46 protein-coding genes and 6 pseudogenes (2 of these 52 only partly in view) are annotated in these 57,671 nt (G+C 60.3%); 25 read left to right on the top strand and 27 right to left on the bottom strand.

Features of this window, described 5'->3' with window-relative positions:
* On the bottom strand, positions 1–1,267 hold the 5' portion of the coding sequence (locus BHD07_RS12750; RefSeq protein WP_338280522.1) for a peptide ABC transporter substrate-binding protein. 404 nt of this gene lie to the left of the window's left edge; only the first 1,267 of its 1,671 coding nucleotides appear in the window; the start codon lies at positions 1,265–1,267; its stop codon lies off the left edge, out of view.
* A gap of 37 nt (positions 1,268–1,304) precedes the next feature.
* Positions 1,305–2,969, bottom strand: coding sequence for an ABC transporter ATP-binding protein (locus BHD07_RS12745; RefSeq protein ID WP_338280519.1), 1,665 nt, complete (start codon positions 2,967–2,969; stop codon positions 1,305–1,307).
* Between the two features lie 798 nt (positions 2,970–3,767).
* Here BHD07_RS12745 and BHD07_RS12740 point away from each other — a divergent pair.
* The 4 genes from BHD07_RS12740 (at position 3,768) to BHD07_RS12725 (ending at position 8,416) form a co-directional block, all read left to right on the top strand.
* Complete coding sequence (locus BHD07_RS12740; protein WP_324765081.1) at positions 3,768–4,643, top strand: GNAT family N-acetyltransferase; 876 nt, start codon at positions 3,768–3,770, stop codon at positions 4,641–4,643.
* A 442-nt stretch (positions 4,644–5,085) separates the two neighbouring features.
* The gene (locus BHD07_RS12735; RefSeq protein WP_324765410.1) at positions 5,086–5,754 is read left to right on the top strand and encodes a haloacid dehalogenase type II; all 669 of its coding nucleotides are present in this window, start codon (positions 5,086–5,088) and stop codon (positions 5,752–5,754) included.
* Between the two features lie 148 nt (positions 5,755–5,902).
* Positions 5,903–7,033 (top strand): phosphotransferase enzyme family protein, encoded by a 1,131-nt coding sequence (locus BHD07_RS12730; protein WP_338280517.1) that lies wholly within the window; start codon positions 5,903–5,905, stop codon positions 7,031–7,033.
* A gap of 21 nt (positions 7,034–7,054) precedes the next feature.
* Positions 7,055–8,416, top strand: a complete 1,362-nt coding sequence (locus BHD07_RS12725; RefSeq protein WP_338280515.1) for an aspartate aminotransferase family protein — start codon at positions 7,055–7,057, stop codon at positions 8,414–8,416.
* A gap of 576 nt (positions 8,417–8,992) precedes the next feature.
* Here BHD07_RS12725 and BHD07_RS12720 read toward each other — a convergent pair.
* From BHD07_RS12720 to BHD07_RS12705, 4 genes are read right to left on the bottom strand one after another with little or no spacing between them, the layout of a single operon-like run.
* Entirely contained in the window at positions 8,993–10,180 is a 1,188-nt protein-coding gene (locus tag BHD07_RS12720; protein WP_338280513.1) for a Xaa-Pro peptidase family protein, read from the bottom strand.
* Between the two features lie 34 nt (positions 10,181–10,214).
* Positions 10,215–10,628: a cupin domain-containing protein gene (locus BHD07_RS12715; protein WP_338280511.1), complete on the bottom strand. Its 414-nt coding sequence runs from the start codon at positions 10,626–10,628 to the stop codon at positions 10,215–10,217.
* Between the two features lie 29 nt (positions 10,629–10,657).
* The gene (locus BHD07_RS12710) at positions 10,658–11,500 is read right to left on the bottom strand and encodes a phosphoenolpyruvate hydrolase family protein (RefSeq protein WP_338280509.1); all 843 of its coding nucleotides are present in this window, start codon (positions 11,498–11,500) and stop codon (positions 10,658–10,660) included.
* Positions 11,469–12,707 carry a Tm-1-like ATP-binding domain-containing protein gene (locus tag BHD07_RS12705; RefSeq protein WP_338280508.1) on the bottom strand — a complete coding sequence of 413 codons (1,239 nt, stop codon included), beginning with the start codon at positions 12,705–12,707 and terminating at the stop codon, positions 11,469–11,471. The genes BHD07_RS12710 and BHD07_RS12705 overlap by 32 nt, the downstream gene beginning before the upstream one ends.
* A 104-nt stretch (positions 12,708–12,811) precedes the next feature.
* On the opposite strand from BHD07_RS12705, the gene BHD07_RS12700 reads away from it, so the two are divergent.
* The 7 genes from BHD07_RS12700 to BHD07_RS12670 all read left to right on the top strand — a co-directional run bounded on the left by BHD07_RS12700 (position 12,812) and on the right by BHD07_RS12670 (position 19,505).
* The gene (locus BHD07_RS12700; protein WP_275598437.1) at positions 12,812–13,453 is read left to right on the top strand and encodes a TetR/AcrR family transcriptional regulator; all 642 of its coding nucleotides are present in this window, start codon (positions 12,812–12,814) and stop codon (positions 13,451–13,453) included.
* Between the two features lie 352 nt (positions 13,454–13,805).
* Entirely contained in the window at positions 13,806–15,113 is a 1,308-nt protein-coding gene (locus BHD07_RS12695; protein ID WP_018098157.1) for an ABC transporter substrate-binding protein, read from the top strand.
* A gap of 146 nt (positions 15,114–15,259) precedes the next feature.
* On the top strand, positions 15,260–16,165 hold the full coding sequence (locus BHD07_RS12690; protein WP_018098158.1) for a carbohydrate ABC transporter permease: 906 nt from the start codon (positions 15,260–15,262) through the stop codon (positions 16,163–16,165).
* Between the two features lies 1 nt (position 16,166).
* On the top strand, positions 16,167–17,126 hold the full coding sequence (locus tag BHD07_RS12685) for a carbohydrate ABC transporter permease (protein ID WP_338280500.1): 960 nt from the start codon (positions 16,167–16,169) through the stop codon (positions 17,124–17,126).
* Positions 17,123–17,323, top strand: a complete 201-nt coding sequence (locus BHD07_RS12680) for a hypothetical protein (protein ID WP_338280498.1) — start codon at positions 17,123–17,125, stop codon at positions 17,321–17,323. Before BHD07_RS12685 ends, BHD07_RS12680 begins: the two co-directional genes overlap by 4 nt.
* On the top strand, positions 17,320–18,429 hold the full coding sequence (locus BHD07_RS12675; RefSeq protein ID WP_275598439.1) for an ABC transporter ATP-binding protein: 1,110 nt from the start codon (positions 17,320–17,322) through the stop codon (positions 18,427–18,429). Before BHD07_RS12680 ends, BHD07_RS12675 begins: the two co-directional genes overlap by 4 nt.
* A complete protein-coding gene (locus BHD07_RS12670; RefSeq protein WP_338280495.1) occupies positions 18,429–19,505 on the top strand; it encodes an ABC transporter ATP-binding protein in 1,077 nt (358 codons plus the stop codon). The genes BHD07_RS12675 and BHD07_RS12670 overlap by 1 nt, the downstream gene beginning before the upstream one ends.
* Positions 19,506–19,612: 107 nt before the next feature.
* On the opposite strand, the gene BHD07_RS12665 is transcribed toward BHD07_RS12670, so the two are convergent.
* From BHD07_RS12665 to BHD07_RS12650, 4 genes are read right to left on the bottom strand one after another with little or no spacing between them, the layout of a single operon-like run.
* Complete coding sequence (locus tag BHD07_RS12665) at positions 19,613–20,587, bottom strand: 2-hydroxyacid dehydrogenase (protein ID WP_338280493.1); 975 nt, start codon at positions 20,585–20,587, stop codon at positions 19,613–19,615.
* A 25-nt stretch (positions 20,588–20,612) separates the two neighbouring features.
* The gene (locus BHD07_RS12660) at positions 20,613–21,305 is read right to left on the bottom strand and encodes a FadR/GntR family transcriptional regulator (protein ID WP_100673692.1); all 693 of its coding nucleotides are present in this window, start codon (positions 21,303–21,305) and stop codon (positions 20,613–20,615) included.
* A 2-nt stretch (positions 21,306–21,307) separates the two neighbouring features.
* Positions 21,308–22,477 (bottom strand): mandelate racemase/muconate lactonizing enzyme family protein, encoded by a 1,170-nt coding sequence (locus tag BHD07_RS12655; protein ID WP_324765071.1) that lies wholly within the window; start codon positions 22,475–22,477, stop codon positions 21,308–21,310.
* Positions 22,478–22,532: 55 nt separating this feature from the next.
* Positions 22,533–23,420, bottom strand: coding sequence for a sugar phosphate isomerase/epimerase family protein (locus BHD07_RS12650; protein ID WP_338280488.1), 888 nt, complete (start codon positions 23,418–23,420; stop codon positions 22,533–22,535).
* Positions 23,421–23,731: 311 nt separating this feature from the next.
* On the opposite strand from BHD07_RS12650, the gene BHD07_RS12645 reads away from it, so the two are divergent.
* Complete coding sequence (locus tag BHD07_RS12645) at positions 23,732–24,583, top strand: sugar phosphate isomerase/epimerase family protein (RefSeq protein WP_338280486.1); 852 nt, start codon at positions 23,732–23,734, stop codon at positions 24,581–24,583.
* Between the two features lie 146 nt (positions 24,584–24,729).
* On the opposite strand, the gene BHD07_RS12640 is transcribed toward BHD07_RS12645, so the two are convergent.
* The 4 genes and pseudogenes from BHD07_RS12640 to BHD07_RS12625 form a co-directional block, all read right to left on the bottom strand.
* Positions 24,730–25,332 (bottom strand): hypothetical protein, encoded by a 603-nt coding sequence (locus BHD07_RS12640; RefSeq protein WP_338280484.1) that lies wholly within the window; start codon positions 25,330–25,332, stop codon positions 24,730–24,732.
* Positions 25,333–25,599: 267 nt separating this feature from the next.
* Positions 25,600–26,070, bottom strand: coding sequence for a transposase (locus BHD07_RS12635; RefSeq protein WP_338280483.1), 471 nt, complete (start codon positions 26,068–26,070; stop codon positions 25,600–25,602).
* Positions 26,071–26,251: 181 nt separating this feature from the next.
* Positions 26,252–26,821 carry a hypothetical protein gene (locus tag BHD07_RS12630; protein ID WP_338280482.1) on the bottom strand — a complete coding sequence of 190 codons (570 nt, stop codon included), beginning with the start codon at positions 26,819–26,821 and terminating at the stop codon, positions 26,252–26,254.
* 196 nt (positions 26,822–27,017) lie between these two features.
* A pseudogene (locus BHD07_RS12625) lies at positions 27,018–27,542 on the bottom strand (exonuclease domain-containing protein); the annotation flags it as partial.
* A 936-nt stretch (positions 27,543–28,478) separates the two neighbouring features.
* Here BHD07_RS12625 and BHD07_RS12620 point away from each other — a divergent pair.
* Positions 28,479–30,665 (top strand): putative bifunctional diguanylate cyclase/phosphodiesterase, encoded by a 2,187-nt coding sequence (locus BHD07_RS12620; protein WP_338280480.1) that lies wholly within the window; start codon positions 28,479–28,481, stop codon positions 30,663–30,665.
* 407 nt (positions 30,666–31,072) lie between these two features.
* Here the strand turns inward: BHD07_RS12620 and BHD07_RS12615 are convergent, their stop codons facing one another.
* Entirely contained in the window at positions 31,073–32,809 is a 1,737-nt protein-coding gene (locus BHD07_RS12615; RefSeq protein WP_338280478.1) for a methyl-accepting chemotaxis protein, read from the bottom strand.
* A 267-nt stretch (positions 32,810–33,076) separates the two neighbouring features.
* Here BHD07_RS12615 and BHD07_RS12610 point away from each other — a divergent pair.
* The 7 genes and pseudogenes from BHD07_RS12610 to BHD07_RS12575 form a co-directional block, all read left to right on the top strand.
* Positions 33,077–33,319, top strand: a pseudogene (locus BHD07_RS12610) (alanine--glyoxylate aminotransferase family protein); the annotation flags it as partial.
* Positions 33,320–33,486: 167 nt separating this feature from the next.
* Positions 33,487–34,758: an extracellular catalytic domain type 1 short-chain-length polyhydroxyalkanoate depolymerase gene (locus tag BHD07_RS12605; RefSeq protein ID WP_338280476.1), complete on the top strand. Its 1,272-nt coding sequence runs from the start codon at positions 33,487–33,489 to the stop codon at positions 34,756–34,758.
* A 660-nt stretch (positions 34,759–35,418) separates the two neighbouring features.
* Positions 35,419–35,730 carry a hypothetical protein gene (locus BHD07_RS12600; protein WP_338280474.1) on the top strand — a complete coding sequence of 104 codons (312 nt, stop codon included), beginning with the start codon at positions 35,419–35,421 and terminating at the stop codon, positions 35,728–35,730.
* A gap of 36 nt (positions 35,731–35,766) precedes the next feature.
* Positions 35,767–36,677: pseudogene (locus BHD07_RS12590) on the top strand (TerC/Alx family metal homeostasis membrane protein).
* Positions 36,678–36,944: 267 nt separating this feature from the next.
* Positions 36,945–37,508 (top strand): dual specificity protein phosphatase family protein, encoded by a 564-nt coding sequence (locus BHD07_RS12585; protein WP_338280941.1) that lies wholly within the window; start codon positions 36,945–36,947, stop codon positions 37,506–37,508.
* Between the two features lie 184 nt (positions 37,509–37,692).
* Complete coding sequence (locus tag BHD07_RS12580; protein ID WP_102763016.1) at positions 37,693–38,010, top strand: DUF1476 domain-containing protein; 318 nt, start codon at positions 37,693–37,695, stop codon at positions 38,008–38,010.
* A gap of 263 nt (positions 38,011–38,273) precedes the next feature.
* On the top strand, positions 38,274–38,633 hold the full coding sequence (locus BHD07_RS12575; protein ID WP_338280468.1) for a VOC family protein: 360 nt from the start codon (positions 38,274–38,276) through the stop codon (positions 38,631–38,633).
* 329 nt (positions 38,634–38,962) lie between these two features.
* On the opposite strand, the gene BHD07_RS12570 is transcribed toward BHD07_RS12575, so the two are convergent.
* The 9 genes from BHD07_RS12570 to BHD07_RS12530 all read right to left on the bottom strand — a co-directional run bounded on the left by BHD07_RS12570 (position 38,963) and on the right by BHD07_RS12530 (position 48,347).
* Positions 38,963–39,934: a M20 metallopeptidase family protein gene (locus BHD07_RS12570; protein WP_338280938.1), complete on the bottom strand. Its 972-nt coding sequence runs from the start codon at positions 39,932–39,934 to the stop codon at positions 38,963–38,965.
* Positions 39,901–40,158, bottom strand: a complete 258-nt coding sequence (locus BHD07_RS12565; RefSeq protein WP_338280466.1) for a hypothetical protein — start codon at positions 40,156–40,158, stop codon at positions 39,901–39,903. Before BHD07_RS12565 ends, BHD07_RS12570 begins: the two co-directional genes overlap by 34 nt.
* A gap of 72 nt (positions 40,159–40,230) precedes the next feature.
* Positions 40,231–41,232, bottom strand: coding sequence for an ABC transporter ATP-binding protein (locus tag BHD07_RS12560; RefSeq protein WP_338280464.1), 1,002 nt, complete (start codon positions 41,230–41,232; stop codon positions 40,231–40,233).
* Positions 41,229–42,209 carry an ABC transporter ATP-binding protein gene (locus tag BHD07_RS12555; protein ID WP_338280463.1) on the bottom strand — a complete coding sequence of 327 codons (981 nt, stop codon included), beginning with the start codon at positions 42,207–42,209 and terminating at the stop codon, positions 41,229–41,231. The genes BHD07_RS12560 and BHD07_RS12555 overlap by 4 nt, the downstream gene beginning before the upstream one ends.
* Positions 42,206–43,120, bottom strand: a complete 915-nt coding sequence (locus BHD07_RS12550) for an ABC transporter permease (protein ID WP_324765059.1) — start codon at positions 43,118–43,120, stop codon at positions 42,206–42,208. Before BHD07_RS12550 ends, BHD07_RS12555 begins: the two co-directional genes overlap by 4 nt.
* 4 nt (positions 43,121–43,124) lie before the next feature.
* A complete protein-coding gene (locus BHD07_RS12545) occupies positions 43,125–44,099 on the bottom strand; it encodes an ABC transporter permease (RefSeq protein WP_324765058.1) in 975 nt (324 codons plus the stop codon).
* Between the two features lie 147 nt (positions 44,100–44,246).
* Complete coding sequence (ggt, locus tag BHD07_RS12540; protein WP_338280460.1) at positions 44,247–45,857, bottom strand: gamma-glutamyltransferase; 1,611 nt, start codon at positions 45,855–45,857, stop codon at positions 44,247–44,249.
* The gene (locus BHD07_RS12535) at positions 45,854–46,708 is read right to left on the bottom strand and encodes an alpha/beta hydrolase (protein ID WP_338280458.1); all 855 of its coding nucleotides are present in this window, start codon (positions 46,706–46,708) and stop codon (positions 45,854–45,856) included. The genes ggt and BHD07_RS12535 overlap by 4 nt, the downstream gene beginning before the upstream one ends.
* Before the next feature lie 61 nt (positions 46,709–46,769).
* The gene (locus BHD07_RS12530) at positions 46,770–48,347 is read right to left on the bottom strand and encodes an ABC transporter substrate-binding protein (RefSeq protein ID WP_338280456.1); all 1,578 of its coding nucleotides are present in this window, start codon (positions 48,345–48,347) and stop codon (positions 46,770–46,772) included.
* A 189-nt stretch (positions 48,348–48,536) separates the two neighbouring features.
* Here BHD07_RS12530 and BHD07_RS12525 point away from each other — a divergent pair, with 189 nt between their 5' ends.
* The 5 genes and pseudogenes from BHD07_RS12525 to BHD07_RS12505 all read left to right on the top strand — a co-directional run bounded on the left by BHD07_RS12525 (position 48,537) and on the right by BHD07_RS12505 (position 50,986).
* Positions 48,537–49,304, top strand: a complete 768-nt coding sequence (locus tag BHD07_RS12525; protein WP_338280455.1) for an IclR family transcriptional regulator — start codon at positions 48,537–48,539, stop codon at positions 49,302–49,304.
* Positions 49,305–49,356: 52 nt separating this feature from the next.
* A pseudogene (locus tag BHD07_RS12520) lies at positions 49,357–49,590 on the top strand (ISL3 family transposase); the annotation flags it as partial.
* Positions 49,591–49,911: 321 nt separating this feature from the next.
* The gene (locus BHD07_RS12515; protein ID WP_102763017.1) at positions 49,912–50,217 is read left to right on the top strand and encodes a hypothetical protein; all 306 of its coding nucleotides are present in this window, start codon (positions 49,912–49,914) and stop codon (positions 50,215–50,217) included.
* Between the two features lie 187 nt (positions 50,218–50,404).
* Positions 50,405–50,548, top strand: a pseudogene (locus BHD07_RS12510) (CopG family transcriptional regulator); the annotation flags it as partial.
* Positions 50,545–50,986: pseudogene (locus tag BHD07_RS12505) on the top strand (TA system VapC family ribonuclease toxin). The pseudogenes BHD07_RS12510 and BHD07_RS12505, both read left to right, overlap by 4 nt.
* A gap of 552 nt (positions 50,987–51,538) precedes the next feature.
* Here BHD07_RS12505 and BHD07_RS12500 read toward each other — a convergent pair.
* The 3 genes in view from BHD07_RS12500 to BHD07_RS12490 are tightly spaced (each overlapping or abutting the next) and all read right to left on the bottom strand, a layout consistent with a single transcriptional unit that may run on beyond the window.
* A complete protein-coding gene (locus BHD07_RS12500; protein WP_338280452.1) occupies positions 51,539–52,918 on the bottom strand; it encodes a virulence factor family protein in 1,380 nt (459 codons plus the stop codon).
* Entirely contained in the window at positions 52,915–55,524 is a 2,610-nt protein-coding gene (gene mprF, locus BHD07_RS12495) for a bifunctional lysylphosphatidylglycerol flippase/synthetase MprF (protein WP_338280450.1), read from the bottom strand. The genes BHD07_RS12500 and mprF overlap by 4 nt, the downstream gene beginning before the upstream one ends.
* Positions 55,521–57,671, bottom strand: the 3' portion of a protein-coding gene (locus BHD07_RS12490; protein ID WP_338280449.1) for an efflux RND transporter permease subunit. The gene runs 996 nt beyond the window's last position; 2,151 of the gene's 3,147 nt are visible here — the last part of the coding sequence; the start codon falls outside the window, past its right edge; it ends in the stop codon at positions 55,521–55,523. Before BHD07_RS12490 ends, mprF begins: the two co-directional genes overlap by 4 nt.

Here is a 57,671-nt window from a genome sequence, read left to right as displayed (position 1 = left end):
ATATGGTCATCTCGACCCCGATTTCAGCAAATGTCTGCTGCAGAAATTGCTGCACTTGTTCACGCAGATTGTTACCTGCCGTTGTTGCATTGGAAAACGACAAGCGAACGCCGTCCTTGGCGCGCACTCCATCCGATCCCGGCACCCAGCCTGCTTCGTCGAGGATTTGACGCGCCCGGTCCAGGTTGTACTCCTGCGCCGGCAGGTTCGGATTGTAGTAGTAGGATTGCTGCGGCATGAAGGTTTCGGTGAGGTTACCTACGCCATAATAGATCGCGTCTATGATCGCTTTTCTGTCCATAGCGGCGTAGAGCGCCTGTCGCACTGCCGGATCCTTGAATTGCGGCTTTTCAAGGTTGAGGTAAATCGACTCGACTGACGCCCCCGATTCCAGAGTAACCACGCGATCCGGCAAGTTACTGGCTTCCGCGTAATGATCGGCGGTAATGTAAGCTTGGTCGACAAGGTCGACGTCGCCGCTCTTGAATTGGGTGTAGAGCACCGTCATGTCCGGAATATATTTGAAAACGAGCCGCTCGAGATAAGGACCTTCCCCGAAATAGTCAGCGTTCGCGACGAGTTCGATATGATCGCCGGCGATGCGTTGCGCCCACTTGAATGCTCCAGTGCCAATAGGCGCCTGATTGAAGCCGGCGGCGTTCGGATCTGCCTCCTTCTCGAGAAGGTGCCTCGGAACAATGAAGGTCTCGGCGAGAAACGACAAGTAGGGCGCGAAAACGGACTCCATCCGCCAGGTGATCTCCGTGGGTGAGACCACCTTGATATCACGCACTAATGAATGGCCGCTCGTACGCCATGCTCGGAACTTGGGGTTGGTGATGAGTTCGAGAGTGAACTTCACATCTTCCGCTGTAAAGGGCTCACCATCATGCCAGCGGACGTCGTCGCGCAGACGAATGCGCCACTGCAGGCCGTCCTGCGAGATACCGCCATTCTTTTGGCTTGGTACTTCGGCCGCGAGATTGGGCTGGAGAACGCCCTCGGGGTCCATTCGAAAGAGCGCATCAAACACCGAGAAATGCACGGCGTCGTCGACTTCGGTATGCGCCATCAGCGGATTGAAGACAGTGGGTTCCTGTGAAAGCCCGACGACGACCCGACCGGTCGGTTTTGCAGGGGCGGTCTGGCCAAAGGCCGGCGACACCAGGAGGTTTGGCGCGACAAGCCCTGCCAGCCCTCCAGCTGCCATCATGCGCAGGGTCTCGCGTCGCGAATAGGTCTGTTTAGTCGTTTCAACCTTGGTCATGATGTCTCCTCCCTAGTGGACATGTTTGGATTGGCATTCAGGAATTAGCGGCGGTAGCCGGGGCGGTATTCAGACGCTCTCCGGGAATGGCTGCGACCAACTCGCGCGTGTAAGCGGATTGCGGATTGAGGAATATCTGCGAGGGCGGGCCGCGCTCGACGATCCGGCCCTTCTGCATTACTGCGATCTCGTCAGAAATCTGGCTTGCCACCCGCAGATCGTGGGTGATGAAGATCATGGCCACGCCGGTTTCTCGCTGAATTTGGTCCAGAAGTTTCAGGATCTGGGCCTGGATCGACACATCGAGGGCAGATACGGCCTCGTCGGCGATGAGAAGCTTCGGCTTGAACATCAATGCCCGCGCTATACCGATGCGCTGGCGCTGCCCACCGGAAAATTCGTGCGGATAGCGACCGAAGGCACCTGCATCGAGTCCCACATGGGACAGCAGCGCCCTCGCCTCCTCCCGGGCCTGGGCATAGGGCGTCCCGTGGGCGACGGGGCCGACAGTCAGAATCTGCCCGATCGTCGAACGCGGATTCAAGGACGCGAACGGGTCCTGGAAGATCATCTGGATACGCGGCCGCAAGGGGCGGAAAACCACCTCGGACAGCTTGGCGATATCGTGGCCGTCAAACAGTATCCGTCCACCGTCACTGTCCATCAGCTTGATGAGCAACCTCCCGAGCGAGGATTTGCCCGAGCCGCTCTCTCCGACAATCCCCAATGTGCGGCCAGGCGCCAGGTCGAACGATACATCGTTCACTGCGGTAACGATCCGCTTCTTGCCGAAAAACACACCGGTGCTTCGATAGGTCTTGACCAGACCTTCGACCTTCATGATTGGCTTGGCGGGAGCCGCGTCCTCGTGTGCACGATCCCTGCCGCTGAGGTGGGGGACAGCTGCAACCAAGCGCTGCGTATAGGGATGGCGGGGTGCCTTCAGCACCTGTTCCGCACTTCCTTGCTCTACGATATGGCCCTTTTCCATTACCACCACGCTGTCGGCGATCTCTGCGACAACCCCAAAATCGTGGGTGATGAACATCACACTCATGCCCTTGCGCCGCTGGATGTCGCGGATCAGTTTCAGGATCTGGGCTTGGGTGGTTACATCCAGAGCGGTCGTTGGCTCGTCCGCAATCAGGATCTTAGGCTCGAGTGCCAGAGCCATCGCGATCATAACCCGCTGGCGCTGCCCACCAGACAGTCGGAACGGGTACTGGTGGTACATCAATTCCGGGTCCGGCAATCCCACCTCTGTCAGCAGTTCAATAGCACGGATCCGGCGCGACGCGGGCGTTCCGACATTGTGCGCTGCCATGACTTCGGTGACCTGCTCGCCGACTGTCATCAGCGGATTCAAGGCCGAAAGCGGGTCCTGGAAGATCATGGAAACGACACGACCGCGCAGATCCCTGAGCTGTTCGGGAGAAGCCCCCACGATGGCCGTGCCTTCGAGATGAATCGCGCCTGCCGCCACCGGTATCACCTTGGGTAGTAGGCCCATGATCGTGTTGGCTGTCACCGATTTGCCCGAACCGGACTCGCCGATGATGCACAAGATCTCTCCGCGCTTTAGATTGAATGAGATATTCTCTACGGCGAAAGCCCGCTCCATCCCTTTCGGGAGGCTGATACTCAGGCCGCGCACAGAGAGCGCCACCTCGTCCGCGCCCAAAGTCTGGATGCTGGCGATCATCGAGTTATCCTCCTATTCACCGCAACGATGCGGCAGTTGCAACGCCCTTGCGGGGAACGGCGTATGCTGTAGTTATCCACGCACTGACCCAGACTGCCGAGCTCTTACCGATACATGCACCAGCGGCAGCTCTGCGTCTCCTCCAGGCGTGACGCCGTTTGATCGTCACTACTTCTTCGCGGTGTCGCCGTGTCTTGCAAAGGAGATCCCGCCTGGCAGACCCTTTGCCATCGCACGTCATGCCATGACCGAATGAGGCTAGTATCGACTTCTCCTGCCGAAGGAGTCACCGAATTACGCTTCCGCAACAGCACGAAATTCCAAAATGGTTGGCGCCTTCAGAATTTCTTGACGCTCTTCGGAGACCAAGCAGAGCTGATTTATGAACTATTTCAAAGTCATCAGAAATCAGCGCCCGTTGTTAGAGAGCAGGTCGTGCCAAGACGGACCTCAATGTTGAGTTTGAACAGTTGCTTCTCCCGACAGCCCGGCCCGAGAACAATTCCCCCTGTCGGACTACTCTGATCTGTGCGCGGCCAACCGGCAATCAGTCGAACTTCGCTGTATCTAAGTTTCGCAAAGTTGCGTTGTCATTGGTGCGGTGCTACGTGAAGCAAATCGGGGCACAGGGTTCGTCCTGCCCGGCACCCGTATTTCGGGAGAAGATTTCGAACGCCAGGGGCAAATCAGTGAAAGATGCCGAGCCTAGTGTGCAATCATGAGCTGATCGACCCTCGGCGGCTGTAGAGTTGCCAAAGTCGTTGCACTTGTTGAACCGGCGAAGGAGCTCAAAGTCAAATGCCGAAGTCAGTTCGACTTAAGTCATTCGAATTGGTGGCACGGGACATCAATGAGATCGATGTCGGCTCGCTCCACGCCTTAACCGTGGCCGTCGGTTGGCCACACCGTCCCAAAGACTGGGATTGGCTTCGCCAGTTCGGCCGGGGCATCGCGGTAGTCGACAGCATCGGCCGGGTTTTCGGAAGCGCCATGTGGTTCCCCTATGGCCAAGACGTTGCGATGATCGGCCTGGTGATCACCACTCCGCGCTCGCAGGCTCAGGGTAATGCGCGTTGGCTCATGGAGCAGGTATTCGAAGAATGCCGCGGCAGAAATCTGTATCTCAATTCAACTCGCGCGGCACACAACCTTTATGTCTCGCTGGGTTTTGCAAACGAGGCGACGGTATGGATGCACCAAGGAACGGTTGCTTCCTCCCTGCCCAACTTGCCCGCCCCGAACGGTGATTTGATCGAGGCGGGGATTGATGCACTCCCGCAGATCATCGAACTTGATACCCAGGCCTTCGGTTGGAAGCGAGAGGAGCTGATCTCGGCACTAGCCCCGATTTCCACCATCCAATCCCTCTGCCGGGATGGGAAGATCGTTGGCTATTCTATATGCCGGGAGTTCGGCCGCGGCCATGTGATCGGCCCCGTAGTAGCAAGCAATGACGATGACGCGCTTCAGCTTATTGCCGTCCATCTACGGAACCTGAAAGGGCAGTTCGCGCGTGTCGACACGCGGGAAACAGGACCATTGGTCAACTTTCTTCGCGCGAGTGACTTTCGAGTGGCCGAACGAGTAACGACTATGTCGCGAGGCCGACTCCTTTTGAACCGCAAGGCCGGCGAGCCTTGGGTTTATGGCTTAGCTGGTCACGCACTCGGGTGAACCGCAGCCCGTCCCCTGATGACGGGCTCGATAGCTTTGGTCGGCTCATACACACAGGAAGCCTTTTCAGAGCAGCCTCGGCTTGTCAGCCGTTGCGTCGCCCCCCGCCTCGGCCTGCCGACGCTCGAAATGGCGGCTTCGAAGCCACTTGGGTATTCCCGCCAACCCCGTCTCGCCAACTGCCATGAGAGGCAGACCGCAATGCTCTATTCGGCTTCCACACAACGCTGCCAAAATCAGCGCACGCGAACGGCTGCCTTCGGTGGAGCAACAGCTGAACTCAGGACACGACCAAATGCGAGACGCGGCGCCAGCAAAAGGTTGTGCGGGATTTGCTGCAACCGAAGAGACTTCTGCTGAAAGACGAAGCATTCCGGCACATTCTTCCAAACAACTGCAACTATGCTTCGTCCATGCCGTAGAGTTCACAGGAGCCAAGGATATGGATCGCTTCAGGCCAAAATACGTAACATTCGACTGCCATGGTACGCTAATCAACTTTCAAATGGCGGAAGCCGCTCGTGATCTGTTCGGTCATCTTCTGGATGGGCCGAGCATGGACGAATTCATCAGGAACTTCCAAGCGTACCGCATCGATGAGGTATTGCAGGACTGGAAGCCCTATGCCGACGTTGTTCACAACGCGTTGGAGCGCACGTGCCGCCGCAACAAGGTTGCATTCAGGCCCGAAGACGCCGAAATCATCTACAACCGCGTACCGACCTGGGGACCGCATCCGGATGTGCCCGAGGGCCTAGCCAAATTAGCCAAGGAAATCCCGCTGGTCATTCTCACAAACTCCATGGTGGCCCAGATCCCGTCGAATGTGGCAAAGCTAGGCGCGCCGTTCCATGCCGTCTACACCGCAGAAGAAGCGGGAGCTTACAAACCCCACCTCAAGGCGTTCGAATATATGTTCGACATGTTGGGATGCGGACCGGAAGACATCACGCACGTTTCGTCGTCTTTCCGTCACGACCTCATGTCCGCCTATGACCTGGGTATCAAAAGCAAGGTGTGGGTCAACCGCGGCCATGAGCCGGCCAACCCCTATTATGAATACACCGAGATCCGCGATATTTCGCAGCTGCCCGGCGTTTTCGGGCTCTGACTTGAGATAAGGCAACAGCGGTTCAGGGACGAAAACGCGCGCGGGCCACTGAGCTATGCTGGAGTGCCTGCTCTGAGCTAGTCAGATTAGATCAGGGTATCCAACTACGCAGCCCGAAAAGCACCATGAACGGACGAGGATCTTCAAATTGGGCGATCTTAGTGGACTTGCTGCTGATCAGGAACTAGGCCGGCGCAACAGCTCTGCGGCTCCGGCCTCCCGTCACCTGCCGCATGCTGCAGCGTCGACAGAAGCCTATTTTCGTGCCGCAACCGCCATTCTGTCCTCGCCGCCAGACGCGTCAGAACCGGACATTTCGGCGACACTGCTCAGGCGGCACTACGGACTGGAAGGATCGACCGCGGTCTTATCCTCCGAGGTCGAGCGCACTGTAGAGGTCTCCCTGTCCGACGGCCGCCAATTGATCCTGAAGACGTCGGCACGACAAGAGGCGGTCGACAGCTTCCGTTTCCAAAGTGCCGCTTTGGCTGCACTGCAAGGAAGCGGGGGATTTGCTGCACCCACAGTGATCCCTACCAGTAGCGGCGCGTTGATGTTTGAGGAAGAGGGTCTAAGTGGTTACCTGCAGACCCGAATCGAGGGCGTGTCTCTGCACCAGGAGACGCCGACTCCTGATCTCCTCTTTCGAACTGGAAACGCCCTTGGCCAGATGGACCTAGCCCTTGCGCAAGTCAATATACCCGCAGCCCACCGCCCCATTCTCTGGCATGTAGGGTGCTGGCCGCGATTGATGGAACTGGAGGAACACCTACCTTCTGGAAGCGTTGCCGAAAGCGTTCGGACCGCAATGGCAGAGTACATGAGGTTCGTCGAGCCGCAGATCTCGAACTTGGAGTGGCAGGTCGCGCACAACGATCCTAGCCCGTTCAACACAATTGTTACCCCCCACGGCTTGGGTTTCATCGATTTCGGCGATGGCTGCTGGAGCCCCAGGATACAGGACCTGGCTATCGCGGCGAGTCACCTCGTGACAGATCCGGCGCTTCCTTTGGGCGGAGCCGAACATCTCATTTCGGGCTATGCCTCGGTCGTCCCACTTTCCGCCTTGGAAGCAAGACTGCTGATCGGACTCATGCGCGCACGACAAAGCGCACTGATACTGGTCAATTACTGGCGCTCCCACCTCTTTCCGGCAGACGCGCAATACATCAAAAAGAATGTGGCTCGTGCCGAGCGCGGGCTAACTATTCTGGCGCCTCTTTCCACTGCATCAGGTGAGGCCGCAGTCCTCGCGGCAGCGTCACAGCCATCGCCGTAACTCTTAGACAGGCAAGAACACATGTCCACAGACCTTATGCCCAATCGCTACAGACCCGGCGAGTCTGATCTCCCAGCGCGCGAGGCCGAGCTGATTGCCCGTCGTGATGCAGTTCTGGGAGCATCTTATCGACTGCAGTACCGACGGCCCGTGCACTTCGTTCGCGGCGAAGGCATGTGGCTCTACGATCCCGACGGGCGAGCCTATCTTGACTTCTACAATAACGTTCCTTCCCTCGGCCATTGCCACCCGGAAGTAAACGCGGCAATGGCCGAGCAAGCGGCCCGAATAAGCGCCAATACGCGTTATCTAGAACCAAGACTTGTCAACTATGCCGAGCGGTTGGTTGATACCTTCCCCGAGGGCCTAGACCGGGTGGTCTTTACTTGCACGGGGAGTGAATCCAACGATCTGGCCCTGCGTATCGCACGACTTGTGAGCGGCGGCGAAGGCGTGATCGTTTCCTCTTATGCCTATCACGGCACAAGCGCGGCCGTCGCCGCGGTTTCGCCAAACTTGGGCGATGCCGTCAAGCTCAGCCCATTCGTGCGCATGGTACCGCTTCCCGGTCCAGCGGGCGTGCCAGAATCCCAGGCTGCGGACTTTTTCGAGGCACAGATCCGTTCCGCCATTTCGGATCTGAACCGTCGTGGCATAGGCGTTGCGGCCCTGCTTATCGACAGTATTTTTTCCAGCGACGGCGTATGGGTGGATCCTCCCGGCTTCGTTGCCGGCGGAGCTGCAGCGGCACGGGACGCAGGCGGCCTCGTCATCGCCGACGAAGTTCAGCCGGGCTTCGGGCGAACTGGCGCTCATATGTGGGGCTTCGAGCGGCACGGGATCGTTCCGGATCTTGTAACCCTCGGCAAGCCAATGGGTAACGGGTTTCCAATTGGCGCGGTCGTTGGTCGCAAAGCCCCAATGGAGCGCTTTGGTGCAACCGCTCGCTACTCGAACACCTTTGCCGGAAACACTGTTGGAATAGCGACGGCGGACGCCGTGCTGACGATCCTGCAACGTGACCACATCCCTGAAAATGCGCTTGCCATGAGCCTGCGGCTTCGAGCCGGGCTGACGGAGATGGCAAAGCAGCATACGGGCGTTCGTGCAATCCGCAATGCCGGTCTCTTCTTTGGCGTAGACATCGGGTCCGAAGGAATACCGGCCCCGCTCCGGCGTGCAATGGCTTTGGACGTGGTGAATGCAATGCGGGATGATGGCGTGCTTATCAGCACGACAGGAGCCAATGAGGATGCGCTCAAGGTGCGCCCTCCACTCGTTTGCAAAGCCGAGCACGTAGACCTCTTCCTAGCAGCTATGAAACGCGCACTCATCAAGGTCGCCGGGTACACGAAGCCCGACGGCTTGTGCGGAGCCACCTGACAGCGTCACACCAAAATCGTAAGCCGCAAGTCGAGGCCAATCCAGGCGGCGAAACCTGGGCATGCTCGCGTCGTGAACTGCAGCTCAAGTCCGCCAAGATCGGAGCGGCTGAATAAAGACACGCAGAACGGAAGGCAGAGGCGCCAAGATCGCGCCTCTGCCGCTTCCGTCATCCAAATCGCGCGGGGCGTGCGCGACTTCTCTTGAGCCCGTAGCGGCGCCGGACCGCTGCTGCAATGGCGATTGGACTACAGATCGAGCTTCGCGTCACCAACGTCGCCTGCGTACGATTATTCACGATCCGCCACGGCGAACGAATTCTGATCGTCGTCGATGTCGTGGGCGGCACAGCGCTCTCAGCGCCTGCGAGCCGGACGTCACAATGGTTGGCGGCACCCGTATCGACCTGCCCCCAACCGGGTCGCTGCCGACGGCACGATGGTGTCGGCAAAGGACTGAACGGCCCATGCCTTCATGCGGAAATGGCTTGAGGTTCTAGGCACCGAGATCTACCACATCTGATACCAGTCCGGCACACCTTCGTGTGCCCTTCTTTCGCAGCAGTTTCGCCGCTCGCTAAACCGCCACAGGGTTCCAACCGCGCCCTCTGTTGCCAAACATTTCGTATCCGTCCTTCGTGACGGCGAGCGTATCCTCGAGCTTGATGAAACCGCGCTGCGGATGGAGCATCGTCGTCTCGACGGAAATGACCATGCCTGCCTCCAGGGGCCGATCCGCATCTACGCCTTCGTAAGCGACGGGGTGGTTGGTCATCAGGAACGGTGCTTCGTGGCTGATGAGCCCCATGCCGTGGCAGAAGAAGTCGGTAAAGTCGGCCGAAGGCGAGCTTCGCAAAGCCTCTTCCGCCGAAGCAATCATCTCACTGCCTCTCGCCCCGGCCTTGATCCTGGCAAAGGCTGCCTGCTGGATCGCATCGACTTCAGCTAGCAAGTCCTCGAGCTCCGCATCGGGCTCGCCGAGCACGCCCATCCGGCAAAGGTCACCGATATAGCCCTGGTAGTTGCCGCCGGAATCAATCGAAAGCACCTCACCCTTCGCCCATGCCTGCGGAGAGGCCGCACGGTTGTGACTAGCACCCAGGGTCAGCAGGCAATACTCGAAATACAGTCCGCGATTGGTCTCTTCTCGCCTGAGCCGTTCAATGATCTCGCCCTTGGTGGATCCCTCTCGTGCAGCCGCGATGGTGGCGAGCATCGAATCAGTGATCAGTTCGGAGGCAACCTTGAGCTTCTCCAGCTCTTGCGGTGTCTTGATCGAGCGCAGTCGCTCGAGCGTATGCGTCGCCTCCACGAAACGCGCACCTTCAAGGCGAGAAGCCAACAGATCCCGCGCATCGGCCGGCAGGAAGGGCGGTTCGATGCCGATGCGAGCACCCGACTTACCGATCTTTCTCAGATGCTCGACCGCAAGCGCTGCTGCGTCGAGTGTACCCCATGTCGCCGTATGAACGTCGGGTGTCCAGAAAGGGTTGTTCTGGTGTTCTCCCCCTTCCATGCGGTTGCCAATATACGCCGAGTGATCGGGGGAGCCCTTCTCATAAACGACGATCGGCAGATAGCGGCTGTGGCCAATCGCATCCATTGCGGCGAAGAAGATGAACTTGTAACCGCCCAGCAGGTACTGCGTGTTGTGCTTGGATGTGGCGAGCAGAACGTCGATGCCCGTCTCCTCCATGAGCTTGTCGAGTTTCGCCGCATCGAAGGGGGGCCCCGCCGCTAGCGTTTGTCTTGGGCTGATGTCCACGGAATTTCTCCCACAAAGCCGTTGTCGTGCGCCCTTAAGTACCGGGCGGGATTAGACGGAAATCCGGCAGATCCCGAAGCGCACGCTCAGGGCCTGCCGGTGAATAGACCACGAAAAGCTGCATCGGGCCGGGACCCGTGTTCCTTGTCGAGTGGAACCGGCTTTCCGGTACATAGATAGTGCAACCGGGTCCAACCCTCTGCATCACCGGATCGCCGTTCTCGTCCTCCACCATCTGCTCGCCCTCTCCCGAGATGACGAAAATGATCTCTTCCGCTCCCGGATGATTGTGACGCGTGTGCCCTTCGCCGCTCGGCAAATCCACCACACCGCCCGAGAAGCGCTCGGCCCCGTTCACCTCCGGCGCGACCGTCAGCGCAAGCCGGCCCCAGTCGAAGCCGAAACTGTCAACATCAATCGGGTAGAGAAAATATTTGTCCTTTGCCATGCCGCGGCCTCCTCCGCATCCTGCTCGCTTCAAACCACCGTACTGATGGCAAGCGCCTTGAACTCTTCCGTCTGCTTGCGGATCGCCGCCTCGGCAGGCAGGCGTTCCATGGAACTTGCGCCATAAAAGCCATTGCAGCCTGGGCAACGATCCAGGATGTACCCTGCGTCCTCCGGCATCGAAATCGGCCCCCCGTGGCAGAGCACAATGACGTCCTTGCGTACCGAGCGCGCGGCCGCCGCTATCGCGTCGATTTCGCTCGCGCAGTCGTCGAGCGAGATCGCGGAAGTGGCGCCGATCGCACCTCCCGTGGTAACGCCCATATGAGCGACAACGATGTCTGCACCCGCCTTCGTCATCGCGATCGCTTCTTCCTCGTTGAAGACATAGGGTGTCGTCAGCAGGTCGAGCCGGTGGGCCTCGGCGATCATGTCCACCTCGAGACCATAGCCCATCCCCGTCTCCTCAAAGCTCCGCCGCATCCGTCCATCGAAGAGGCCGATGGTGGGGAAATTCTGTACGCCGGAAAAGCCTATGGCCTTCAGTTCCGCGAGAAACTGGGGCATGAAAACGAATGGGTCGGTGCCATTGACGCCGGCGAGTACCGGTGTCGCCTTCACGACCGGCAGCACCTCTAAGGCCATTTCCTTCACGATCTCATTGGCATTTCCATAGGCGAGCAGACCGGCCGCCGAGCCACGGCCCGCCATTCGGTAACGGCCGGAGTTATAGATGATGATGAGGTCGATGCCCCCGGCCTCCTCGGCCTTGGCCGAAATCCCCGTTCCGGCCCCACCTCCGATGATTGGCTTGCCGGCGGCGATCATGCCGTGGAACTTTTCAAGAATGGTCTTGCGGGGGATTACTGGCATCGGTGCCTCTTTCAGAGTTGGCAATGTCTCGGTACGCGGCGACTGCGGCGTCGGCGAACTGCGGATCGTTGATGTGGAGCGGAAGGCGTTCGATGCGGCGCCGGTCATTTCGATCGACGGTGGCTTCCAATGCCTCGAAGAGCGCCGCATCCGCCGCAGGATCGAAGAAGGCGCCGCCCTCGATATCGAGCGCAGACACGCCTCGCTCCGGGATCAGGAACCGGACAGGTCCGCTGCAGAGGTTCAGTTTTGCGCCAATCCACCTTCCGATTGCGGCGCATTCCTCCGGAGTCGTGCGCATGAGCGTGACGTTTGGGTTGTGGCGGTACAAGAGCCGGCCGGAATATCGCTCCGGTACCGTCTCTGGCGCCCAGAAATTGACCATGTCCAAAGCCCCGACGGAGCCCACATAAGGCAAATCGGTGCGCGCGATTGCCCCGAAACGATCCTCGGTCGCCGGCAGCACACCGCCGAAGAGAAGGTCGCACACCTCCGTCGTCGTGATATCGAGCACACCCGATAGAAGTCCGCTGTCTGCAAGCTTCTCCATTGCTCGTCCGCCGGTGCCTGTGGCGTGGAAAACCAGACAGTCATGGTCAGCCTTCAGTCGTTCAACGATGGCAGTCACACAGGGCGTCGTCACGCCGAACATGGTCAGGCCGAGAGCGGGCTTCGAGGCCGCTTCCTGCGCCGGCCTGTTCGCCATGGCGGTAATCGCCTCTGCCGCATTTTTTAGGATCACGCGGCTCACGCGGTTGAGCCCGGCCAGGTCGGTAACCGACGGCATCATGATGATGTCTGAGACGTCAACATAAGGTGCCACGTCGCCGGACGCGAGCGTCGAGACCATGACCTTCGGTAGCCCGAGCGGCAGCCTGCGCATGCCGGCGGTGATGATCGACGTCCCGCCGCCGCCACCCATGCCTACCACGCCCGCTACGTCGTCGCGGGCGGGAAGGAACCTCGCGAATGCCTCGCCCATCGCAGCGATCGCTGTTCCCCGATCGTCGCCGGAAAGCACCGCGGCGGCACCGCCCGGATGCGCGGCGGCGACGGTTTCGGCGGAGATGTCAACCATAACCGTGGGGCGACGCGTGCCGACATCGACCAAAACAGGCCGGCTGCCCGCTGCCTCGACGCAGGACGCAAGATAAACGAGTTCCTCCCCCTTCGTGTCGGCCGTGCCGACGACGTAGATGTGCTTCATCTCTCCTCCCCGGCGACCCTGGCCCTCCTCTGCCTTGAAAGCCGCCTCATGCCGACCGGTTTGCCGACACTTGCAAAATTATGAGATGCGCGTATCGTAAAGATATGGATGTCTCACGTCAACAGAGCGAATCCGCCACACACGCCGAACGCGGTCCCCGAGCCCGCACACGCAAACTCATGTTGGATACCGCCACACGGTTGATGCAGTCCGGTATAACCCCCTCGGTGAGTGAGGTCGCGGAAGCCGCCGAAGTTTCGCGCGCCACTGCCTACCGATACTTTCCGAGCCAGGCGGCGCTGGTTCATGCGGTGGTGCACGAGGCGCTCGGCCCGATCCTCGACTGGAGATCCGAGGCTCCCGATGCGCTCACCCGCGTTGGCGATCTGCTCGCAACTGCCATGCCGCGCATTGACGAGTTCGAGGCGACGTTCAAGGCTGCACTGAAGCTCTCGCTCGATCAGTGGGCGCAGCGGCAGGCAGGCACGCTTGGTAACGAACCACAGCTCACGCGAGGGCACCGCGTCGAGCTCCTTCGACAAGTCACCGTGCCACTCGAGGGCAAGGTGCCGGCTGAGGCCCGCGAGCAGTTGGCTCAGGCGCTCTCGCTTGTTTTCGGTGTCGAGGTGCTGGTCGTGCTTAAGGATATTTGGGGCCTCTCGTCCGAACGTGCGCAAGCGGTTGCAGAATGGGCGGCGGCAGCCTTGGTCGAGGCGGCGGTCCGGGATGCGCAATCCGCGACATGATCTCGCGCATTCTCGTCGACTCGAGGAACTGGTTTGACCAATTTAGATAATGCGCGTGCATCACGACTTATGGACAATCATTCCTGGTTGAACTGGGGGCAAGGCATTCAGGTTTTCGATTCCGTAACAAGCCCGGCATTGCGAGCTGTGGTCTGCGGCAATGGCGATAACAGTAACCTTGACGCTCATTAGATTTGGTACTACCAGATTGGTGCTGCGTTCGCTTGGGATTGATATCTGTCCCAGGCCGCATGGGTCGGAGGAGGACCCGCCGCAGAAGCCAATCAGGAGGATTTTCAGACGAACCGCCGTGGAAAAGGCGGGGCGGGATGCACAAAAGGGGAGGAATATTATGCGCAAGACAGTGGCCGGTCTGGTGGCTGGTATCAGCTTTATGTTCGCCTGCGGGACCTCCGCGCAATCACAAGAACTGACGATTTTCTGGGCCGAATGGGACCCCGCCAATTATCTCCAGGAGCTTGTAAACGAATACGAGGCCGAGACCGGCGTGAAGGTCACGGTCGAAACGACTCCATGGGCGGACTTTCAAACGAAGGCCTTTACCGAATTCAACGCCAAGGGCTCGGCCTATGACATGGTCGTCGGCGACTCACAGTGGATCGGCGCCGCATCGGAGGCCGGCCACTACGTCGACCTCACCGAGTTCTTCAACCAGCACAAGCTAAACGAGGTGATGGCTCCAGCCACGGTGAAGTACTACTCGGAGTATCCTGCGAACTCCGGCAAGTACTGGTCGATCCCTGCTGAGGGCGACGCTGTCGGGTGGTCATACCGCAAGGACTGGTTCGAGGACCCGAAGGAGATGGAAGCCTTCAAGGCGAAGTATGGCTATGACCTCGCTCCGCCCAAGGACTGGAAGCAGTTGCGCGACATCGCCGAGTTCTTCCATCGTCCGGACCAGAAGCGCTACGGCATCGCGATCTACACCGACAACTCCTATGACGGCCTCGTTATGGGCGTAGAGAACGCCATCTTCTCTTTCGGAGGAGAACTCGGAGACTACAGCACTTACAAGGTCGACGGGATCATCAACTCGGAGAAGAACGTCAAGGCTTTGGAAGCCTACCGCGAGCTTTACGGCTTCACCCCTCCTGGCTGGGCCAAGTCCTTCTTCGTCGAAAACAACCAGGCGATCACCGAAAATCTGGCGGCGATGAGCATGAACTACTTCGCCTTCTTCCCGGCGCTGGTCAATGAAGCATCAAACCCGAACGCGAAGGTCACCGGCTTCTTTGCCAACCCGGCCGGCCCGGAGGGCGACCAGTATGCCGCTCTGGGGGGCCAGGGCATCTCCATCGTCTCATATTCGGAGAACAAGGAAGAGGCGATGAAATTTCTTGAGTGGTTCGTCAAGGACGAGACACAGAAGCGCTGGGCCGAGCTCGGCGGTTACACGGCAAGCGCCAAGGTACTGGAATCCGAAGAGTTCCAAAACGCCACGCCCTACAACAAGGCATTCTACGAGACTATGTTCAGAGTGAAGGACTTCTGGGCAACGCCCGAATATGCCGAGCTGCTGATCCAGATGAACCAACGCATTTATCCCTATGTGACGGCCGGCCAGGGTACAGCAAAGGAGGCACTCGACGCTCTCGCCAAGGACTGGAACGCGACCTTCAAGAAGTACGGCCGCCAATAACGAACGACACGCGGGTGGGTGCCCGGCTCCCTCCCGCTCTTCAACTTGGCACCGGACAGGGCTCGCGCCGGACGCGGCGCGCGCTCAGGCAATACGCAACAGATGGCGCAAGTGCGCCCGGCGTCGGCTCTGGGAGGAGGAGCACATTGGCCACCGTGGTTATGACATCGTTGGATTCGAAGTCGCGCGCTGCTTCGCGCGGCTTGAGCGACATCAAAATTCGCAATCTGTTCATTATTCCGACGATCCTGTTCCTGATCGTCTTCAACATCTTCCCGTTGATCTACTCGCTCGGCTATTCGTTCACCGACTTTCGTGCTTCGACAAACGCGCCGGCCACCTTCGTCGGCCTGCAAAACTACCGGGAACTGTTAAACGACCCCTTCATCTGGGCGAACTTCGCAATTACGGCGAAATACGTGATCGTGTCGGTTGCCGGTCAAGTTGCCGTCGGTTTTGGCACGGCGATGCTGCTCAACCGTGAAATCCCCTTCAAGGGTCTCATCACGACACTGCTTCTGCTGCCGATGATGTTGTCGATGGCGGTGGTCGGGCTCTTCTGGAAACTACTCTACGATCCTTCCTTCGGCATCATCAACTACGCGCTCGGCCTCGGCTCTTTCGAGTGGCTGGCGAATCCCGAAATGGCACTCTACGCTGTCGCCATCACCGACATCTGGATGTGGTCACCCTTCGTGATGTTGCTCTCGCTCGCAGGCCTCTCGGCGGTACCGAGGCACCTTTACGAGGCGGCTGCCATTGACCGAGCGGGACCGTTCTACACGTTCTTCCGTATCACTCTGCCGCTCGTTGCGCCGATACTCATGATCGCAATCATCTTTCGCACGATGGAGGCTTTCAAGACTTTTGATCTCGCCTACATTCTCACCAGCCAACCGACCACGGAGGTGATCTCGATCCGCCTCTACAAGATGGCGTTTCAGGAATGGCAGACCGGGCGGTCCTGCGCACTCGCCTACATAGTGCTGATCATGGTGCTCGCGATCACCAACATTTACGTCAAATATCTCAACAGGGTGAAGGAGCGCTGAGATGGCGGCTGTCCAAACTCGCTCCGAGCGCGCGCTGAACCGGGTAGCGATTGCCGCCGTGCTCGTAATCACGCTGCTGTTCCTCGCACCGATCTATTGGATCACGTCTACGGCCTTCAAACCGCGCAACCTCGCGACGACCATCCCCCCGACGGTCATCTTCGAGCCGGAGATCTCGCCGTTCGTCAAGCTCTTCACCAAGCGCTCTCAGTTGCGGTCAGCACCGGATCCCGAAGACTATGCTGCAGCACCCTGGTGGGAACGGCTGGTCTTCGACGGGGGGGAAAAGGTCGTGCGTTCGGGACGCGGTGAGGTGCAGTTATCCGGCTACCCCAACCGCTTCATGAATTCGCTCATCGTGGCGATCACCTCTACGGTGCTCGCCGTCGGCATGGGCACCTTCACGGCCTACGGCTTCTCGCGTTTCAAAGTGAAGGGCGAAGCGGACCTGTTGTTCTTCATTTTATCGACACGCATGCTGCCGCCCGTGGTCGTGGCGATCCCCATGTTCCTGATGTACCGGGCTGTCGGGCTGAACGACACTCACTGGGGTCTTATCATCCTCTATACCGCCTTCAATCTGTCCTTCTCGGTCTGGCTGATGAAGGGCTTCATCGACGAGATTCCGAAGGAATACGAGGAAGCGGCGCTCGTCGACGGCTACACGCGCTTGGAAGCCTTCTTCAAGATTGTGCTGCCAGAGTCCGCCACAGGGATCGCCGCGACCGCCGTCTTTTGCTTCATCACAGCGTGGAATGAATATGCTTTCGCGCTGATCATGACGAACCGGCGCGCGCAAACGGCACCGCCCTTCATCCCAAGCCAGGTCGGCTCTGGCCTTCCGGATTGGACCGTCATCGCGGCAGGTACCTTCCTGTTCCTGTTACCGGTCGCAATCTTCACCTTCCTGCTCAGGAACCATCTCCTGCGCGGCATGAGCTTCGGAGCGATCCGCAAATGACGTTTCGTGCCATAAATCAGAAGTATCTCGCGCCAGGCGCGCAGCTCCTGATGATATTCGGGATCATCGCGCTGTGCCAGCCGTGGAACCTGTTCCTTCATCGCTATGGACTGACGATGACGTTAATTGGACTGATTGCCTTCATGATCACGTCGAAGGTACCGCCGGAACAGAATGCTGACGAGAGCAGGCCATGACGCAGATTGAATTACGCGGGATTGAGAAGCACTTTGGTGCCGTTCAGGTCATCAAGGACCTCAATCTCACCATCGCCGACAACGAGTTCATTGTTCTGCTTGGCCAGTCCGGCTGCGGCAAGACGACCACTCTACGCGCGATCGCCGGGCTCGAAACGATCGATGAAGGCGACATCCTCATAGACGGTCAGCCGGTGCAGCACATAAAGGCGTCGCACCGAGACATCGCCTTTGTGTTCCAGTCCTTCTCGCTCTACCCGCACATGACGGTCTTCGAGAATATCGCTTTCCCGCTCCGCGCCACGCGCGGCAACCCTACGGACATCGAGCGCGAGGTTCAGGCGGTTGCAAAAACGCTCCAGATCACCCATCTGCTCACCAAAAAGCCCTCCGCTCTTTCCGGCGGCGACATGCAGCGCGTGGCGATCGGTCGGGCACTCGTCCGGCGTCCCAAGGCGATGCTTATGGATGAGCCGATCGGGGCGCTTGACGCGAAGCTCCGCGAAGAGATGCGCGCTGAAATCAAGCGACTTCACATCAAACAGGGCTCGACAACGATCTACGTCACCCATGACCAGGTCGAAGCGATGTCCCTCGCCGATCGCATTGTCGTCATGCACGAAGGTGTGCTGCAGCAAGTCGGCAGCCCTCACGAGGTCTACGCTCGTCCTGCCAACATGTTCGTCGCGCAGTTTGTCGGGAGTCCGGTAATGAACATGTCTGACGTGACGGTTTGCGAGGACGCGGGGCATGCGCGCGTCGTGGTGGGAGGTGCTCCAACGTCCTTCGATTTTCCGTCGAATCTCACGGCCCAGCTCGCTGTCGCTGGGGCTCCAAACGGAAATCTCACCCTCGGCGTACGACCTGAAGGGGTTCTCGTGTCGAGGGAAGCACGTGAGGGCTTCGTGCCCGTCGAGGCCCATATCATCGAACCGCTCGGCTCGCATGACATCATAGACCTGCAGGTTGGCGATCAGATGCTACGCGCGCGGACAAAAAGTGGTTTCGTACCCCGGCCCGGCGAGGCCGTCTGGGCTCGCATAGATCCGGCTCAGGCGCATTTCTTCGACAGCTCGACTGGCACATCTTTCGGGATCAGGCTCTGATGGCGCATATCGAACTCAAAGGCATCACCAAGACCTTCGGTACCCACACCGCCCTGAGGGATCTCAGTTTCGAAATTGCCGACGGTGAGTTTTTCGTGCTGCTCGGCGAGACGGGCGCCGGCAAGACGACGACCCTCAGGCTGATTGCCGGGCTCGAGAAGCCTACGAGCGGACAGATCTTCATCGACGGTGAGGATGTCGGCGACTGGGGCGCCGCCGAGCGCGACGTGGCGCTCGTGCTGCAGCAGTATTCGCTCTATCCCCGCTATACCGTCCGCGAGAATCTCGAATTCCCGCTGAAATCTCGCATCCGGCGTGTCGAACCGGTCGAGATCAAGGAGCGTGTCGCCCGTGTCGCGAGGACGCTCCGCATCGAGCATCTACTCGACCGCAAGACGGACCGCCTATCGGGTGGCGAGATGCAGCGCGTGTCCATCGGCCGCGCCATCGTGCGCAAGCCCCGCGTCTTTCTGATGGACGAGCCCCTTTCCGCCCTCGACGCCAAACTGCGCGAGGCGCTGCGCACTGAACTCAAGAACCTTCAGATGAATCTCGGCGCGACCTTTCTCTTCGTCACCCACGATCAGATCGAAGCCATGTCGATGGGCGACAAGATCAGCGTACTCAACAACGGCCAGCTCGTTCAGACAGGCACCCCACAGGAAATCTATCGCAATCCAGTCAACACTTTCGTTGCACGTGCAGTTGGATCGCCGCCGATGAACCTGATCTCCGGCAAGCTCGCGGCCAGCGAGGCTATCGCTGACGAAGGCTACCGCTTGCCTTTTGATGCTGCGCTCGGCGCCGCGCTTGACGGACGGCCCCTGACCTTCGGCATCCGCCCTGAGGATCTCTTCCTCGAAAGCGGCGCACCCGGCGAGGCCCGCGTGCACGACGTCGAGAACCATGGCGTCGAAAAGATCGTCACGCTTCGTACAGGCAACCACTTCTTGCAGGCGACGGTGCCAGCTCAGGCCGACCTCGAGATCGAGGAGTCTGTTCGCTTCTCCTGGAATCCGGAAAAAGTCGTGCTCTTCGACGGCGGAAGCGGGATGAGCCTGCGCCATGCTGGCTGAGGCGTCATTAACGACAAAAACCGATTCCATCCTGGTCGTGCCTTCCCGCCCGTTTGCCCGTCATTCACATGACCATCAGGACGCGTCCATCCGGGTTGGGCGAAGCCCTATGCAGGGAACCGCCGCCTGTAGTGTTCCACGACCTCAGGGTTTCGGAGATTAGCGGGCAATCCCCCTTCCATGACGCGGATCGCTTCGGCCGCTGCTCCTATTCCCATGCGCATCATGCTTTGCTCTGTAATGCCAGCGACATGAGGCGTCACGATCACATTGTCCTGCCGGAAGTAGGGATGCTCGGGCGCCATGGGCTGTGTAGAGAACACGTCAAGGGCAGCGCCGCCGATACGCCCCATCTCGAGCGCCTCGATCAACGCACCATCATCCACGACCGGACCGCGCGACACGTTGACGAGGATCGCGCCCTGCTTCATGCGCGCAATTCGCTCGCGGCTTAAAAGCCCGGTCGTCTCGGGCGTGAGCGGGCAACAGAGAACGACGATATCAGCGGTCGAAACCAGATCGTCGACCGAGAGAAACCGGACACCGTTCGGCAGGCTTTCCGGCGAGCGGCTGTTCGCAACGATCTCCAGCTGGAACCCGTACTTCGCGATCCGGAAGACCGCCTTTCCCACATTGCCCATGCCGATAACGCCCATGATGCGGCCGGCGAGATCAAGTGCTCGGTCGCAGTGGGCTCGCCCAGCACTCCAACCCATGTTTCTGAGATCGCGGTCCATAGGACGGAACTGGCGCAGCAGCGCAAGCGTCACCATGAAGACGTGCTCCGCAACGGTCGGTGCGTTGACGGCCGGCACGTTGGCGATAAGCACACCGGCGGCCGTGGCCGCGTCATAGGGAATCATGTCGAGCCCCGCACCGTGCCGGACTACGGCGCGCAGGGCCGGTACATTTTCGAAGAAGGCCGGCGGTATCGGCGCGCGCACGATGACAATCTCCGCACCCTCACCTTCGCGAAGCAACGTCTCGGGATCGGGGGCGGACGCGACGCGAAGATCACCCGCCGCCTTCAGCATAACTTCGGCGTCGGGGTGCAGGCGGTGGGTCGAGAAAATGAAACTCATCGGCCTCCTCATTGCCGACCGGGGACTACTCCGCGGCTGTCGCAGGCCCCCCGATGAGGCCCTTCCAGTAGCTTTCCGCGCCCTGAAGATGCGCGTTCATCAAAGCTTGGGCGAGATTGCCATCGCGTGCAAGCAGCGCCTCGTAGATACGGATATGTTCTTCATGCGAGCGGCGGCTGCGGGCGATATCAGCGAAGTAGATAGGCAGTCGCTGTTCGCCCATCGTGTAATAGACGCTGCAGATCCGGTGGAACACGCTGTTCTTCGTCGCCCGCACGATCTCCAGATGAAAGTCCCTGTCTTCGCGCGCGAGGCCCTCGCCTGCAGCGATCTTCGCCTCGGAAGCGGCGAGAATTTCGCGCAGCCGTTCGTAGTTCTCCTCCGTCGCCCGCGCGCAGGCGAGCTCCGCAGCCTTGATTTCGTGGATCTTGCGGAGTTCCACCGTCTCGTAGATCACGATCGGGTCCAGTGGCACGCCAGCGCGCGCGAAGAGTGCTATGGCTTCGACACTCGCCTCCGTCGTCGTCAGATAGATACCCGACTTTGGCCGACGCTCCACAATGCGCATGGCTTCCAGGATTGCCAGAGCCTCCCGGAGCTGTCCCCGGCTGACGGCGAAGTGCTCGGCGAGCTCCCGCTCCGAGGGTGTTCGTCCACTGCCGCTCGAAGTTGAAAATAGATGGGCCGCCAGGTCCGAAAGCAGATTGTTTTCTTTCATGATTACAGTCTTTGCGCATGAGTCTCCAGGACGCGCTCCTTTATCGTAAATCCCAAGCCGGGTTTATCGGGAATCTCTAGCATCCCGTCTCTCACGGCGACAGTCTCCTCGACGAGGTCGTGGATCATCGGATTCGCGCCGACCGAGTATTCGATGACGAAGCTTGCCGGGGAGGCCGCGCAGATGTGCAGACCAGAGAAGAAGCACGGGGCACCGGCCCACAAATGCGGGGCAAGACGGAGGTTGAAGGCACTGGCGATCGCGCCGATGCGCATGGCCTCCGTAATGCCACCGCAGAACGCCGGATCGGGCTGGAAAATATCGGCTGATCGCAGCACCGCAAGGTCGCGGAAAGCGAAGCGAGTGGCCTCGCTCTCGCCGGCTGCGATCGGCACGTTTCCAGCGGCGCGCACTTCCGCCATGCCGGCCTTATCGTCTGCGATCACCGGCTCCTCGAACCAGGCAAGATCGCAATCCCGGACGAGCTGGATGAAACGTTTCGCGTCGGCAACCGTATAGGTGCCATGCGCATCGACCATGATATCCACCGAGGGGCCAAGCGCCTTGCGGGCAGCACGCACGCGGGCCGCCGAGACATGCGGTGCGCGGTCCATCGCTCCGACCCTCATCTTGACCGCCTTGAAACCGCCACTGGCAAGGTAGGACTCCAGTTGGGCGCCGATCTTTTCGGCACTTTCCCACCCGCCGGAAGCATAAGCAGGCAGCCGATCCGCTTTACGCCCGCCGAGCAGCTTCCATACCGGCACGCCCAGCGATTTGCCAAGGATGTCCCACAATGCGATGTCGACGGCACTGATCGCGGCAATCGAGAGGCCCCGGCGTGAAAGCTCCGGCATAGCATGACCTGACACCGCCGCCGTTTCGTGGCGCACGCCATTGTAGAGCATCTCCCAGATGGCAGAGATATCGGCGGCGTCGCGACCGACGAGCCTCGGACCCACTTCATAGTTGAGCATGTGAACGAGGGTGCCGTAAGTACCCGCGCTGCCCGCAGCATTCTTGCCCTCGCCCCACCCCACGATCCCGTCATCTGTTTCTATGCGCAGGATCGCCGCGTCGAAGGTTGTCAGGCGACCAAAATCGCTGCGATGCTGCCGATTGGCTTCGATAGGTATGCGAACCCACCAGGCTTGGACAGTCTTGATACGCATTTCGCCTCCCAACCCCGCAGCACGCCGGCCGCAGGGCATACTCGGGACCCGTCCCTCACTTGATCAGCGGCAGGATGGTCTCTGCGGTGATCCGCATCTGGTCATCGTAGAACTTCTCGGTCAGCAAGCTCGATCCGTGGTCTTGGATGAATTTGAGCTGCTCCGGCGGGATATCGACCGGATTGCGCTCGACCATATCGCGGTATTTCGCCGCAGGCGTGCGGTCTACCGGAGCCACGAACTCATTGGTGAGCGCGCCATCGTATCCGATCTCTTTCAAAGTGGCGACGATCTTCGGCCAGTCGAGATGGCCGAGGCCCGCCGCAAAGCGGTTGTTGTCCGCCACATGGAAATCGAAAAGCCGGTTTCCGGCAAGCCTGATCGCGTCGTATATGTCCTCCTCCTCGATGTTGAGGTGAAAAGCATCGAGGCAAACGCCGCAATCGGGATCAACTGCGTCGGCTAGCGCGAGCGCTTGGGCAGCGCGGTTGAAGAGATAAGTCTCGAACCGGTTGAGCGGTTCAATCGCCAGCCGGATGCCCTTTCCCCGGGCGTGAGCGAAGCACTCCTTCGTCGCCTCCACGACCCACTGCCATTCTTCCTCCTCGGTGCCATCCGGAACAACCTTGCCGACGGTCGCAGGTACAAGGGTGACGATCTCGCCTTCGAGCTCACTCACCATCGTTATAACACTCTTCACGTAATCCACTGACTTTGCTCGCTGGCCCTCATCCTTGGCTGCGAGGTTGCGCTCGCCGAGCGTTAGCGTCACCGCGCCCCAGCAGCGAATGCCGTGTTCTTTGAGCAGTGCGCGCGTGTCCTTAATGTCATACTGGACCGGCTCGCCTGAAATCTCGATGCTCTCGTAGCCGTACTTCTTGATGCGTTTCAGCGTGACGGCGAGAGGCTCCGCCCGCATCCAGTTGTGCGTCGAAAGGTGCATAAACGTCCTCCCAAACCATCGTTACTGCCGCGGCACTCGAGAGTGCCGGGGCATCTCCTCCACTCCGACCGAACCCATTCTGGTTTGGCCAATTCTGCTTCATAGAAGGTCTATCCCAAAATACCTCTGCCGGCAAGCCGCTTACGAAGCCTTGCATTTCTGGGCGTTTTTACACGTTTACCCCGTTCGCGGCGCTTCTGTCCTAAATCATTGACATCGCTAACTTGACCAGATCGCCGCATTTGGTATTACCAGATTGCGATCGGCGTGGGAGGCGTTGCCGCGGCAGTGAGAAACGGGAGGATGGAACCATGAAGATCGGTATGTGCATGTTTCTGTGGACGACGAGCGTCGGCCGGAAACATGAAAAGCTACTCCGGGACATCAGGGCGACCGGCTTCGACGGGGTAGAGATACCGATCTTCGAGGGCGCTCCGGACGAGTACCGCCGCCTCGGCGCATTGCTCGATCGCATAGGTCTGGAGCGCACCGCAGTGTCTGCCATGAGCGACCCTTCCATGAACCTGATTTCGCCTGACAATGCGACACGCAAGCGCGGCATTGCTTACATGCAATGGGCTATCGACTGCGCGGCCGCCCTGGGCGCGCACACGTTAAGCGGTCCACTGCATTCTACGCTCGGCCAGTTCTCCGGTACCGGGCCCACCGCCGCAGAACTGAGGCGGTCCATTTCCTCGCAGCGCGCGATCGGCGATCATGCCGCTCAGCGCGGTGTCACCGTTGCACTTGAGGCGCTGAACCGCTTCGAGTGTTATCTCGTCAACACAATGGACGACCTTGCTGCCCATATTGATGCGATCGGGCATCCGAATATTCGGGCGATGTACGACACCTTCCACAGCAATATCGAAGAAGCCGACCCCGTAGGGGCCTTCACCCGCAATGCGCACCGCATTGTTCATGTCCACATCTCGGAGAACGACCGCGGGGTGCCGGGCCGTGGCAACATTCCATGGCCGGAGACCTTCAAGGAAATCCGTGCGAGCGGCTATGACGGCTGGCTGACAATCGAGGCCTTCGGCCGCGCATTGAAAGACCTCGCGGCCGCAACGAAGGTCTGGCGCGATTTCTCCGAGACCCCCGAAGAGGTCTACCGGGATGGATACCGTCACATCCGGGACGGATGGGAGGCAGCGGCATGACAGACCCGGCCTTCCGGACTACATCCTAGAAGCTCCAGTTGAAATAGCCTGTGTGGCGCCGCTCACCAACGCCTGGTTTTGCTAAGCTTGAGCCGGAGCTACCGGCATCTACGCCCCCAACCCTTCGCAACCATGTCATGGTGTCTTCAGGTGACTTCGAACCGCTCAAGCATCTTCTTGAGCTGCAGGTTCTGTCTCTGAAGTTGTTCGGCCAACAGCCGCTTAAGCCGCTTGTTTTCAGCATCAAGGGCGGCCACTTCGTCGAACGAGATCGGATCCGCGGCAGTCCTGGGATCCTCGAGTGCGGCCATTGAGCTATGCGTGGTCGCGTGGGTAGGGCGCCGGCCGACGCGCTTTCGAGGTGTGCGTTTTGATGTTGTTGTCGGCTGCGATGTCTGCTGACTGTCCTGCACTCGCGCAACAGCTTCGGTAGCCGGGCAATCGGACTCATGCTGCTTCGCGATTTCAATTTCCGTACCGTCGGCCGACGCTGGCGCTGCTTGGTCAGAAATGTCATCGCCTGCGGATTCGTTCGCGAAATTCGCAGTCACGGGAGCAGTTGGAGCCGCGTCATCTGCTTCAAGAGTCCCCGGTGCTTCATCTGACTTGAAAAGATGCGGGACCTTGCCTTCTACTTCGCGGGCCACTGCCTTAAGGTCAGTGTCCCCCCAGATGGAATTCGTCCGAGTTTTTGACTGTCGCCGCCCCGACTTGAACTCGACAACGAAACTCCGCTGTGGCGTTTTCATATACTCTCTCGATCCCTGAGTCCGTAAAAAGAACAACGCCGATCGGCGCTACTGTTGGCGGACAAATACAGCTCTTCCCGGCACACTTCAACTGCCCGGCACCCGAAGCGGCGCCGCGTCCTTCGCGTCGCCAACTTCGCAGCTTACGTGCGTGCCACTAGCCGTCCTAGGGGCCTATTCGCGGCTATGCCCGGTCTATCGAGAAATTATTTCCGGCGTACCGCAGGACCGGATGGCCGCTGAAGAACCAACGCCTGCAATTTAAAGTCAATCCAGCTCAAGTCTTTTGCGCAGTTCGGCGTTTTCCGCCCGCAGCTTCTCCGCCAGTAGCTTGCGGAGCCTTTGGTTCTCCTCTTCGAGTTGGACAAGGTCTGCCAACTCATCGCCGGCCGGCACGGGCCTGGTGCCCTTAATACCCTTAGTGTCGTTTTGCTTGACGGCCTTCGCAGCGCCTTTCCAATGATAGTAGGTTTGCTCCGATATGCCGGCGCTCTTGATAGCGTCTTTGAGGGTACTGTTGCCTTGGACTTGCGTCTCAATCAGCTTGAGCTTCTCGCTCTTCTCCTGTTCGCTATACCTCCTGGGTTTCGCGGCCAACGCCTTTGATGAAGCTTGCACTGGTTCGGCAGCCGTCTTTGGACGCCGTGCCGACCTCTGCTTCTTGGTCGTCGGTGCTTTCACTTCTGCGTTCGCCGCTTCAGTTGCAGCAATCGGTCCCGTGTTACTTTCGTCAGCCATCAACAATTTCCTCCTGTGGTCATTGCCTGTTTTCTGCTTAGAGCACCACAGAGTCAACTCAAGCAAAAGAGTTCTGCTTTACGGATGGTTGATATTAGGCTTATGCCTGCAATGTGCCGATCAACGGGGAGTAAGGCTACGAGCTGTCGTCTCAATGACGTGACTCGGAGTGTCGCTACGCTCACGAAACATCGAAGCGCTCGAGCATCTTCTTGAGCTGAACGTTCTGCAGACGAAGCTTTTGAGCGAGCTGACCCCTCAGCATTTTGATTTCTGCATCGAGTGTTGCCACTTCATCAAAGAACAGATCCCGTGAAGACGGGAGTTGCACGCTAGGGTGATCCGTTGCGGTGACAGGGATCTGTGCAGCCACCTGCGCGTTGGCATTCTCCCCACGTTCTCGTCGTTTAATCCGTGCTTTCGTTTGCGACTTTGTGCTTACCGCGTTTTTTCGTACCAACGAAGGCTGTTCGGAAACCGTATTGTCAGCTTCACGACGCGCCGGTGCGTGAGCTTGTGCATCACCGATCGGCGGTCTTATCACCTGCGCAACACTGTCACCACCTTTCGCCTTATCGGATGCACTCGACTCTTGATCAACTAGCTTCGAACTGGGTAGAAGTGCGGACGCATGCTCCACTTCGCTCTCGACGGCCTTGGGGTCGGTGTCATTGCCAGTCGAACTGTCCTGCGCTTTCGCCGACGCTCGACGCGACGTCAGTTGGGCAATGAATTTCCATGGTGATTTCATAGTGATCCAACCTTGAGCACGCCGGACGGTGATCCTGCTGCCGCTGTCCCTTCCTCACACCTTTCGAGACTGCACCGCCATCGCGGTAACGAGCCTGCGCAAACTGCTTGCCGTGGCATACTCGTCAATGCCATCCGGATCACGCTTTGTATCGATCAAACGCCGTCAGCCTTTTTAGGGGTGGGTCGGCCTCTTCCCACTGATAGATCTCCGAAATGCTGGAGAACGCCTGGCAAAAGGGACGACCGAAGCGGGCATTGTGGGCGATTACGAGGTCGGCGGGATCGATCAATGCTCCAAGCAAGCCGACATCAATCATCTGCCCGGCAACCATCTCATCGGTAATTTCTGTGAGGCGGGTGATTTCAGGCGGGATCGGGACAGTCGGCTTCTGCAGGCCGCCGAAAAGACCTGTGACGTCGCCGATATGGCCCTCGTCATCGAAGGTAAACGCGACTGCGCCGATTTCGATGATCTCGTCCTTCCGGTGGTCGAGGCCGGTCGTCTCGGTGTCAACGATCACGCCAACGCGCGGATACCCCGGCCGCGGAGTCGCGACGATCTCGCGACCGACAAGCTTGCGCAGCACGCGATCGCTGCCGCGCTCCTCCAGCAACTGGGCCATGCTCTCGTCATCGAGGCGCCTCCGATACCGCAGTTTCAGGGGCGGTGGCAGCTTCACGAAAATACCATCGCCTGGCTCACACGGCGAGGGAAACATATCGAGCTGAGATGCCATCGGCCTCCAGTTTCCTTCGGCTTTGGCGCACCAACGGGTGCGGATCAGGCGTCAGGATAGAAACCGAGTGAGACGCTGGCAATGCGAAGGAGGGGCAAAACAGGACATTCAAGCCAAACTCCCCGGAAATCTGTCGAAACGGGAACAACCTCCCCAGCATCACCTTCCTTCTGGCCGAAATACCTGCCCGTTGAGCGAACCGGTGAACCGTAGGAAAAACCAAAGGGGCGGCAAGATTGGTCGCAGTGACGTTGAACCGAACCAACCTCACGACACGAAGCCTCTGCGAGTCCACACACCACCTGGGAGATGGTACATCTTTCCGGGTTCGGCTACTTCTTAAGGCGGCATCGGCTCGACAGTCTTTGCCGCTGGTGTTGACGGTGACGCGAGATGCGGACCGGGCCCACCTGACGAGCGCTGCAAAGCGCGACTCTGCGCCGTAGGTTCGCGAAAATCGGATCCCGGCCGATTGAAAGCGGAACATTACCCATGCGGGCCGAATTTGGCGCTACGCTTTCGCGCGCTAAGAAAGGACAACGCAGATGGCACACAGACAGCTGGTAGTCGCCGACATTTTCCTCGCGATGCCATCTGCCGCTATCGCTCAGAGCAGTTCGGATTCTTCATCAGGCAGCAAATCGGGCACGTCCGGAAACATCTGGTTAGCTTGGCTCCGTCGGCAAGAGAAATATGGCCGTCTTAGGCTCGCCATCAACCCCTTCCCTAAATCGGTGCGCTGATCACCGCAGAGGCGCCTCCGGTTGAGGCAGAACCTCCCTCGAGGAAGCACGTTAAGTCTCCATTAGCGTAGCAGCATGTACGTTCACGACGCAGCGCGCAGCGCGGGCATGATGCCTCCTGCTTCCCGGCCGACGGACCGAGGAATTTTTTGACAATCCCCGCAGGTATCATCCCATGCACAGGAATACACTCTCGGAAAGCCGCCAGACACAGCTATTGGTGCTGCTCGTCGCTGCTGTATTTATCTTGGTCGCAGCCGCACTCGCCGGATTAATTGCGGGCTCCATCGCTACCCTCACGACGACGGCCGATGACATCGATGACCAAAGAGCCCTGCAAGCAACTTCGGGAGCGGTGCAGGCGCTTCGCAAGCAGATGGCGGCGACCTTGCGCGACAACGCGTACTGGGACGATGCCTATGCCGAGGTGAACGCCGACACGCGCGCCGACTGGATTATCGAGAATTGGGCGTCGACCTCCGCCGACTACCCTCTTTATGACACCGTTATCGTTGTCGATAGCGAAAATCTGCCGGTTGTCGCGTACCGTAAAGGCGTTCCTATGGGCGTCATGCCGGGCGAATTTATTGACGATTTCCAGACATTGCTCGACGCGGCGAGACGGGTGAGAATGTCCGACGAAGTTCCTGTGCATTTCGCACGCTCCTCCGCCGGAACCGAACTAATCGGCGCGGCCGCGATCCAACCGTTCGAACGCGATGAGTCGCTCGTTCCGGGAGATTTCTATGTGCTCGTGTTCGCAAAGCTGATTACCCCGGCCGTCGTGGCCGAGGTGTCCAACAGTTTCGCAATTGCGGACCTGCGTCTTGAGTTGAAGCCTTCTGCGGGACGATTGGCCGTTGCCCTGAAAGGTGTGTCGTCCGACGATGTCGCCTATTTCACCTGGCCTTCGATGGCCCCAGGCACAAAAAGCTACGAGAAAGTCGACGGAGACCTACGAACCGCAGGCGCGATTTTAGTCCTATTTCTCTGTTCCATCGGATTCGCGGGTGGCATAACGATTCGCAATCTGCGCAAAAGCGAACTCGCTTCGCGCCGACGCGCCCTGCATGATCCTCTGACGGGCCTCTTGAACCGCGCAGGTCTACTCGAGAAGTTTGCTGCTGTTTCCGACCCCCTAAGACTGAACGGGAAGCAGGTGAAGCTCCATTTCATCGATCTGGACGGATTCAAGGCGGTCAACGACGTCTGGGGGCACGCGGTTGGAGACGCCCTCATTGTCGCTGTTGCCCACCGGCTGCGCGACACCTTGCCGAAGGACGCATTTGCTGCTCGCCTGGGCGGCGACGAATTCGCGGTGGTGACAATTAACGAACTTGGTGCTGAGCTCGCCCCAAGCTTCGGCGGGCGGCTTCAAGAAGCCTTGGCGAGCGTATTCGAGATTGACGGACGGTCGATCGAGATTGGCTGTAGCATTGGCGTCGCGGTATCTGCGCTCGGCTCGGTGCAGATCGCCGAACTCATGCGCCGCGCCGACATCGCACTTTACCGTGCGAAAGACCTCGGCCGCGGCATGACTATCGACTTCGACAACAGCTTTGACGATGACGCCCTCCAACAGGCGGAACTAGAAAGCCAGTTGCGCACCACGCTGTTGAAGGGTGGTATATCGGTTCTATTCCAACCACTAATCGATGCTCGCTCCGGCGCGGTGACCGGCGTGGAGGCGCTAGCGCGCTGGCGTAGGGAGGACGGGACCGCCATCGGTCCCAACGTGTTCATCCAGATTGCTGAGCGCGCCGGCATGATTGATTTGCTCGGCCTGCAGGTACTGACGACGGCTCTGAACGCCGCCGCGGCGTGGCCGGCGCTGAATCTCGGAGTTAATATTTCTCCGCTGCAGCTTAAGAACCCGCGATTCGTCGAGCAGGTCACAGCCGCAATTAGAGATGCGGGTTTTGACCCCCACCGGCTGACGATCGAGGTGACGGAGGGTGTGCTAATTTCCAATCCAGAACAGGCCCGTCGTGCAATCGACGGGTTGAAGAAGATCGGCGTCAAAGTTGCGTTGGACGATTTCGGTGCTGGATATGCCAGCATCGGATCGCTTCGGCGTTTTGGGTTCGACCGTATGAAAGTGGATCGCTCGCTGGTGGCGGCGCTGAAGGTCGATCAAAATGCCGGAGCCGTCCTTCAGGCAACGGTGGCGCTCGCCAATGCGCTGCAGATCCCTGTCACGGCCGAGGGTATCGAGACGGAACAGCAGGCGACGGCCGTGCGCCTGTCGGGTTGCGACCAACTTCAGGGATACCTCTTCAGTAGACCGGTGAGTGCCGATGAAGTTACGGCAATCTATTGCGCAGCCGCGGCGAGCTGCAGCGCGAGTCACAGCAGTCGCTGACCTGTTACGTTCAATCCCGGTTGGTATGCGCCTTTGGCGGGGGTCGCAGCGTGATTGTCTGCCGGGCTACAAAGGCGCCCTGCACATATAGACCCTCAATCATTCGTGCTCCTCGGCCGGGAATCGCCGTCTGATAGGAGTGTGCAACGAAGCCGTTTCGCCGAGTGCTCCGACTGCTGGGCGTTGATGAGTTACGAAAGTGCGGTCATGAAGCCGTGCATGCGTCAGAGGAGCTAAGAGACCGGTTACGCGAACGAAGAGCAGCATCCGTAAGCTTGTCCGCGAAGGCCACTATGTCGGCTCGTTTGACAATGTTGTCAAACGAGCCGTTTTGCATAACGATGCGGTAGCTGCGAGAAATCAGTACTCGTTTCACCAGCCTTAACTGCAGCGTTGCCGTTAAAGGCCTACGCCACCATGGCTGTCATGCGACCAGCCGCGGACGCCACGGGTCGGGATTGCTCGTTGACTGCTGTCGGCGCGGTACGGTGGGCACCGACCCCTGTTCCGACGTTGAACTGCCCTAAAAGTTCGAATAGTTTCTCTGCTTCTCGCGCGAGGCTGCAAGCTGCCGCCGAAGTCTCCTCGACCATAGCGGCATTTTGCTGTGTGCCCTGATCTATCGTGTTGACGGCGGTATTGATTTCCTTGAGACCAGTTGCCTGCTCCTTGGAAGCTACGACGATAGCCTCTACATTGCCGTCAACCTGCATAACCTGGGTCACCATCTCCTGCAGAGCCTTTCCAGTATTGCCCACCAACGCGACCCCGCTCTTCACGTGCTCATTGGATGCGTTGATCAACTCCTTGATCTCTTTTGCAGCCTTGGCTGAACGCTGGGCCAGTTCCCGAACTTCCTGTGCGACAACTGCAAAGCCCTTGCCGGCTTCTCCCGCACGCGCTGCTTCGACACCGGCGTTGAGCGCCAAAAGGTTGGTCTGGAAAGCGATCTCGTCAATCACGCCGATGATGTTGGCAATCTCACTGGCGGACTTTTCGATCTTGCCCATGGCTTCAACCGCCTGGCCGACGACATTGCCCGAGTGCTCTGCATTCTCTTTCGTCCTGCGGACCAGTTTTCCGGCCTCCTGAGCACGGTGGCTTGAGTCGCTGACGGTTGTAGTGATTTCTTCGAGAGCGGCCGCCGTCTCTTCTACCGATGCGGCCTGCTGCTCGGTGCGCTTCGACAGATCATTCGAGGCAGACTGGATCTGTTGGGAGGCGGAAGCGATTGCGCCGGCGTTCTCGGAAATTGTCTGCAAAGTCGAGCGGAGCTTAGAGGAAGCCCCGTTGAAGTCTACCCGCAACTTGTCGAGAGCTGGCAGGAACGGCACTGCGATCGACTGCGTCAGATCCCCCTCGGCCAGGGCGTTCAGTGCGCCAGCCAGTTGGTCGACATTGCCCACCCGGGCCGTGATGTCGGTCGCAAATTTCACGACTTTGAAAATGTTGCCGTTCATGTCGAAGATTGGATTATAGGTTGCTTGGATGAACACCCTCTTGCCGCCCTTCCCAAGCCGCATGAACTCATCCGAAACGAACTCACCACCGGCCAGCTTGTCCCAGAACTGGCTATACGTTTTGGTGTTGGTGTAGCTCGGCTCGCAGAAAATGGAATGGTGCTTGCCCTGAATTTCAGATAGCTGATATCCCATGGTCGTCAGGAAGTTTTCGTTCGCGGTTAGGATGTCGCCTTTAGGTGTGAATTCTATGACAGCCTGAGCACGGGAAATTGCGCTGAGCTTGCCACTGTCTTCGGCAGCCCTCCGCTTCTGGGTCGTGATGTCGGTGGCGAACTTAACAACCTTGTAGGGCTTGCCGCCCCTAAAGATTGGATTGTAGGATGCTTCAATCCAAATCTCAGTGCCGTCCTTTGAAATGCGCTTATATTGGCGCCGATCGTACTCACCACATGCGAGCCTCGCCCAGAAATTTCTGTAGTCAGCCGTCGCAGCCTCGGTCGGATCGACGAACATTCGATGATGCTTGTCGACGATTTCCCCCAACTGGTAGCCGAGCGCACGGCAGAAGTTCTCGTTCGCGGTTATAATCGTGCCGTCGAGCTTGAACTCGATGATTGCCTGAGACTTGCTCATTGCGTCGAGAATTGCCTTCGCGTCAGCGCCGGCACCAAATGCAAACATGTGCTCCTCCAAATCGGTGCATCTACGGACGAAAGGTCCATGCCATGGATCACAGCACGCAACTTCCTGATGGGAGAACCCTAGGATGCATGTATTTAGGATATGTGAATATTCTAAACAACGCATACGAAATGAGCGCACTCCTGCGGGTGTAACTGCCGCCATAGGTGACCACCAAGACGAGTGAGCGCGAAGTGCTGGAATATGTGCCTTCGCACTTAAAGCGAATCGTGCATCTTCGCCCAAGATGAGCTGCCGGGCCGGCGGCTGGGCGTCAGCTTCGTTTTCGACAAGGAGCACCGGCTGCCGCAGCTGAATACGGTTCGGCTCCCGGAAGGCGTGGAGGACGCGCCCGCGCGCAGACGCCTGCTCGACGAGTTCGGTATAGAGATCGGCGGAGGACTCGGGCCGCTCGCGGGGCGCATCTGGCGAATCGGACTTATGGGTGAGACTTGTCGGATCGAGAATGTCGACCGTCTGGTCCGGGCGATCGCAGCAGTTCTGCCGTAGGGAATACCGGGCCACCACGCCGGAACTGTCGTTGACGCAATCGGGGTTCACCGGGTGCGTGGGCGGCGGCGATAGCGTGTGTGAGCTGTCAGAATTGAATGCCAGCGTCTGAGCGGTTGCTGACTTAGTAATGCGTACGGACCATCTGCTCCGTCGGCAATGCCGACATGATCATCAAGATCTTCTCCGTGGCGGCGGTCGTATTTCTCCCGCCGACGCTCGTCGCCCCGATTTACGGCATGAACTTTTTGGGCACGCGAATTAACCTGAGAATCCCATTGTGCGACGCAGCATTCGTCCCCACATCAACAGTTCAGGCCCAATTGGCGGCCGAGGAGACGGCATTGCTCAACAAGCCCCCACAAAATCACCGCTTGGTCGAAATCGCCGGGTTTGGCTCAAATCCTGGAGCATTGAAGGCGTGGCTGTTTCTGCCGTCGATCATGGCCCCCGACGCCCCGCTTGTGGTTGCGCTGCATGGCTGCACACAGACAGCAGAGGGCTATGCAACTGGATCCGGCTGGTCTCAACTCGCAGAGCGACGCGGATTTGCGGTGCTCTATCCCGAGCAGCAGCGATCAAACAACGCCAACCTCTGCTTCAACTGGTTCGAGCCAGGCGACATCAGGCGGGATGCGGGAGAGGCGTTGTCCATCCGGCAGATGATCGGCCATCTCGTCCAGTCGCAAGGCATCGATCCCAAGCGCATCTTTGTCACAGGCCTGTCAGCAGGCGGCGCAATGGCGAACGTCATGCTGTCGACCTATCCCGACATATTTGCGGGCGGCGCAATCATCAGCGGGCTGCCTTATGGTGTGGCAGGCACGGTCGCTGAGGCGTTCGAGCGTATGCAAGGCCGCAATCCGCCGACTGTCTCCGGGCTTCAGTCCGTACTCAAGAGCGCATCGAACCATAAGGGGCTCTGGCCTTCGATTTCGATCTGGCACGGGACGCATGACCAGACGGTTCGACCCAGGAACGCGGACCAGATCGTCAAGCAATGGTCCGGCGTTCACGGCCTCGCCACGGAGCCAACGCGGAGCGAGTTGATACATGGCCATAGCCGCAGAGTCTGGCTCGACGCGGATGGTAGGCAGGTCGTGGAGACCTATTTCGTCAAAGGGATGGGCCACGGTGTTCCTCTGGCGACGAGCAGCGATGTCGCGATTGGGAGAGCCGGTCCGCATATGCTTGAGGCGGGAATTTCCTCGACCGTGCGTATCGCACGTTCATGGGGTCTGGCTACGGAGGCAGACGTCGAAGAGGCTGAGACAGCCGGCAATTTTGTCCGGCGGGAAGAACCCGAGGTCGCGGCATCCACGATAGAAAGGGCATTGCGCTACGCCAGATCGCGGGCGACCACCGTCGGCACTGCTTCGGACGGCAGGATCGCCAAGGTCATAAACGACGCGCTTCGAGCGGCGGGTCTGATGCGGTAACAAGATCTTCGCGTCAGCGGATATGATCACCTCGTTGCGAACACAATTTGCCTCTATACGCTTGCACATCGGCCTTGCTGGTGAGCGTCTGAAGATGTTTCCGGGGCCGCAAGTCGCTTGAGACTTTTGACCACGGATGTACTGGCACTGGAATTGAAGCGACGTGAGGAAGGTCGGGTTTGCCCGGCCTTTTTTGTTGCCTGGCGAGCAGGCACAACATCAGTTCCGAATTGCGGATCCGCGGCAGGAGGAAATCGGTATTGCGGGAAATCCCTGCTCGGCAGCCCAAAAGCGGTGACGTCGTTGAGACACTAAATCTGCAGCTGGCACGCTGGCTCGGTTCTCTTGAGCACTGTCCGTCAAAATAGCACGTCGATCCTCGATCCCTGTCGCCTTGATGTAAGTCAAACTATCGTCCCCTTCGTCTAGTCGCCGGGCACGGCACGCGATATTCGGCTCAACGCGACGGAAAGAGCGGTCAAGGATAGACGACGCTAGGTGATCGATTAGCCAATCGGCCGCCCGTGAGACTTGAATGCCGGGCAACGCAACCCACATTAGCAGCTCCCCTGGTCCGGGCCCCTCTGGCGAAATCCTCGGCACTTTTCGCGATGTCGGACCATTTTCCGACATCCTGCCGAACCCTATACGAGGATTTTCGTGATCTCGGACGTCACAGCTTGGCTGTTTGCTCTTTTCATCGTTGACCCGCTTCAGGCGGAGATCAGCACGCGCTTGGAGCGCGCTAATGTTCCAGTTGAGGCAATCCAGCAGTCTCGGCAGTGTGCCGATTCCCATGGGCGGCGGCTTCTGCAACGCGCCGGGGAAGAACCCGGTTGGGCTGTCGCCACGGCGATGGGCGTCGCCATCGGATGGACCTCGCCGGTTCAGCTTCTCGACGCGGGCGACCCGAATTGTTCTACCCTCATCCGAGTTTTTCAGACAAAGAATGACCAGGACGGCGAAGCCTGATCACGGACCCAGAGTTTGGCGCAGCAGCTAAGCTGCGTGGCATCGCCTCGGCATCTGTGGGCCAGTTTTGCCGCATTGGCCGTGCTGTTCGGACTGTATGTCGGCCTCCTGTATGAGCCAGATCCGCAGTATTACGAGATTCCCGCCGATCTAAACCGCCAGGCGGTCATCCAATACTTCACCGGCTATCTCCTCGAAACGGCGCTGGCGTTCGACAACATCTTCGTCATTTCGTTGATCTTCACCCACTTTTGCATCCCTCGCGAATATCAGCACCGAGTGCTGTCTGGGGGATCATAGGAGCGATCGTGTTTCGCGGGATTTTCATCTCGCTTGGCGCCGCGGTCGTGAATTCGTGGACGTGGGTGCTCTACGTCTTCGCGGTTTTCCTTATCTACACCGGCTGGAAGATGATCACCGGACGCGATGCGGAGTTCACGCTTGAGGACAACAGAATTCTGGCCTTCGCCCGCCGACACCTGTGGGTAACAGACCAAGTGTACGGCCACCATTTCTTCCTGCGCCTCCCGCATCCCGCGACCGGACACGCGACGCTCTACGCGACACCGCTCTTTCTGGCGCTGGCGATGGTGGAAACCGCCGATATCGTGTTCGCCGTCGATTCCGTCCCGGCAATCTTTGCCGTCACGCGTGATCCCTTCATCGTCTACAACTCCAACGTATTCGCCATCCTGGGCTTGCGTTCCATGTACTTCATGCTCGCCGCAGCGGCGGCGCATTTCAAATACCTGAAGTACGGCCTCTCACTCGTGCTCGTTTTGATCGGAGCAAAGATCATCTGGAATTTTGGCCTCTCGAAAGAACTCGGCTGGGTGCCTTACCTCGCGCCACAGTGGGTATTGCTTGTGACCCTGCTCGTGATCGGGGGGGCCATCGCCTATTCCGTGCTCCGAACCCGCAGTTCTCGTATGACGCACAGGGGGTGAAGCGCCGGGCTGCCGGTGATGCTTACTGTGAGCATGTAACACCAGACGGTGGAGGGCGCTGCCAAGCCAAGTCCCACAGACTTGTCAGTATTTGGACAGGTCCCAGGAGATATTGCTCCCCCAATCATGGATCCGACGGCAATCACGGATGATAAGAGGCCGACCGGAACTCGCCGTTACGGCGGCAGAAAACGCGCCTGGCGCTCCGGGCGGAAAGCCAGGCGTGCTGACTGCGCCCACCTTTCGTGCGCAACAACAGGGTTGAATATGAACAGATTCTTGAAGGCAGTCGCAGGTTCGGCCGGCGCAACCGCGCTGATTTTTGGCGCCTATCTGGGTGCTCTCCAACTCACCGGCAATTTCCACGAGGTGCTGCCGGCGGAGCTCTACCGATCGGCACAGCCTTCTGCCGCGGACGTCGCGAGCTATGCACGGCAATACGGCATCAAATCCATCGTGAATCTCCGGGGCGAGAGCAGCGAAGACTGGTACCTGCGGGAGGTCGATGCCGCCAACCGAGACGGCATCGCTCATTTTGATTTCCGATTGTCGGCTTCGAAACGGGTGTCGCCGCGGCAGGCGCGGCAGCTGATCGCGCTGCTGCAAACCGCACCCAAGCCGATACTCATCCATTGCCAAGCCGGCGCTGATAGAACGGGGTTGGCCTCAATGCTCTATCTTCAGCAGATCGCTGGCATTGATGAAGAGATCGCGGAGCGGCAGCTGTCGGTCCGCTACGGTCACATCGGCCTTCCTTACATTTCTGCAGCCTTTGCCATGGATGAAAGCTGGGAGTTCTTCGAAGAGGTCCTCTTCGGTCTGACGAGTTGAGTGCTCTGGGTCGCGCCCACTTCGCAGGCGCCCCGCAAGAATTGCCGCGCGCTTGCGTCCACCGGCTGACACGATCAGGACTTGCGAGTGTCGTCCAACCGCGCCATCCTCGGTTCCGACGAGCTCCGTGAGCCGGTGGATATCGGGCACGTCGGAAATCGTACCGGAACCGGGAGGTTAAGCCGTGAGCATAAGAGATCGCCAGGAAGGCTTCGAAAAAAAGTTCGCGATGGACGAGGAAACCAAGTTCAAGGCCATGGCCCGGCGCAACAAATTGTTCGGCCTGTGGGCCGCCGAAAAGCTCGGCAAAACGGGCACGGATGCCGACACCTATGCCAAGGAGGTGGTGCAGGCAGACTTCGAAGAGGTAGGAGACAATGATGTGTTCCGCAAGGTGCGCACCGATTTCGATGTGGCCGGCGTGGTCCTCTCAGATACTCAGATCCGCAGCATCATGGATGAACTGCTCGCTGCTGCAGTCGAGCAAATCAAGAACAACTGAGCAACGCTTAACCCGACAAAATCCCCCCGTGGCACGAACAGCAGCGCCGTTCCGATCGACAATTTATGCGATCATTCTCGCCCAGAACGTGATCCCCCTCGCAACGTGCCGTTGTCTGGGGCTCGTGAAGAACGCCTCCCTTCGACCCCTTGCAGTCATTGGTACCCGACAAAGCGAACGTCGCGTCAAGCTTGATCTTCGAGTTGCATGTGAGTACCTGCATCAGCATTGTCCCGTCCTAGACTAGGATTAAGGAGAATCCCATGCCGAAGGTCGTTGGAATTGGTGGTGTGTTCTTCAGGGCGACGGACCCGGTTGGGCTCGCCGAGTGGTACGAGAAGCATCTTGGGATTGACGACCTGCACAAGTCCGTATGGCTGCAAGAGGCAGGGACAACAATTTTTGGGCCGTTCTCTGAGAATACCGACTATTTTAGACGAGCAGAACAGCAGTGGATGATCAACTTCCGCGTCGATAATCTCGAAGGCCTCATCGCAGAACTGAAGGCAAGCGGGATTGCGGTGGAAACTCGGGCCGAGTGGAACTCAGAAGTCGGCCGCTTTGCGCGCATTCACGATCCCGAAGGCAATCCGGTCGAGCTCTGGGAGCCGACGAAGGAGTGATAGCACACTTATTTTTGCGGCGACTCAGCGGGACGATGGGGGAACTCAGCGGGATGGTTAACGAGCTAATCAGCGCTCTCGGCGCGGTCCAGTCTCTTCCTTCGACCGAGGCTGTGTGAAAACTAGACAGCTAGGTGGAAAATTCTTGTCGGCAGGACGTTATCGCAGCAAGGAGTGAAAATTGGCGACGTCGGAAACGAAACCGCTTTTCAGCAGCGTGATTTCGACCCGTGCGGACTCAAGCCGCCATCTCAGTCCGAAATCACTCCGCCTTAAATTCCGAGGATTACTTGCTCGCCTCGCACGATGAAGCAATCTGGAATGGCTAGTCAGCTCAGAAAATCGACCGCGGTTCGCGCCAGAGCCAGCGTTCCGAAGGCGATCGATCGCTCATCGGGCTGATAGTCCGGATTATGCACCTTGTCCGACCGGCCCGGCTGGGAGGAGCCGACGAGCAGCCGGAACGACGGGACCATTTGCGCAATCAGCGCAAAATCCTCACCTCCCATGCTCGGTTCAAAGTCGAAGGCCACATCGCCGAGCTGCGCATTGATCGCGCTCACGGTGCGCTGGAGCATGCCCGCATCGTTAAAGATGGGCGGTGTGCCGCGTCTATAGGCAAGCTCGCAGCCCGCCCTGAAGCTCAACCCGACGCCCTCGCAGAGCCGGCGCAGACCGGCCTCCGCCGCATCGCGCGCCTCCGGCTGCCGGCTGCGCACGGTTCCCTTCAGTTCGCACCGTTCGGGGATGATGTTGCGGGCCTCGCCGGCATGGATTGAGCCGACTGTCACCACACAGGCGTCGAGCGCCCGCACATCCCGCGACACGATAGTCTGCAACTGGCCGATCAGCTGGGCCGCGATGACGATCGGATCGACGGCGGCATAGGGACGGGCCGCATGACCGCCCTTGCCATGCACAGTGATGTCGAATGAATCGACCGCGGCATTCGCATAGCCGTGCACGATGCCGAACTGGCCGACGGGTATTTCGGGCCGGTTATGCAGGCTCAGGGCCATGTCGACGCCGTCCATCACTCCGTCGGCGATCATTTCCTTGGCGCCGCCGACGGCCTCCTCCGCCGGCTGAAAGATAAGGCGGACGTTGCCCGCCAGCCGGGCCTCCAGGCGCTTCAGCACGGCGCCGACGGCGAGTACCGTCGCGGTGTGGAGATCGTGGCCACAGGCATGCATGCGGTTCGGGATCTTGCTCGCAAAGGCAAGCCCCGTCTCCTCCTGCATCGGCAGGGCGTCCATGTCCGCGCGGATCAGCAGGGTGGGACCGGACCTCTTGCCGCGGATGTGCCCGACGACGCCAGTGCGACCGACACCGGTCTGGTGCTCGATCCCGAGGCTTGCCAGATCTCCGCGACGAGGGCAGCCGTCCGTACCTCCTCGAAGGCGATTTCGGGATATTCGTGGATACGCCTGCGGATACCGATGAAACGCGCCTCGTTTTCATCGACGATCGCCGCAATCAGCGACGCCACGTCATTGATGCCGGAGTGGGAAAGCTTCTCGGCCACGGCTGGACTCCTGCCTCTCGGGTTGAATTTTGTGGATGCGACCGCGTTCTAGTCGAGCGCTTCCGGCGCCGGTCAACCGTTCAGATGACAGGCCGACAGGTGTTTCGGCGCCACTTCTTTGCGGACCGGGACTTCCACGCGACAGCGCTCCATGGCGAACGGACAACGGGGATGGAAATGACAGCCCTTGGGCGGATCGAGCGGGCTGGGAAGTTCGCCTTTCACGGCCTCGAAACGCCGCTTGCCCGTTTCGATGCGGGGAACTTCCGTTAGGAGGGCCTTCGTATAAGGATGGTTTGGACGTCTGAAGACATCCTCGACGGGCGCTTCCTCGACGATCCGGCCAAGATACATGATCGCGACGCGGTCGGAAATGTGCTCCACCACGCCGAGATCATGGCTGACGAAGAGGTAGGTCAGGTCCAGCCGGTCGCGCAGGTCCATGAACAGGTTGATCACCTGAGCCTGTATGGAGACGTCGAGGGCGGCGACGCTTTCGTCGCAGACGAGGAACTTCGGCTGCACGGCCAGCGCCCGCGCGATGTTGACCCGCTGGCGCTGACCGCCCGAGAACTGGTGCGGATAGCGCGTCTTCATGGACGGGTCGAAGCCTGCCAGCGTCAGGTAGTTGTCCACGTAGGAGGCGCGTTCCGCCGCGCTTGCCAGGCCGTGCGTCTTTGGCGCCTCCCAGACGAGCTCCTCGATCGTCATGCGCGGATTGAGGGCGGCCATCGGGTTCTGGAAGATCATCTGCGTGGCGAGGCCGGCCTCCTTTTGCTCGGCGGCGGACATTGCCTCGCGGTCCACTCCCTGCCAGAAGACTTTGCCGTCGGTTGGCGCCGCGACCCCGGCGATGACGCGGCCGAGGGTCGATTTTCCGCAGCCGCTCTCTCCGACGAGGCCGACGACCTCGCCGCTGCGGATGCTCAGGCTGACGCCATCCAGCGCATGAACGACCGGGGCGGGCTTTGCCAGCTTCAGGCTAAGGGCGATCCTCGCGGCAAGGTCCGGCCTAGCGCCGAAACGCTGCGTTATGGTCCTGGCCTCGATCAAGGGGGTCTCGGCAGCCTTCATGATGCTGATACTTTCGTCACGGGATGGATGCAGCGGAAGGATCGGTCGCCCGCAGGTGCCAGCTCCGGCATGACGAGACAGCCCCCGTCCGCCCGCCCGCAGCGCGTGCGGAAGCTGCAGCCCTGCGGAAGGCGGTTGAGGGCTGGCGTCATGCCGTTGATCTGGCGCAAGCGCTCCCCGCGTTCGTTCTGCGACGGAACGGAGGCGATCAGGCCCGCGGTGTAGGGATGGCGGGGATCGTTCAGAACCTCGGCGACGGGGCCGGTCTCCACCAGCCGGCCGGCATACATGACGGCAATGTCGTCGGCCAGCCGCGAAACGATGGCGAGGTCGTGGGTGATCCAGATCACCGCAGTCCCTGCCCCCTCGGTGAGCTTCTGGAACTCTGCGATGATCTGACTCTGGATCGTCACGTCAAGCGCCGTCGTCGGTTCGTCAGCGATGATGAGGTCCGGCCTGTGCAGGAGGGCGATGGCAATGGCCACCCGCTGGCGCATGCCGCCGGAAAACTGGTGGGGATAGGCCGCGAGCCGCTCCTCGGGGCTCGGGATGCCGACAAGGCCCAAGGCGTCCCGGGCGCGCTGCCGGGCGATACCCTTCGACACGCTCTCATGTGCGAGCACGGCCTCGATCATCTGCGTGCCGACCGACAGAACGGGGTTGAGCGTCATCGTGGGGTCCTGGAACACCATCGCGATCCTTTTGCCGCGGAGACGACGCATCTCCTCTTCCGAGTGCCGGCTGATGTCCACTCCGTCGAAGAGGATCTCGCCCGAGGCAATACGGCCGGGCCGCTCCAGAAGCCGGATGATCGAAAAACCGGTAACGGATTTTCCGGAGCCGGACTCGCCCACGAGGCCGAACACGCGGCCGCGTTCAACGGAAAAGGACACATTGTTGACAGCCCGGATGCCGGACCGCCCCTTGCCGCCGCCGAACTCGGTGACCAGGTTGCGTACCTGCAAGAGCGCGGTCATGATGCGTTCCTCGGATTGAGCACGTCGCGGAGGCGATCGCCGACCAGATTGATGGCGACGATGGTGACCAGGAGCGCAATTCCGGGGAAGAAGCTGATCCAGTAGAGGCCCGTCAGCAGATACTGGTACCCGGTCGAGATCAGCATCCCCAGCGAGGGTTCGGTGACGGAGGCGCCGAGACCGAGGAAGGACAGCGTCGCCTCCAGGCCGATGGCGCGCGCCACCTGCATCGTCGCGATCACGATCACGGGGGCAAGACAGTTCGGCAGCAGATGCCGAAAGAGAATGCGCCAGCCCGGCAAGCGGAGCATGCGCGCGGCCTCGATATATTCCTTCTCCCGCTCGACGAGGGCGGTGGCGCGGACGGTGCGGGCATAGGTTGCCCATTCGGCGATGATCAGCGCGATGACGACATTGAGCACGCCCTTGCCGAGGACCGCCAGCATCATCAGAGCCATCAGGATAGTCGGGAACGACAGCTGCAAGTCGACCAGGCGCATGATAACGATTTCCGTCCGCCGTCCCATATAGGCGGCAAACAGCCCCGCCGTCGTTCCGATGATGGCGGCGGCGAAGGCAGAGAGCACGCCGACCAGCAGCGACGTGCGAAGGCCATAGAGGATGCCGGACAGGATGTCGCGGCCCTGACTGTCGGTGCCGAGGTGATAGACCAAGCCGGTCATGGACTCCGAACCCGGCGCCAGGCGCCCGTCCATAATGTCCAACTGCATCAAGTCGTAGGGGTTCTGCGGCGATATCCAGGGCGCAAGGAGCGCCAGGCAACAGATGACGAGGAGGGTGACGAAGCCGATCGCCGCCGCCGGCGAGGCGAAGAAATCGGCTAGGTTCTTGGAAAGGCGGCCGGGTTCCGGAAGCGCTTTGTCCGTCTCTTGCATATTGTGTTCGGCCATGCGTCTAAGCCTTTGAATCCAGCCGGACCCGCGGATCCAGGATGGTGTAACAGACGTCGATGATGAAGTTCAGGACGACGAAGAGGAGAACCATCATCATCAGGTAGGCGACGATGACGGGCCGATCGAGAAGGTTGATCGAGTCGATGATCAGCTTGCCCATGCCCGGCCAGGCGAAGATGCTTTCGGTAACCACCGAAAAGGCGATGAGCGAGCCGAATTCGAGGCCGATGATCGTCACGACGGGGATCATCAGGTTCTTGAGCACGTGTACGGCGATCACCCGGCGCTCGCGCAGACCCTTCGCCCGGGCGAACTTGACATAATCCTGGGGCAGGACCTCCTGCACCCCGGCGCGCGTCAGCCGCAGGATGAGGGACGTCTTGAACAGAGCCAGGTTGAAGGCGGGCAGGAGGAGATGCCTGATCCCCTCGCCGGTCAGAAACGACCATTGCACGCCAAACAGCTCCAGCGTCGGGCCGCGCCCGTTGGTCGGCAGCCAGCCCAGCTCGACCGAGAAGACCATGATCAGCATCAGGCCGACCCAGAATGTCGGCAGTGAAAATCCAAGAATCGAGCCGCTCATGATCAGCTTCGACGAGACCCGGTTCGGGTAGAGACCGGCGTAAAGACCGAGCGGCAGGCCGAAGACGAGCGCGATCGCCAAAGCCGAGATCGCCAGCTCGAGCGTTGCCGGCAGCCGTTCCAGGATGAGCCCCATGGCCGGGCGGCCATAGACGAAGCTGTCGCCGAAATCACCGTGCAGCAGACCTTGCAGGAACAGGACATATTGCCGCCAGAGCGGCTGATCGAGGCCATAATGAGCAATCACACGGGCGCGCTCGGCCTGATTGGCATCGGGGTTGATCAGGATATCCACCGGATTGCCGATCACGTTCACGCCGATGAACACGATCACCGTCATCGCGACGACGACGAACACCGCCTGGATCAACCGCCTGATTATCGATGTGACCATTGCCTTCTCCAGGATCCCGTTTTTACCGCATTGTCCAATGCCGAAGCGGTTTCGCTAAAAGCGGCTTTCCGCCCGCAAGCCGCTCTAACCCAATAGAATCGATCACCCTCATAATTTTAGGTCGATCCGAGCTAAAATCGTCGTTATCTAGGGGACAGAGATCGCCATCCCGTCGCGTTGCGGATCGGCGGCTCCCTTCGAGACGCCGTTTTCGATCCTGATCGCGTGGACCGCCGCGAAGGCGTAGGTCTGGGGCGAGCGGGCCACTTCATACCCTTCCGCGCGCAGTTCGTCCTCGACCGAGTGGCGGATGCGGTTGCAGATGTCGATGGTGTTCGACACGCCAACGATTCGGGGCGCGACGACCGCCTCGAGCACCGGCATGCCGAAGTCGATCATGTTCATCAGGCATTGCGCGACGGCCGGAGCGATATAGCTGCCACCCGGCGCACCGATCACGATGCTGGGTTCTTCGTCCTTGAAGACGATGGTCGGCGCGGCGGAACTCGGCCGGCGCTTTCCGGGAGCGATTGAGCCGGGCTTCCCCGGAACCGGGTTGAAGCGGCTCATGGTGCCGTTATACATGAAGCCGAGGCCGTCCGTGATCGCGCCGGACGGGCTGCCCAGCGTGTGGGTCATGGCGACGGCATTGCCGTCCTTGTCGATAACCGAGATATGGGTCGTATCGCGTTGCGACCGGTCGAGGCGCGCGACATTGGCTCTTTCACCGGCCTTGATCGATGCGGCCAGGGCGGCTGCATGATCGCGCGACAACAGCTTCTCGTATGGCACCTCGACATAGGCGGGATCGCCCATATGGGCGTCCTTGTCGATCGTCATCCGCTTCATGGCCTCGAACAGAACGCGGATGTGCTCGGCGCTGCCGTGCCGTATCGCGCCGACGTCGAACTGTTCCATGATGTGCAGGAGTTCGAGCATCGGGAAGCCGGAACCCGGCGGAGGCGATGTGGCGATGCGGTGTCCGCGATATTCGCCCCAGACGGGCTTCACCCGCGACAGGTCATAACGGGCGAGATCCTGCCGGTCGATCAGGCCGCCATTGGTCTTGAAATCCTCAGCGATCTGCTCGGCGATCTCGCCATGGTAGAAGATGTCGGATCCGCCGCTGCGCGCGATGCGTTCGAGCGTCTGCGCCATATCCGTGTTGACGAGCATTTCCCCGACATTGCGGATATTTCCGTCCTCATGGAAATAGACGCGCCGGCCAGTGGCGGAATAGCGCAGCTTTTCAAACGTGTTGGCGAAGCCGTCGTTCGACTGGTCCTTGGTCCAGTACCAGTGCATGTGGCTGCGGATCATGAAGCCGTCGCGGGCATAGCGGATCGCCGGCGCGATGAGATCCGCCCAGTCGAACGTGCCGTAGTCCCTGAGCGCCGTCTCATAACCCTTGAGGGAACCGGGCGTACAGACCGCAAGGTAGCCGATGTCAGAGACATTGCCTTCCAGCACGAAACCGAAGCCATCCCGGCTCTGATGCTTGATCGCGCCCAGCCACATGTCCGGCGTCGCCTTCAAGGGGGCGCGGGCGTAGAATTCGAGGATCTCGTGCACGCCCTTCTTCGGCATGTGTACATGCATGGAGCCGAAACCGCCGATGCCTGCCATTTGCGGATCGACAACGCCCTGGACGAAGGCGCAGGCGAGCGCGGCGTCGATGGCGTTGCCGCCGCGCTCGAGCACATGAGCACCCGCTTCGACCGCCTCGGGCTGCGGCGCGACAATAGTTGCATTTCTCATCTTGCGCGACGGTCCTTCAATACCTTTGCGAGGAAGGCCTTGACGTGGCCCAGCACCTTGATCCGATCGTGGGAGACGCCCGGCACGCGCTCGAAGCTTACATTCACGCCGGCATCGCGGAACGATTTCGCAAGCGCCGCCAGACGCTCGGGGCGCGTCGCGCCGGCATCGTTCGCGCCCTCCATGTAATACCGCCCGCCGGGCTGGTGGGTGATTTCCCAAGTCTCCAGATCGGCGTCGCCGACGACCATTTGCACCGGGATTTTCGCAAGTTCCTGTTGCTGGAACGGACGGCCGAAACGGGCCTCTAGGTCACGAATGCCGACCCACCAGTCGCGCGTCGGATCGAGAAGCGTAACCGAGCCGGGAGCGCCAATCGACGCGGCCCAGAGCTTTTCCGGATGAAGGATGGCGAAGCGATGGGTGAAATGTCCGCCGCCGGAAAAGCCGAACATGGCGAAGGTCGACCAGTCCTGTCCGTATTTGGTAGCGACTTCCTCGACCATGGCGAGAACGACGCGGTCATAGCGGATTTCGCCTTCCTCGATGAACTTGTAACCGGAGCGCGCGCCGTCGCCGCGCACGCCGACGGGGAAGATCGGACACAGGATGGCGCAATCGTTGTAGAGGCCGAATTCGGCGAAACCGTCGCGGAAGTCGATGGCCGAGGTGCGGCCCGTGCCGTGCACGGCGACCAGAAGGTCGAGTTTGCGGCCATCGGCGGCCGTTGGCGGGACGTAGAGCAGCATATGGAGGCGTGGGTCGACCTGCGACGCGAAAATCGCCGTTTGGCCGTAGTCATAGATCGCCTTCGCCCGGGCATTGGCATCGCCCGTTCCGAGTTCCTGCATGATTGTCTCCTGGAAAGTCAAGAATGGGGGAGCCGCCTCACACGGCTCCCCGGGCCCGCCGTCAATTTGCAGGCTTCACTTCATAGGCGAGCGTGTACTTATCGCCACGCGGCGTGTAGGCGATCGTCTTTCGGGCGCCGAGCACGACGTTTTCGTAGTGCATGGGAAGGATCCAGAGATTGTCGAAGGTCTGTTCCGACAGCTCCTGCAGCAGCGGAACGCGCTCCGCCTCGTCAAGCGTCGAGCTCGCGCGGGCGAGCACCTCGTCGATCTTCGGGTCCGACACACCGCCTCCATTGTAACGCCCGGTTCCCTTCGCCTCGTCGCGTGTGGCGACCAGCGCGACCGTCGGATTGCTCGTCTCGCCGGTGTTGACGCCCCACGAGCCGAGATAAGTGCTGTACTGGCCTTCCGCATAGGCTTCCGAATACATGGCCCAGGGCATTACCTCGACCTTTGACTGGATGCCGATGCGCGTGAACATCTGGCCGACGGCCTGGAGCACCTCGGCATCCTTGACGTAGCGGCCGGAGGGGCCGTGCAACGTCAGGCTGAAGCCGTCCGGATATCCCGCCTCTGCCAGGAGCGCCTTCGCGGCGGCCGGATCATAGGCAACGCTCTCGACCTTGTCGCTATGGCCGGCATAGCCTTCGGCGACGAACTGGTCGGCGACGGTGCCGTTCTTCTGCATGACGCGGTCAACGATGGCAGGGCGATTGATCGACATCAGCATTGCGCGGCGGACTCGGATGTCCTTGAGCGGGTTCTTGCCGAGGTCCGCACCGTCCGTCGCCTTGATAAAGGGCGAAGCATCGCGGCTCACATCCATGCCGAGATAGACGAGGCGCGAGGACTGGCCGTTGATGACCTGGAGATTTTCGCTCGCCTCGACACGCGCCATGCCGTCTGCCGGAAGGGCTTCGATAATGTCGATCTCATTCGACAGAAGCGACGCCAGCCGGGCGCCGTCGTCGGGCAGGAAGCGCAGGGTGACGTTCGACCAGTGCGACGCGCCGGCGAAATAGTTCTCGTTCCGCTTCATCGTCAGGTCGCCGCCCGGCGTATAGGAGACGAAGGAATAGGCCCCCGTCCCGATCGCGCACTTGCCGCTGTCGAAATCCTGAACCGGCGCGTCCGTGCAGTCGGCGCTGATGATGCGGATGCGGCTGACCGAATTGAGGATCAGCGGATCGGGAACCTTTGTCTCGACGATGACGGTGAGCGGGTCCTTGACGCTGACATTCGCGATGTTGCGGGTGTAGGACGCAAAACCTTGGCTCGGCTTGTCGCGGGCCCGCAGCAGCGAGGCGACGACGTCGTCGGCGTCGAACTCACTTCCGTCATGAAACTTCACGCCCTCACGCAGCTTGAATTCCCAGTGCGTGTCATCGAGGGCCTTCCATTCGGTGGCAAGTTCCGGAGCGTTGGCCGACGTGCCCGTCAGGTTGACGAGACTGTCCCAGATATGTCGGGATGTCGCGTTGTTGGGCGCCGAGCTGTCCTCATGCGGATCGAGGGTGGTGGGCGTCGTCGACATGCCGATCGTCAGGGGAGTCTTCTCCTGCGCGGCGGCGAGTGCAGGGATGGCGATCGTGCCGAGCAGAGCGACGGCTGCTCGCGTCAATATGTTTGCGGTCATGTTGCTAGATCCCAGTTGGAGGTTTCCTGCCGGTCTGATGCCAGCCTGACGAGCGGTTCTGAGCCTCTCTTGGAAAAAAGCGTAGGTTTCCCGGACGCCCATTGTCAAACGGAAAACGAGCGTGTTACGCTCCTCGTAACGCTCAGCTGCGGCTCTGAATCCGGCGACCACCTCCGAAGGAAATTCTCCATGAACGATGGGGGAAAACAAGAAATAAGCTCGACTGTTCAATCAGTTGATGTCTGCATCGACGTCCTGCTCGACGTCGCGAAGAATCCGGACTGCCGGCTGGCCGACATCGCCAGGAGCATTGGCGAAACTAAGCCCAGAATCTTGCGAATGTTACGCACAATGGAACGACGAGGGCTGGTCAGGAAGAGTCGTAGCGGGACCTATCGCCTCGGAAACACCGCCATCGTGCTCGGCACGGCCGCGTCAACGCAGGTCGACCTGGTCAGAATCGCAAACCCGATCCTGGAAGAGCTTGGGCAGAAGGTAAATGAAACGACCCAGCTAAGGATCATCGACAACGGCGAGTCGCTCTGCATCGCCAAGTTCGAGCCGACCCGGGATCTTCGGGTGCATGCCATGATCGGAAGGCGCCGACCGCTTCATGCGGGTTCTTACAAGGTCCTACTCGCCTACCTGCCGCCGCAGATCCAGGCACAGATGATTCCCGAAAAGCTCGAACGCTTCACCGCCCGGACCATCACCACCCGCGCAAGGCTGGAGGCGGAGCTGAAACGCGTTCGCGAGGTCGGTCATTGCGTCAGCCGCGGCGAGGTCAGTGATCAGCTTGTGTCGGTATCCGTCCCAGTGCTCGCCTTCGACGGCTCGGTCATCGCTGCCGTGAACATCGCCGCTCCAGCGTTTCGGACACAGGACAGCGACATTTCGCGTTACATTGCCCTACTGAAGAACGCCGCAAGGAAGATATCCGAGGGGCTCGGCTGGTAGAATTGCGACGGCGAGAATCCGTTGACGACCTCACCATGCGATGCGACCGTCCCTTAGCATTGAGCGCTGGCGGTGCACACATGAGAATTGTGACCGACAACGTTCACCGACCCACCGCCGACGATTGCTTCCCTTATGCGCACCGGACGAGGAGGATCTCGGAGATTGTTAGTCTGCTCGGCCATAGCGCCGGCGGAAGTCCTGGCTAGCGTGAATGCGACGGCTGGGCATGCCGGTCAGCGGCGACACGATCCTGCGGCAGCTGAAGCGGGATGCCGCGCTAGCCCACTGCGCTGCATTCCACACGATACATTAGCCGATCTTGGAGACACAAAACCCGAACATACGGAGACCGCTCCCCTCGGCCGAGATCGTCCCTGTTAAACCGCGTTCCCGCGCCCGCGCACCTCGACCGGTTTGCCGCTATTGCATTTGATGTGCTGCGGACCCACGCTACGAAATACCGCCGAGGAGCGATGGTACGCCTCAATTCGGAGCACCAGCCTCGCCGAACAGTGATAGACCATGAGCTGTGCAAAGTGTGAGTTGACCGTTCTAGATGGCGAGGCGACACTTGCGCCCTGCAGCGAGGCAGGAGGAGAAAATAATGGCCGAACCAAACCCCTGGCGACACATGGCAAGCGCGCCGAAAGACGGCAGTCGGATTCTGGTCACGATCCGCCCGTCCGAGCAGGGGGCGGCAGAAGTTGACCTCGTATATTGGTCGAATGGCGATCAGTTCGGTGCAGATGGCTGGCGCGCCTCTGATTCCTCGCCCGGCCGCATCATCGAATACGCCGAGCCGGAATTGAAGTGTTGGATGCCGATGCCCTCGGCTAATCTCGATCGCACCTCGATGCCCTCACCCTGGGAAGGCGAAGACGAGAGAGAGCTCGACGGATCAGGGATTTAAGGATTAGCGCTGCCATGTTGCGGAGACTATACGCAGGGGGTGGCGAGACCCGGTTGAGCTATCCACTTGCTGCCTTAGGGAAAGCAAGGGTGGGCCTCTTGTCCGCACACGTGCCGTTGGACAGCTAGTGACCTGACGTCTTTCCCTTAGACGATCAGAAGTCGGCATCACGCGCCGTCCGGACGTCGTCATTTCCGAACTGGCTAGACGTTCTTTGCGCAGACCGCGCAGCAGCGGCGAGCGCAATGGAATTCCTCTCCTATCACCTCAGCCGGATGCTCCGCCAGTGACGCTCGAGATCGTCAACGCCTTGCGTGACGAACTGCCGTGACTTTCCTGCTCGACGTCAATGTGCTGATTGCCTTAATCGATCCGGGCCATGTTGCCCATGACGATGCGCACGAATGGTTCGCGGCGACGGGTCAGACCGCGTGGGCTACCTGCCCCACTACCGAAAACGGCGTCATCCGGATTGTCGGAACCCCAAATATCCGAATTCTCCCGGTTCACCGTCACTCGTGATGGAGATCGTCGGCAAACTGCGGTCGCTCCCCGGTCACAGTTTTTGGCCGGACGATGTGAGCCTTGTCGGGTCAGGTGATATCGCTCCCACGAAAATCCTAACCTCGGGGCAGGTAACTGACATCTATCTCCTTGCGCTCGCCAAGGCGCGTGGGGGCAACTGGCGACATTCGATCGCAAGCTCTCAGCAGCGGCGGCCACGAGGGGTAAATCTGCCTTGCACCTGATCGCTACAAATAGGTCGTGAGTTCCCGTCGATGCGTTATGCGATCCTTCTGTAACGGGCTTTGCGTCAATCCCTTGTGAGCTTAATCCCTCGCCGAGTGCTTGCTTCTGTCCGCAGTCGGAGCTTTGCCGCCGCTCTATGGGGTCTGCTGAGGACCGGTTGGCCAATCTTTTAGAGGCGCAGTCACCCTCGTGCTGCTGATCGCATAGCGGCCTAACCCATCCATCGTCCCGGGAAGGACCTTGCTCCGGAGGGCTGATGGCTGTGCCCGTCCGAAAGCCTGTCTTGTCGTCTCCTGTCGATCAAGTCGCCAGGGCTGGCGCTGCCTTATGAGCAATGAAGTTGGCTCTGTCCCGGAGCGGGCGATGCAACACCACCGTCAGCTTGCGGGCCAATGCGACGCGCGCCTTTCTGGGACCGGCACGTTTTGCGACCGCCCACGCCCAGCCCCTGACGGCGCGACGCCAAGTCGTCGCCATCAACCTTAAAGGCCACGGCCGTCCCGTCTTGGGGCTAGGTCAAGGCCGCAGCGCACGTCGTCACCGATAAGGGTCATATGTCCGGACGGAGCAGTCACTTCGCGGCCGCGAGGCGCCGGTCGAGTGCGCCGAGGACCCGGCGGGTCAAGCCCGGATAGTCGCCATCGAAGTGGTGACCGCCGTCGATGGGAATCACGTCGATCCCGGAGGTTTTCAGATCCGGGCAAGCATCGTCCTCCTCGTCGGTGCCGTAGATGCACTGGATGAGCGACGGATCGATCGCCTTCACGTCGTTCACGGGGTCGCCGGCGCTCCCCTCGCCTTCAGCACCGAGCCAGCCGAGGACGGAAATCTTGTAGTCGGCCTGGTGCGACAGCGCCATGAGCGTCACCTGGCGCACGCCGGCGCGGGTCGCGGGTGGAAGCAGATTGTAGGTGCGCGGCAGGATATCGGCGCCGAAGGAATATCCGATCAGCAGCACGTTGCGGACATTCCAGCGCTTTCGATAATAGCTGATGATGCGGGTGAGGTCGTCGGCGGTCGCCTGCGGCTGGCGCTCGGACCAGAAATAGCGGAGCGAATCCACCCCGACCACCGGCACACCTTGCTGCTGCAGGGCATTGCCGACCTCCCTGTCGATATCGCGCCAGCCACCATCGCCGGAATAGATCACCGCCATGGTGTCGCGTGACGGTTTCGCGTCGAGGACGGTGAGCGGCAGACCGAACGGGTTGTCTGCTTCGTCGCCCTCCTGCAGATACTCTGAGAGTGCGCCTGACAGGGCGGTATAAGCGTCGTCCTCCGTGTCCGCGGTTTCGATGGCCGGGTGCTTCGCGACGATCGCGGCGACATGTTGGCGCCCCTCGACGGACGCCGAGGGTGTGAACGTGACGCTGACCGGATCCGGCAAGGGTCCGTCGGTCAAGCCATAGACCATGCGGTCACCCCTCGCCGCCTTCTCGGCCGGCGTGCAGAGTTGTTTGGTCAAGGCAATGCCCTCTTCTGGATCGACCGCGAAGGTCTTACCGATCGTCGCGGCGGGAGATTGGGCGGCGATCGCCAGCGCCATGGCGCCGCCGGCGCCGACCCCAGCCACGACCGGCGGTCGATAGGCACCGCTGCCGGCGGCGCGCTGAACCTGCTGGCTCAAGGATTCGATATCCGAGACGGTGTAGATGCAATCTCCGTCGTCTTTGGCGAGCGCTGCCAGATAGGCCTTGAGATCGATGCCGACGACGAGTGCTTTCTCGCCGGAAAGCGAGCGTGCAACAGCATTTTCCTTTTCCGTCCATCCGTCCGCGCCGGAAAGCAGCACGACGATCCCGGATGCGTCCTGCTTCGGGAACAATATGTGCGGCGAAGGGATCATGCCGGTGTCGAATCTCGCCTCTTCGGCCGCTGAGGGGAGACTTGCCGCCGCGGCAATCAGCGCCGCCAGGGCAGCGCCTTTCCAGATTCTCGCCATGCGGGTCATTTCTTGATCACTCCCTTGATGCCGCCGCCGATCAGGAACGTCGCGTCCATGAGCGCGAGGATGGGGTTGAGACCGCCGCTCGCCGCCAGATAGCGCGGCTGCCAGTGTGGGTGGAACTTCGATTTGAAGGCGCGCAGACCTTTGAAGTTGTAGAAACGCTCGCCGTGCTCGTAGAAAGTTCGGCCGGCGCGATCCCAGACCGGCGCCGTGCTGCGGGAGGACATGCCGGAAAGCGGCGCCATGCCGAGATTGAAACGCCGGTAGCCTTGCGCCTTTAGGTATTCCATGAGCTGCGCGAACAGGAAGTCCATCGACCCCTTCGGCGCTTCCAGCGAAAAACGCATGAGGTCGACCGAGCCCTCCTCCCTCGTGCCCGTGAGGAGGATGTTGGCGAAGGCGACGATACGTTCCTGGCACTTAAGGATCGCGACCGGCTGCGTCACGAGGTATTGCGGATCGAAGGCGCCAAGCGAAAAGCCCTTCTCCCGCGTATTGTGATGCGCAAGCCAGGCATCGGAAATGGCAGCGAGTTCCGGCAGGATGGCCGGCACGTCCGCGGGCTCCACCACCGAGAACTCCAGACCATCGCGCTGGCCGCGGCTCACCTGGTGGCGCAGGGTCGCCCATTTGCCGCCCTTCATCTCGAAGCGCGTGAGATCAACCTCTGCAAGCTCACCGAGGCGGAAGGCCCTCAAGCCCGCATCGGCGTAATAGGCAAGCCCGCGCGGCGAAACCTGATAGAAGACGGCCCGGCAGCCATTGGATCGTGCCGTCTCGATGAACTGCCAGATGAGGTCCGGCCAGGCTTCCACCGGACCGACAGGATCGAAAAGCGCGACCCAGGAGCGCCCCCAGCGGCCGTACATGATGAAGGCGCGGCCGTCGACAGAGAACATGATGCTCTTGTCACCCATGCGCACGAGATTGGCGTCGGACATGTCCTGGGCCTCAAGAATGGCGATCGCCCGCTCCATATCCTCGTTGGACGCAGGCGCGATCGCAGTCGCGGCCGGACGCATGAGACTCCAGATCGCCACCGCGCTCGCGCCGATCGTCACCCCAAGCAGCGCGCGAAGACCACGCGGAGCCTCCGCCGAGAATTCGAACTGCCACCAGAGTTCGTGGCTGTATTCGAGGTTGCGATAAACGAAGAGCAGGACGACGAAGGCACCGAGGCAGATGACGCCGAGGGCAGTAAGCCAGGGCAGCGTCAACGCCTGGTCGAAGAGCGAGGCCGGACGAACGAAGACACGGCGGCTCGCGAGCAGACCGACAAGGAAGAAGGCGAGCATGCCGGCTTCTCCGAGCGCTACCGCCTTCACCAATGAAAGCAGGAGCGCCGCGAGCGCGATCAAAATCGCCGCCCACCAGGCGCCATCAAGCCGCAGCGCCAGCCCTCGCGCCACGATGAAGAGCGCCAGCCCGAGCAGGCTCGCGAGGAAATGCGCTCCTTCCACGACTGGAAGAGAGAGATAGTTCGCGAGGAAGGCCAGGTTCGCGTCCGGCGTTGGCGTCACGCTCGACAGCACCAGCATGAGGGAAAGCACCAGTGCGAGCGTGGCAAGCAGAAGCGGCGTCATGCGGCCGCCGGCACGGCGCAGGCTCGACGCGGCAGGATGGCCGGCGAGCTGGCGCAGCTCGATCCCGACGATCACAACGAGCGCGATCAGGAGCGGCAGGACGTGATAGATCAGACGGTAGAGGACCAGCGCGCCGAGGATCGCGTCGACATCGGCCGCATGCCCAAGGGTCGCGACGATCACAGTCTCGAAGACACCAAGCCCCGCAGGCACGTGGCTGAGCACGCCGAGCCCGACGGCAATCGAATAGATTGCAAGAAAAGCCGGCCAGCCGATCGTTCCGCTCGGCAGGAGCACATAGAGAACAGTCGCGGATGAGGCAAGATCGAGCGCCGTCACCAGGAACTGACGCGACGATGTCCTGGAATCCGGCGGGCGCAGGGTAAAGCGACCGATGCTGAACGCATGGCCGCTGCGCCCGGCTATCAGGACCGCGAGCAAGCCGGCGAGCACGACGGCGGCTAGTATGCGCAGCCAGAACGCATCGAGGCCGGTGAGCGGCGCAACGTACTCACCCACGGCAAGCAGGCTCAGACAGGTGACGGCCGCGATGCCCAGCCCGAAGGCGAGCGTCACGAAGGCGATGACGCGGGCAATATCGTCAGGTTCGAGGCCGAGCCGCGAATAGGATCGATATCGAATCGCGCCGCCGCTCAACGGGCCGAAGCCGGCGGTGTTGCCGACCGCATAGGCGCAGGCGGCCGTCAGCGCGACATCGGCATAGGGGAGCTTGCGCCGGATATAGTCGAGAGCGCCGACGTCGTAGAAGGTAAGCGCCAGAAAACTCAGGCCGGTGAACAGGACGGCCGCAGCCACCGAACGCCAGCTCGTATCGCCCAGTGCCGAGACGACATCCTCATATCGCACCTCTGCCGTCAGATGAAAGATCGCGGCTCCGAAGAGCGCGATCACGACCAGCGTGCCGATGGCGGAAAGATAGCGCTGGTTGCGCCTCAGCAACGGCCGCCACCCGGTTCCAGCCATTTGCGCCTGATTTGCTTCAGCCCTGCCTGAGAAAAACGTCATGAATAGTCCTCCCGCTCACCCGTGGCTAACCGCATCGGTCGGGTGACGGTTTGCCTCGCGGTTCGAGCATTGAACAGCCGTTTGATACCGTCGGCGAGCTTCTCCATGTAGAGATAGATCACCGGCGTGACGAAGAGCGTCAGGGGCTGCGAGACGAGCAGCCCGCCCACCACGGCGACCCCGAGCGGTTGGCGCAATTCCGCGCTCGCGCCGCTGCCGAGCGCGATCGGAAGCGTGCCCATGAGGGCTGCGAGCGAGGTCATCATGATCGGCCGGAAGCGCATCAGGCAGGCGCGGTGGATCGCCTCTGCGGCGGGCATGCCAGTGCGCTCGAGCGAGAGCGCCACGTCAATCATCATGATCGCATTCTTCTTCACGATGCCGATCAGCATCAACAGCCCGATTACCGCGATGATCGACAGGTCGAAGCCCGCAAGGTGGATCGCCACCAGCGCTCCCGAGGCTGCCGAAGGCAGGCCTGAAAGGATCGTCAGCGGATGGATGAAGCTCTCGTAGAGAATGCCCAGGACGATATAGATGGTGAGGATCGCTCCGAGGATGAGCAATGCCTGGTTGGACATCGCATTCTGGAAGAGCTGCGCCGTGCCGTAAAAGCGGGTTGTCACCTCCGACGGCATGCCGATCTCCGCCTTCAGGCGGCCGATCTCGTCGACGCTGTCGCCGAGCGCCACGCCGGCGGGCAGGTTGTAGGAGATGGTGACGGCCGGCAATTGCCCGAGCTGGTTGACGGTGAGGGGCCCGGGAGACGTGTCGATGCGCGCAAATGCGCCGAGCGGCACCAGCGTGTTGGCGGCGGTGGGCACCTGTAGTTCGGCAAGCGCGGCCGCAGACCAGTTCTTCGCCGGATCAAGCTCCATGATAACCTCGTAGCTGTCGCCCGAGGTGTAGATCGTCGAGATCTGCTCGGAGCCGAAGCCGCTATAAAGCGTCGAGCGCAGTACGTCCGCCGTGATCCCGAGTGCGGCGGCCTTGTCGCGGTCGATCACGAGCTCTGCCTGCGGCGCATTGTTCTGCAGATCGGAGTTGACATCGGTGAAGAAGGCACGGTCCTCGCGCATCGCATCGGTCAGCTTGTCCGCCCATTCGTTCATCAAGCCCTGATCGAGACTCTGGACGACGAGCTGATATTGGCTGGCGGAGCTGCGCGCACCGACGGAAAGATTCTGGACCGGCGTGATGTAGCTCCTGATGCCTGCGATCTCAGAAAGTTTCGAACGCAAATCCGAAAGGATCTTGGGTAATGCCGGCCGCTCGCTCTTCGGCTTCAATTCGACGAAGAGCCTTCCGGAATTCAGCGCCGACGAGCCGCCGTTGCCGACCGAACTTGCCACATGGGCGACATAAGGCGAGCGAGCGAATACGTCTTCGACCTTGGCCTGCAATGCCGACATCGCCGTAAAGGAAATATCCGGTCGGGCCTGCGTCGTCACCTGAAGCTGACCGATATCCTCCTGCGGGAAGAAGCCCTTCGGAATCGTCCTCACCTGGTGGATCGTCAGACCGATGGTGGCGAAGAAGAGGATGAGGACGGCGAAGCGGTGGCGCATGCAGAGCTTCAAGAGGCGATCATATCCGCGGAGAAGCGTCTCGAAACCGCGTTCGAGCAGCCCATCGAGACCACGTCTTTCATTGTCACGCGCTGGCGCCTCCGGCAAACGTGCCGCGAGCATCGGCGTCAGCGTCAGGGAGACGAATGCGGAGGCGAGGATCGCGATCGTGACGACCACCGCGAACTCGTTGAAGATCCGGCCGATGACGCCGCCCATCAGGAGGACCGGAATGAACACCGCCACAAGCGACAGCGAAATCGCGATGATGGTGAAGCCGATCTCCCGCGAGGCCGAGATCGCCGCTTCGAAGGCGCCCTTTCCCTTCTCCTCCATATGCCGGACGATGTTTTCCAACATGACGATGGCGTCGTCGACCACGAGGCCGACGGAGAGGGTCAGCGCCATAAGCGAGATATTGTCGACGGAGAAGCCAAAGAGGTACATCACCGCGAAAGTGGCGATGATCGAAATCGGCACCGCAAAGGCCGGGATGAGCGTTGCCCAAAGCCGACGGACGAAGAGGAAGATCACGAGGATCACCAGCCCGATCGTGATCGCGAGGGTGAATTCCACATC

It is taken from the genome of Sinorhizobium sp. KGO-5 (assembly GCF_036245905.1).
GTDB classification, from domain to species: domain Bacteria; phylum Pseudomonadota; class Alphaproteobacteria; order Rhizobiales; family Rhizobiaceae; genus Sinorhizobium; species Sinorhizobium meliloti_A.
The sequence above is the reverse complement of the archived record's forward strand: the minus strand, read 5'-3'. Positions and strand labels throughout refer to the sequence as shown.

Bases quoted from the DNA above. Each gene is read 5' to 3' on its own strand.
- BHD07_RS12745 (WP_338280519.1), bottom strand. From the start codon at position 2,969: ATGATCGCCAGCATCCAGACTTTGGGCGCGGACGAGGTGGCGCTCTCT.
- BHD07_RS12740 (WP_324765081.1), top strand. From the start codon at position 3,768: ATGCCGAAGTCAGTTCGACTTAAGTCATTCGAATTGGTGGCACGGGAC.
- BHD07_RS12735 (WP_324765410.1), top strand. From the start codon at position 5,086: ATGGATCGCTTCAGGCCAAAATACGTAACATTCGACTGCCATGGTACG.
- BHD07_RS12725 (WP_338280515.1), top strand. From the start codon at position 7,055: ATGTCCACAGACCTTATGCCCAATCGCTACAGACCCGGCGAGTCTGAT.
- BHD07_RS12715 (WP_338280511.1), bottom strand. From the start codon at position 10,628: ATGGCAAAGGACAAATATTTTCTCTACCCGATTGATGTTGACAGTTTC.
- BHD07_RS12710 (WP_338280509.1), bottom strand. From the start codon at position 11,500: ATGCCAGTAATCCCCCGCAAGACCATTCTTGAAAAGTTCCACGGCATG.
- BHD07_RS12705 (WP_338280508.1), bottom strand. From the start codon at position 12,707: ATGAAGCACATCTACGTCGTCGGCACGGCCGACACGAAGGGGGAGGAA.
- BHD07_RS12700 (WP_275598437.1), top strand. From the start codon at position 12,812: ATGGATGTCTCACGTCAACAGAGCGAATCCGCCACACACGCCGAACGC.
- BHD07_RS12695 (WP_018098157.1), top strand. From the start codon at position 13,806: ATGCGCAAGACAGTGGCCGGTCTGGTGGCTGGTATCAGCTTTATGTTC.
- BHD07_RS12685 (WP_338280500.1), top strand. From the start codon at position 16,167: ATGGCGGCTGTCCAAACTCGCTCCGAGCGCGCGCTGAACCGGGTAGCG.
- BHD07_RS12680 (WP_338280498.1), top strand. From the start codon at position 17,123: ATGACGTTTCGTGCCATAAATCAGAAGTATCTCGCGCCAGGCGCGCAG.
- BHD07_RS12675 (WP_275598439.1), top strand. From the start codon at position 17,320: ATGACGCAGATTGAATTACGCGGGATTGAGAAGCACTTTGGTGCCGTT.
- BHD07_RS12670 (WP_338280495.1), top strand. From the start codon at position 18,429: ATGGCGCATATCGAACTCAAAGGCATCACCAAGACCTTCGGTACCCAC.
- BHD07_RS12665 (WP_338280493.1), bottom strand. From the start codon at position 20,587: ATGAGTTTCATTTTCTCGACCCACCGCCTGCACCCCGACGCCGAAGTT.
- BHD07_RS12660 (WP_100673692.1), bottom strand. From the start codon at position 21,305: ATGAAAGAAAACAATCTGCTTTCGGACCTGGCGGCCCATCTATTTTCA.
- BHD07_RS12655 (WP_324765071.1), bottom strand. From the start codon at position 22,477: ATGCGTATCAAGACTGTCCAAGCCTGGTGGGTTCGCATACCTATCGAA.
- BHD07_RS12650 (WP_338280488.1), bottom strand. From the start codon at position 23,420: ATGCACCTTTCGACGCACAACTGGATGCGGGCGGAGCCTCTCGCCGTC.
- BHD07_RS12645 (WP_338280486.1), top strand. From the start codon at position 23,732: ATGAAGATCGGTATGTGCATGTTTCTGTGGACGACGAGCGTCGGCCGG.
- BHD07_RS12640 (WP_338280484.1), bottom strand. From the start codon at position 25,332: ATGAAAACGCCACAGCGGAGTTTCGTTGTCGAGTTCAAGTCGGGGCGG.
- BHD07_RS12635 (WP_338280483.1), bottom strand. From the start codon at position 26,070: ATGGCTGACGAAAGTAACACGGGACCGATTGCTGCAACTGAAGCGGCG.
- BHD07_RS12630 (WP_338280482.1), bottom strand. From the start codon at position 26,821: ATGAAATCACCATGGAAATTCATTGCCCAACTGACGTCGCGTCGAGCG.
- BHD07_RS12620 (WP_338280480.1), top strand. From the start codon at position 28,479: ATGCACAGGAATACACTCTCGGAAAGCCGCCAGACACAGCTATTGGTG.
- BHD07_RS12615 (WP_338280478.1), bottom strand. From the start codon at position 32,809: ATGTTTGCATTTGGTGCCGGCGCTGACGCGAAGGCAATTCTCGACGCA.
- BHD07_RS12605 (WP_338280476.1), top strand. From the start codon at position 33,487: ATGATCATCAAGATCTTCTCCGTGGCGGCGGTCGTATTTCTCCCGCCG.
- BHD07_RS12585 (WP_338280941.1), top strand. From the start codon at position 36,945: ATGAACAGATTCTTGAAGGCAGTCGCAGGTTCGGCCGGCGCAACCGCG.
- BHD07_RS12575 (WP_338280468.1), top strand. From the start codon at position 38,274: ATGCCGAAGGTCGTTGGAATTGGTGGTGTGTTCTTCAGGGCGACGGAC.
- BHD07_RS12560 (WP_338280464.1), bottom strand. From the start codon at position 41,232: ATGAAGGCTGCCGAGACCCCCTTGATCGAGGCCAGGACCATAACGCAG.
- BHD07_RS12555 (WP_338280463.1), bottom strand. From the start codon at position 42,209: ATGACCGCGCTCTTGCAGGTACGCAACCTGGTCACCGAGTTCGGCGGC.
- BHD07_RS12550 (WP_324765059.1), bottom strand. From the start codon at position 43,120: ATGGCCGAACACAATATGCAAGAGACGGACAAAGCGCTTCCGGAACCC.
- BHD07_RS12545 (WP_324765058.1), bottom strand. From the start codon at position 44,099: ATGGTCACATCGATAATCAGGCGGTTGATCCAGGCGGTGTTCGTCGTC.
- ggt (WP_338280460.1), bottom strand. From the start codon at position 45,857: ATGAGAAATGCAACTATTGTCGCGCCGCAGCCCGAGGCGGTCGAAGCG.
- BHD07_RS12535 (WP_338280458.1), bottom strand. From the start codon at position 46,708: ATGCAGGAACTCGGAACGGGCGATGCCAATGCCCGGGCGAAGGCGATC.
- BHD07_RS12530 (WP_338280456.1), bottom strand. From the start codon at position 48,347: ATGACCGCAAACATATTGACGCGAGCAGCCGTCGCTCTGCTCGGCACG.
- BHD07_RS12525 (WP_338280455.1), top strand. From the start codon at position 48,537: ATGAACGATGGGGGAAAACAAGAAATAAGCTCGACTGTTCAATCAGTT.
- BHD07_RS12515 (WP_102763017.1), top strand. From the start codon at position 49,912: ATGGCCGAACCAAACCCCTGGCGACACATGGCAAGCGCGCCGAAAGAC.
- BHD07_RS12500 (WP_338280452.1), bottom strand. From the start codon at position 52,918: ATGACCCGCATGGCGAGAATCTGGAAAGGCGCTGCCCTGGCGGCGCTG.
- mprF (WP_338280450.1), bottom strand. From the start codon at position 55,524: ATGACGTTTTTCTCAGGCAGGGCTGAAGCAAATCAGGCGCAAATGGCT.